The 57,671-nt window shown below is 59.0% G+C and carries 50 protein-coding genes (2 of these 50 cut by a window edge); 31 read left to right on the top strand and 19 right to left on the bottom strand.

From position 1 onward, the window contains the following. Together G547_RS0114110 and G547_RS0114100 are read left to right on the top strand one after the other, a co-directional pair. Positions 1-309: the end of a LysE family translocator gene (locus G547_RS0114110; RefSeq protein ID WP_027330414.1), read on the top strand. It extends 309 nt beyond the left edge of the window; 309 of the gene's 618 nt are visible here — the last part of the coding sequence; its start codon lies off the left edge, out of view; it ends in the stop codon at positions 307-309. A gap of 500 nt (positions 310-809) precedes the next feature. Then, on the top strand, positions 810-1,358 hold the full coding sequence (locus tag G547_RS0114100) for a YdeI/OmpD-associated family protein (RefSeq protein WP_027330412.1): 549 nt from the start codon (positions 810-812) through the stop codon (positions 1,356-1,358). A gap of 90 nt (positions 1,359-1,448) precedes the next feature. Here the strand turns inward: G547_RS0114100 and G547_RS22790 are convergent, their stop codons facing one another. Both G547_RS22790 and G547_RS21570 read right to left on the bottom strand, forming a co-directional pair. Further along, positions 1,449-3,872, bottom strand: a complete 2,424-nt coding sequence (locus G547_RS22790) for a glycoside hydrolase family 88 protein (RefSeq protein ID WP_051235497.1) — start codon at positions 3,870-3,872, stop codon at positions 1,449-1,451. 96 nt (positions 3,873-3,968) lie between these two features. Beyond that, positions 3,969-5,072: a mechanosensitive ion channel family protein gene (locus tag G547_RS21570; protein WP_036188747.1), complete on the bottom strand. Its 1,104-nt coding sequence runs from the start codon at positions 5,070-5,072 to the stop codon at positions 3,969-3,971. 135 nt (positions 5,073-5,207) lie between these two features. Between G547_RS21570 and G547_RS0114080 the strand changes: the two genes are divergently transcribed. Beyond that, on the top strand, positions 5,208-6,122 hold the full coding sequence (locus G547_RS0114080; RefSeq protein WP_027330411.1) for a substrate-binding periplasmic protein: 915 nt from the start codon (positions 5,208-5,210) through the stop codon (positions 6,120-6,122). Here the strand turns inward: G547_RS0114080 and G547_RS21565 are convergent. Further along, positions 6,088-7,266, bottom strand: coding sequence for an AraC family transcriptional regulator (locus G547_RS21565; protein WP_051235495.1), 1,179 nt, complete (start codon positions 7,264-7,266; stop codon positions 6,088-6,090). The genes G547_RS0114080 and G547_RS21565 overlap by 35 nt on opposite strands. Before the next feature lie 165 nt (positions 7,267-7,431). Here G547_RS21565 and G547_RS21560 point away from each other — a divergent pair, with 165 nt between their 5' ends. The 4 genes from G547_RS21560 to G547_RS0114055 all read left to right on the top strand — a co-directional run bounded on the left by G547_RS21560 (position 7,432) and on the right by G547_RS0114055 (position 11,707). Beyond that, the gene (locus G547_RS21560) at positions 7,432-9,201 is read left to right on the top strand and encodes a cellulase family glycosylhydrolase (protein WP_157209885.1); all 1,770 of its coding nucleotides are present in this window, start codon (positions 7,432-7,434) and stop codon (positions 9,199-9,201) included. Between the two features lie 132 nt (positions 9,202-9,333). Further along, on the top strand, positions 9,334-10,101 hold the full coding sequence (locus tag G547_RS0114065) for a 5-oxoprolinase subunit PxpA (RefSeq protein WP_027330410.1): 768 nt from the start codon (positions 9,334-9,336) through the stop codon (positions 10,099-10,101). Continuing rightward, on the top strand, positions 10,098-10,811 hold the full coding sequence (pxpB, locus tag G547_RS0114060) for a 5-oxoprolinase subunit PxpB (RefSeq protein WP_211224564.1): 714 nt from the start codon (positions 10,098-10,100) through the stop codon (positions 10,809-10,811). Before G547_RS0114065 ends, pxpB begins: the two co-directional genes overlap by 4 nt. Continuing rightward, complete coding sequence (locus G547_RS0114055) at positions 10,808-11,707, top strand: 5-oxoprolinase subunit C family protein (protein WP_027330408.1); 900 nt, start codon at positions 10,808-10,810, stop codon at positions 11,705-11,707. The genes pxpB and G547_RS0114055 overlap by 4 nt, the downstream gene beginning before the upstream one ends. 38 nt (positions 11,708-11,745) lie before the next feature. On the opposite strand, the gene G547_RS0114050 is transcribed toward G547_RS0114055, so the two are convergent. Together G547_RS0114050 and G547_RS0114045 are read right to left on the bottom strand one after the other, a co-directional pair. Further along, positions 11,746-12,060, bottom strand: a complete 315-nt coding sequence (locus tag G547_RS0114050) for a hypothetical protein (protein ID WP_027330407.1) — start codon at positions 12,058-12,060, stop codon at positions 11,746-11,748. Between the two features lie 102 nt (positions 12,061-12,162). Next, positions 12,163-13,071, bottom strand: a complete 909-nt coding sequence (locus G547_RS0114045) for a DUF1853 family protein (protein ID WP_027330406.1) — start codon at positions 13,069-13,071, stop codon at positions 12,163-12,165. Positions 13,072-13,175: 104 nt separating this feature from the next. Between G547_RS0114045 and G547_RS0114040 the strand changes: the two genes are divergently transcribed. Next, positions 13,176-13,781 (top strand): TetR/AcrR family transcriptional regulator, encoded by a 606-nt coding sequence (locus tag G547_RS0114040; RefSeq protein ID WP_027330405.1) that lies wholly within the window; start codon positions 13,176-13,178, stop codon positions 13,779-13,781. On the opposite strand, the gene G547_RS0114035 is transcribed toward G547_RS0114040, so the two are convergent. Next, positions 13,775-14,944: an imelysin family protein gene (locus G547_RS0114035; protein WP_027330404.1), complete on the bottom strand. Its 1,170-nt coding sequence runs from the start codon at positions 14,942-14,944 to the stop codon at positions 13,775-13,777. The two genes, G547_RS0114040 and G547_RS0114035, sit on opposite strands and share 7 nt — an antisense overlap. Before the next feature lie 4 nt (positions 14,945-14,948). Beyond that, on the bottom strand, positions 14,949-15,605 hold the full coding sequence (locus G547_RS0114030; protein WP_027330403.1) for a histidinol-phosphatase: 657 nt from the start codon (positions 15,603-15,605) through the stop codon (positions 14,949-14,951). Between the two features lie 168 nt (positions 15,606-15,773). Between G547_RS0114030 and G547_RS0114025 the strand changes: the two genes are divergently transcribed. From G547_RS0114025 to G547_RS21555, 11 genes are all read left to right on the top strand, one after another. Further along, positions 15,774-16,292 (top strand): RNA pyrophosphohydrolase, encoded by a 519-nt coding sequence (locus G547_RS0114025; RefSeq protein ID WP_027330402.1) that lies wholly within the window; start codon positions 15,774-15,776, stop codon positions 16,290-16,292. A gap of 2 nt (positions 16,293-16,294) precedes the next feature. Further along, a complete protein-coding gene (ptsP, locus tag G547_RS0114020; RefSeq protein WP_027330401.1) occupies positions 16,295-18,556 on the top strand; it encodes a phosphoenolpyruvate--protein phosphotransferase in 2,262 nt (753 codons plus the stop codon). Positions 18,557-18,636: 80 nt separating this feature from the next. Then, a complete protein-coding gene (gene lgt / locus G547_RS0114015) occupies positions 18,637-19,470 on the top strand; it encodes a prolipoprotein diacylglyceryl transferase (RefSeq protein ID WP_027330400.1) in 834 nt (277 codons plus the stop codon). Between the two features lie 30 nt (positions 19,471-19,500). Then, positions 19,501-20,340 carry a thymidylate synthase gene (locus G547_RS0114010; RefSeq protein WP_027330399.1) on the top strand — a complete coding sequence of 280 codons (840 nt, stop codon included), beginning with the start codon at positions 19,501-19,503 and terminating at the stop codon, positions 20,338-20,340. A 33-nt stretch (positions 20,341-20,373) separates the two neighbouring features. Further along, positions 20,374-20,874 (top strand): dihydrofolate reductase, encoded by a 501-nt coding sequence (locus G547_RS0114005; protein ID WP_027330398.1) that lies wholly within the window; start codon positions 20,374-20,376, stop codon positions 20,872-20,874. A 274-nt stretch (positions 20,875-21,148) separates the two neighbouring features. Continuing rightward, entirely contained in the window at positions 21,149-21,931 is a 783-nt protein-coding gene (locus tag G547_RS0114000) for a DUF3450 domain-containing protein (RefSeq protein ID WP_027330397.1), read from the top strand. After that, a complete protein-coding gene (locus tag G547_RS0113995; protein WP_027330396.1) occupies positions 21,928-23,310 on the top strand; it encodes a MotA/TolQ/ExbB proton channel family protein in 1,383 nt (460 codons plus the stop codon). The genes G547_RS0114000 and G547_RS0113995 overlap by 4 nt, the downstream gene beginning before the upstream one ends. A gap of 10 nt (positions 23,311-23,320) precedes the next feature. Continuing rightward, on the top strand, positions 23,321-23,848 hold the full coding sequence (locus G547_RS0113990; RefSeq protein WP_027330395.1) for a MotA/TolQ/ExbB proton channel family protein: 528 nt from the start codon (positions 23,321-23,323) through the stop codon (positions 23,846-23,848). A gap of 40 nt (positions 23,849-23,888) precedes the next feature. After that, positions 23,889-24,293 carry an ExbD/TolR family protein gene (locus G547_RS0113985; protein WP_027330394.1) on the top strand — a complete coding sequence of 135 codons (405 nt, stop codon included), beginning with the start codon at positions 23,889-23,891 and terminating at the stop codon, positions 24,291-24,293. 6 nt (positions 24,294-24,299) lie between these two features. Next, positions 24,300-24,926, top strand: a complete 627-nt coding sequence (locus tag G547_RS0113980) for an energy transducer TonB (RefSeq protein ID WP_027330393.1) — start codon at positions 24,300-24,302, stop codon at positions 24,924-24,926. Positions 24,927-24,951: 25 nt separating this feature from the next. Then, the gene (locus G547_RS21555) at positions 24,952-26,391 is read left to right on the top strand and encodes a tetratricopeptide repeat protein (protein ID WP_169449455.1); all 1,440 of its coding nucleotides are present in this window, start codon (positions 24,952-24,954) and stop codon (positions 26,389-26,391) included. Between the two features lie 99 nt (positions 26,392-26,490). Here G547_RS21555 and ilvD read toward each other — a convergent pair whose 3' ends face one another. The 5 genes from ilvD to G547_RS0113950 form a co-directional block, all read right to left on the bottom strand. Next, the gene (gene ilvD / locus G547_RS0113970) at positions 26,491-28,335 is read right to left on the bottom strand and encodes a dihydroxy-acid dehydratase (RefSeq protein ID WP_027330392.1); all 1,845 of its coding nucleotides are present in this window, start codon (positions 28,333-28,335) and stop codon (positions 26,491-26,493) included. A 555-nt stretch (positions 28,336-28,890) separates the two neighbouring features. Next, entirely contained in the window at positions 28,891-30,204 is a 1,314-nt protein-coding gene (gene argA, locus G547_RS0113965; RefSeq protein ID WP_027330391.1) for an amino-acid N-acetyltransferase, read from the bottom strand. 4 nt (positions 30,205-30,208) lie between these two features. Beyond that, on the bottom strand, positions 30,209-31,378 hold the full coding sequence (gene argE, locus G547_RS0113960; RefSeq protein ID WP_027330390.1) for an acetylornithine deacetylase: 1,170 nt from the start codon (positions 31,376-31,378) through the stop codon (positions 30,209-30,211). 128 nt (positions 31,379-31,506) lie between these two features. Continuing rightward, on the bottom strand, positions 31,507-32,781 hold the full coding sequence (locus tag G547_RS0113955; RefSeq protein WP_027330389.1) for an inorganic phosphate transporter: 1,275 nt from the start codon (positions 32,779-32,781) through the stop codon (positions 31,507-31,509). A gap of 25 nt (positions 32,782-32,806) precedes the next feature. Next, positions 32,807-33,487 (bottom strand): TIGR00153 family protein, encoded by a 681-nt coding sequence (locus G547_RS0113950; protein ID WP_027330388.1) that lies wholly within the window; start codon positions 33,485-33,487, stop codon positions 32,807-32,809. A gap of 206 nt (positions 33,488-33,693) precedes the next feature. Here G547_RS0113950 and tfpB point away from each other — a divergent pair, with 206 nt between their 5' ends. From tfpB to msbA, 4 genes are all read left to right on the top strand, one after another. Beyond that, positions 33,694-35,472: a type IV pilus assembly ATPase TfpB gene (gene tfpB / locus G547_RS0113945; protein WP_027330387.1), complete on the top strand. Its 1,779-nt coding sequence runs from the start codon at positions 33,694-33,696 to the stop codon at positions 35,470-35,472. 261 nt (positions 35,473-35,733) lie between these two features. After that, entirely contained in the window at positions 35,734-38,676 is a 2,943-nt protein-coding gene (gene glnE / locus G547_RS0113940) for a bifunctional [glutamate--ammonia ligase]-adenylyl-L-tyrosine phosphorylase/[glutamate--ammonia-ligase] adenylyltransferase (protein WP_027330386.1), read from the top strand. Between the two features lie 57 nt (positions 38,677-38,733). Then, the gene (locus G547_RS0113935; RefSeq protein WP_027330385.1) at positions 38,734-39,663 is read left to right on the top strand and encodes a branched-chain amino acid transaminase; all 930 of its coding nucleotides are present in this window, start codon (positions 38,734-38,736) and stop codon (positions 39,661-39,663) included. Positions 39,664-39,745: 82 nt separating this feature from the next. Continuing rightward, positions 39,746-41,593 (top strand): lipid A export permease/ATP-binding protein MsbA, encoded by a 1,848-nt coding sequence (gene msbA, locus G547_RS0113930; protein WP_051235489.1) that lies wholly within the window; start codon positions 39,746-39,748, stop codon positions 41,591-41,593. A 132-nt stretch (positions 41,594-41,725) separates the two neighbouring features. Here msbA and G547_RS0113925 read toward each other — a convergent pair whose 3' ends face one another. The 6 genes from G547_RS0113925 to G547_RS0113900 form a co-directional block, all read right to left on the bottom strand. Then, the gene (locus tag G547_RS0113925) at positions 41,726-42,268 is read right to left on the bottom strand and encodes a DUF4136 domain-containing protein (RefSeq protein WP_036188808.1); all 543 of its coding nucleotides are present in this window, start codon (positions 42,266-42,268) and stop codon (positions 41,726-41,728) included. Positions 42,269-42,718: 450 nt separating this feature from the next. Next, entirely contained in the window at positions 42,719-43,090 is a 372-nt protein-coding gene (locus G547_RS0113920; RefSeq protein WP_027330382.1) for a gamma-butyrobetaine hydroxylase family protein, read from the bottom strand. Positions 43,091-43,259: 169 nt separating this feature from the next. After that, the gene (gene hslU, locus G547_RS0113915) at positions 43,260-44,579 is read right to left on the bottom strand and encodes an ATP-dependent protease ATPase subunit HslU (protein WP_027330381.1); all 1,320 of its coding nucleotides are present in this window, start codon (positions 44,577-44,579) and stop codon (positions 43,260-43,262) included. Positions 44,580-44,612: 33 nt separating this feature from the next. Then, the gene (gene hslV / locus G547_RS0113910; protein WP_027330380.1) at positions 44,613-45,152 is read right to left on the bottom strand and encodes an ATP-dependent protease subunit HslV; all 540 of its coding nucleotides are present in this window, start codon (positions 45,150-45,152) and stop codon (positions 44,613-44,615) included. A gap of 107 nt (positions 45,153-45,259) precedes the next feature. Then, positions 45,260-45,841: an SPOR domain-containing protein gene (locus G547_RS0113905; protein WP_027330379.1), complete on the bottom strand. Its 582-nt coding sequence runs from the start codon at positions 45,839-45,841 to the stop codon at positions 45,260-45,262. A gap of 490 nt (positions 45,842-46,331) precedes the next feature. Then, complete coding sequence (locus tag G547_RS0113900) at positions 46,332-48,539, bottom strand: primosomal protein N' (RefSeq protein ID WP_027330378.1); 2,208 nt, start codon at positions 48,537-48,539, stop codon at positions 46,332-46,334. Between the two features lie 254 nt (positions 48,540-48,793). On the opposite strand from G547_RS0113900, the gene rpmE reads away from it, so the two are divergent. Both rpmE and G547_RS0113890 read left to right on the top strand, forming a co-directional pair. Continuing rightward, positions 48,794-49,009, top strand: coding sequence for a 50S ribosomal protein L31 (rpmE, locus tag G547_RS0113895; RefSeq protein WP_027330377.1), 216 nt, complete (start codon positions 48,794-48,796; stop codon positions 49,007-49,009). 67 nt (positions 49,010-49,076) lie between these two features. After that, a complete protein-coding gene (locus G547_RS0113890; protein WP_027330376.1) occupies positions 49,077-49,826 on the top strand; it encodes a thermonuclease family protein in 750 nt (249 codons plus the stop codon). 36 nt (positions 49,827-49,862) lie between these two features. Here the strand turns inward: G547_RS0113890 and G547_RS0113885 are convergent, their stop codons facing one another. Beyond that, a complete protein-coding gene (locus G547_RS0113885) occupies positions 49,863-52,400 on the bottom strand; it encodes a penicillin-binding protein 1A (RefSeq protein WP_051235485.1) in 2,538 nt (845 codons plus the stop codon). A gap of 154 nt (positions 52,401-52,554) precedes the next feature. Here G547_RS0113885 and G547_RS0113880 point away from each other — a divergent pair, with 154 nt between their 5' ends. The 6 genes in view from G547_RS0113880 to aroK are tightly spaced (at most 39 nt apart) and all read left to right on the top strand, a layout consistent with a single transcriptional unit that may run on beyond the window. Beyond that, positions 52,555-53,622, top strand: a complete 1,068-nt coding sequence (locus tag G547_RS0113880) for a pilus assembly protein PilM (protein WP_027330374.1) — start codon at positions 52,555-52,557, stop codon at positions 53,620-53,622. Next, positions 53,622-54,203, top strand: a complete 582-nt coding sequence (locus G547_RS0113875; RefSeq protein WP_027330373.1) for a PilN domain-containing protein — start codon at positions 53,622-53,624, stop codon at positions 54,201-54,203. The genes G547_RS0113880 and G547_RS0113875 overlap by 1 nt, the downstream gene beginning before the upstream one ends. Before the next feature lie 2 nt (positions 54,204-54,205). Next, entirely contained in the window at positions 54,206-54,817 is a 612-nt protein-coding gene (locus G547_RS0113870) for a type IV pilus inner membrane component PilO (RefSeq protein WP_027330372.1), read from the top strand. A gap of 2 nt (positions 54,818-54,819) precedes the next feature. Further along, the gene (locus G547_RS0113865) at positions 54,820-55,353 is read left to right on the top strand and encodes a pilus assembly protein PilP (RefSeq protein ID WP_027330371.1); all 534 of its coding nucleotides are present in this window, start codon (positions 54,820-54,822) and stop codon (positions 55,351-55,353) included. A 39-nt stretch (positions 55,354-55,392) separates the two neighbouring features. Then, the gene (locus G547_RS0113860; protein ID WP_036188740.1) at positions 55,393-57,531 is read left to right on the top strand and encodes a type IV pilus secretin PilQ; all 2,139 of its coding nucleotides are present in this window, start codon (positions 55,393-55,395) and stop codon (positions 57,529-57,531) included. A 3-nt stretch (positions 57,532-57,534) separates the two neighbouring features. Next, on the top strand, positions 57,535-57,671 hold the beginning of the coding sequence (gene aroK, locus G547_RS0113855) for a shikimate kinase AroK (protein WP_027330369.1). Its footprint extends 376 nt past the window's final position; the window shows 137 of its 513 coding nt (coding positions 1-137); its start codon is at positions 57,535-57,537; the stop codon falls past the right edge of the window.

The raw sequence follows: 57,671 nt of genomic DNA, 5'->3' as shown, positions 1-57,671 counted from the left end.
CGGTCGGCGTCGACCTTATCAGCGAGTTTCCTTTCCGGATTATTTCTTACTCTTGGTGACGTGAAGGCCATACTGTTCTATGCGAGCCTGTTTCCCGCGGTTGTTGACCTGGCCGCGATCACGGCTTCGGATATCGCCATCATTGTTGTTCTGACTATCGTGGCGGTGGGCGGTGTCAAGTTGGGTTATGCGTACTCGGCCACGAAAATCGTCTCCTTCTCCAGATCGTTTAAAGGAGCGCGAGCTATAAAAGCGAGTGCGGGTGGTCTTATGGCGGTCACGGGCGCCTATCTAATTGTAAAACCGTAATTCCGAGAGCGAGGTGTAGCTTGGTCGTTGCTCGTAAATTCTTTCAGCGGCGCTCTCGAAGGCAGAAGAGATGAGGCAGGGACCACGCGTTTTGCGTCGATCTGAAGGCCTGTTAGGTTTTTAAGAGATAGAAAGTTTGCTAACCTCCTCGTCTGTCTTAATAAAAAGGTGAGTTTATGGGTGGCATAAGTCTTTTCCAACTGTTAATAATCTTGATTGTTTTGGGGTCTTTCCTTATTCCGCTTTTCCTCACGGTCTTCTCAAAGCGTGCTAGAGGGGCCGAGAAATTTGGTTGGTCAATATTGGTATTCTTCACGTCATGGATAGGCTACGCGGCATTTTTAATCGTTACACAAATAGTCAATTCGAATAGGCAGCAATAAACCTAACTGGCGACTGTGACCACTGGCCACTCCTTAACGAGGCCGGGAGCCAATCCTGGCAAGCCTTAGCATATTCAGCTTGGCATAAACCTGTTTTCTTTTGTGGCGGAATGATCAATGACACCCAAAAATACGAGCTCTGAGTTCACTGCCGAGCTGCTTTGCCCTGAGAGCCCGGGCGACGACCAGCCTTGGGCATTCGTGATTCTTCCTAAAGAGGTCAGCGAAAAACTGCCCAGGCGAGGACGTGTCACGGTGGAGGGTAGTGTTAACGGTCATGAGTTCCGTGTTCTTTTGGAGCCTGATGGGCAGAAGAGTCATTGGTTAAAACTCAATGCTGAGCTGCTCCTGCGGTCAGGCCTGGACTTCGGCGACGAGGCGCATTTCGACGTCGAGGCCGTCGACCAAGAGCCCGAGCCTGAGGTGCCCCCGGATTTCCGGGAGGCGTTAAATGAAGCCCCCGAAGCGAAAGCGACCTGGGATAGTACAACGGCCATCGCCAGGCTGGACTGGGTTCATTGGGTGACGTCGGCCAAGCAGGCGAAAACCCGCGCAAAGCGGATCAACGATGCCTGCGATATGCTGGCGTCGGGTAAAAAGCGGGTTTGTTGTTTTGATCCGTCGGGCTATTACAGCAAGGCGTTCAGCGCACCCAAGGCCGTATAGTGTGGTGTTGCTATCGCGGGATGTTCTGAGGAGAGGCGCTCGGGTCACGACCTCCCTGTTAGTGACCCGAAGCATTATGCTTTAGAGGGGTTACTCGATAATCCCCACGGTGTCCATGTAGTAGTCCGTGTAGGTGTTGTACTGGCCCCGCACCCATACCAGGGCGTCTTGCTTCTCGCCCGGAACGAACATGGGACGGATGTTGTGCCGCGCCGGGTCGTGAGTGACTTGGTTCCATTCAACGGTGGAAGTGTTGTCTTCCTCGCCGATATGAGCACGGAAAATCTGATGCTTGCCTTCCAGAGCCGTTCCGGTGGAGGGGTTTACGTCGGCTGAAATGGCCACCTCGGTCGGGTCCTCCGGGTTGAGGGTAATCAGGCCGGTATAGCTGGCCTCTCGCTCGTACAGCTGGGTGCCGGCGAAGGCGACTTCGCGGTCGATCCACTTTTCACCGTCCCAGGAGGCGATGCGGTAGCGTTGGTCGGTGTTGCTCAGGTAAAGGCTGTAGCCAATGTGCGGGTGGCCCTGGTCGTCGAACACGAGCGAGCTGGTCCAGGCGCTGTTGCGGGCGCTGAGCTCGTTACTCCGGAAGCCTTCTCCGCTACCTTCGAACACGCGTTCCGCCTCTGAGGGTTTGAGGGGGCCGTCTTCCTCCAGGTTTTTGATGAAGGTGCCGTCGGCTTTGTAGAAGTTGCCGTCTCTGAACTCAGCGTAGTAGAGGCTGGTGCCGTAGACGCGCGGGTGGGCATCGGTGAAGGACACGCCCACCGTGTCCTTGTTGTTGCTCGCGTAGCGTGGGTAGGGACGGTTGCGGCCTTCGACTTCGCTTTTGATGAAGTGAATGGCGTCGCCCCAGGTTTCACCGCCGTCGTTGGAGGTGACAAGCGTCGGGTTCCACTCGATGCCGCGGTAGAAGTTGTAAAGCGTGTCTTCGTCCTCGAGATGGAAGAGGTTCATGTAGGTGACCGGCTCGTCGGCCTTGATGGTGAACTCTTCACCCCACTGCAGGTAGTCATCCGGCTCGGAAAAGCGGTAGTAGTGTTTGTTCTCAGTGCTGTGCCGGGCGTAGACGGCCAGGATGCTGTCATCCTCACGGGGGTAGAAGGCGGGGGCGTTGTGGTCGTCGTGGTCGAAGTGCTTGTGCAGGGTGGTTCGCCCCAGGCGGACGTCGTTGCCGAGGTCATACACACCCACGGCGGCATCGCCGATGCCGTTGCCGGCCACACCGCCCACGATGAGGCGGCCGTTGTGGATGATGGCGCGCGGGTCCTGAAACCAGCACCAGCCACCGTTGTACATGAAGGTCTGGATGGGGTCTTCAAAGTACTGGGCGCCGACTTCGTCCATCTTGAGCATTTTGTACAGCTCCGAGCCGGCCGCCAGGAAGGCGCCTACGCCGTAGACTTCGGTGTAGTCAGGGAAGGAGTCGCCGGGGGCGGCGCCAACCGGTTGGACGTGGCCCAGCAACCCTTCGTCGGTGACGGCGGCGGCCAGTGCTTCCCAGGCGCGCAGTACCACGGGCTCGTAAGTCTCACGGTCCAGTATGCCCTGGTTGATGCCCCAGGCCAGGCCGAAGGTGAAGAAGGAGGTGCCGCTGGTTTCTTTGATCGGGTAGCCTTCAGTGCCGCCGAGCAGACCCATGGACCAGGTGCCATCTTCGCGTTGAATGGTTTTGAGTTTGCGCGCCATTTGCTTGTACAGCGTCAGGTAGAAGTCGCGCTCCTCCCAGGTGTGGGGCAAGTCGGGAATCATCAGCGCCAGGCCGCCAAACACCCAGCCGTTGCCGCGGGACCAGTAGATGTTCTCACCGTTCTTCTCACTTTGGTCAAAATAGCTCGAATCCCGGAAGAACAGGTGGTCTTCCTCGCTCCAGAGCAGGTCGTAGGTGGCCATGTACTCCTGGTGCATGAACTCGAGGTACTTGTCCTCGCCCGTGACTTTCGCCAGGCGAGCCCATACCGGCGGTGCCATGAACAGGGCGTCGCTCCAGCCCCAGCGGTCGTGGGCGTGGGTGTTTTCCGCATCCCAGACCAGCGTGCCGGTTTTCGGGTTCTCCAGAATCCAGTCGAACTGCTTTCTGGTCGGCGTCAGCATCTCGGGGTCATTGAAGTCCTCGTACAGCGAGAGATAGAACTGGCCCACGGTGTGGTCGTCGGCGTGGTAGGGGCGCCGGTGCAGTTGCCAGTCATTGCGCTCGCCGATCATCATCAGCCATTCGGTGTACTTGGGGTCCTCGGCGATTTGGCGCCACTGGTTCATGCCCGCGTAAAGCGCGCCGTTGTGCCACTCCAGGTCGTGGTACTGCTCCCGGTTGGCCCACTCGGGTGGGTCAGTGGGCAGAGCGCGGTATTTGCCTTGCTCCTCGAAATGCTCGATTTGCCAGTCGGCGACTTTTTTGGTCAGGGCCTTGACGGATTCGGGGGTGATGTCGGCGGTTTGTGGTGCCGACGCATGCTGGCAGCCAAATAATAGCAATAGCGTGCCCAGGGACAGTACGCGCGCGAAGAGTCTCATGCGGTTGTTCTCCACTCTCGGGGTTTATTGTTTGAGGTTAGTCGTTGATGTGGAGTGAATGGTAGCATCTCAATTAATACAATAGTACATATTCGGCTACTCGAGGTGCTCTGGCGGCTCCCGCTTTTCAAAAGCCGCTCGAACCTGTTCCTGGTCCAGATTGATGGCCCGGATGGGGTAGGGAATGATGATGCCCTCTTCAGCGTAGCGTTTGTGAAGCGCTTTTAAAAATGCGGACTTTATCCAGAAGCGGTTGAAGTATTCCTTGGCTCTGAGCATCACGGTCAGATTGATACTGGAACTGTCAAAGGTGTGGAAGAGCACGAACGTCTTATAGTCATCCACACCCCACTCGTGCGTCTTTAATACGTGCCGGGCGACTTCCAGGGTTACACGCTCGACGTGGTCCAGATCAGAGCTGTAGTGAACACCCACTTCCACCGGCACTGACAGTTCTTTCTCTGGGTAATAGTAGTTGATGATCTTGGACCCGGATATCAGGCTGTTGGGCACGATCACCATGTTGTTGGGCAGCATCCGGATCCAGGTGGAGCGCCAGCCGATGCGCTCCACAAAGCCCTGCTCTCCCGACTCGATCTCAATAAAGTCCCCCACCCGGATGGGTTTATCCATCACCAGCTGCACGCCGGAGAAGAAGTTGCCCAGGGTCGGTTGCAGGGCCAGAGCGACGGCAAGTGAGGTAATGCCCAACGAGGCGACCACGGGGGTGATGGAGATGCCCGCCGTGCCCATGAGTATCAGCAGGCCCAGGCCCCATATGATGCCACGGGTGATTCCCAGCAAAATGCTGCGGCTGCTGCGCAGCGACTCGGAACCTTGTGAGTAGGCGTCAATGGCGCCGCTACAAAACTGATCGACAAACACTATGATGGCGAGAATCAGCAGGAAATACTCGATAGGGGCGGCGTAGGTGGTGATGTACGCTGAGCTCAGTCCGAGCTGGGCACTGGCCGCCTTGAACATTGCCACGGCAACAAACAGGATGAGAAACGTGAGTGGCCAGGAGAGCGCCGAGAGAATCAGAGAGTCTATTGTGAAGCGGCTGCGCCCAACTACCGCAACGGCCCGCCCCAAGATGAGGCGCTTGATCAATAAAAGGAGCAATAATGTCGCCAGGGCGGTGCCGGTGGCAATAACCCAGGGGTTAAGCAGGTGTTCACTGAGGGGAAACTTGTCCATTCACCGATCTCGTGGTGATGTGTGGCTATGTTGAGATATGCAATTTCTATACCCCAAGACTTTTTTCGTTAACGAGGGTTGAATCGAGCCCGATGCGCTAAAATGGGGAGTCTTTCCCCGAACAAGAGCCCCATTATGCTGAGCCGGGTCAGAGTCATTAGTGGTTGCTGCGGTTGGTTACTGTCTGGCGTGACAGGCTGCCTGCAGGCGCAAGCGGTGCCTCAGCCTCCTACTGTCGTGAAAATTCCGCATATGGAAGTGGCTGGTCTGCACCGGCAATACGCCAATGCGCTGCTTGAGATGACGTTGACATTATCAGAGCGACGCTACGGCCCCTATGAGTTGGTTCGGCAGACCGGTGAAACGGTGATTAAACGTCAGCTGTTGGAGCTGGAAAACGGCGACAATCTCTCCGTGGCTATTTCCATGCCGATGCCCGAATGGTTGGAGAAAACCGAGCGGGTGCCGCTGCCAATCATGAAGGGGTTGGCGAGCTATCGCCTGTTCTTGGCCCGCCGCAAGAACGTCGCGGCCTTCAACGCCATCGACAATCTGGATGCACTGAAAAAGCTACGAATCGGGCAGGGCCCCGGTTGGTCTACAGGAAAAATCCTGGAGGATGGTGGCTTTAAGGTGGTCTATGGCGGTCCCTACCCTACGTTGTTGCCCATGTTGAATGCGGATCGCTTTGACTTGCTGATGCGCAGTGTCTACGAAGCGGCAGCGGAGCTGAAGCGATACCAGCCGGATATGCCGGAGCTTGCCGTGGTTGACGGTATTGCCTTGTACACCTACTTGCCAATGTATTTTTTTGTTTCCAAAACCCAACCTGTGCTCGCCGAGCGTATCGAATACGGTTTGGCGCTGGCGTACAAGAACGGGCAGTTGGATGAGCTTTTCAACCGCTACTTCAGTGGGTCCCTGGCAATGTTGAACCTCGAAAACCGAAGGGTTTTTTACTTGCCCAACACCAATATTGACCCGAGTTTTTACGAAAGTGATAAGCCCTACCTTCTCAAGTCGGTTCAGGCGGGCGCCGAGTTTCGATAGCGTCATTCCCGCTTACCCGCCTGCGGTACTGGGAGGGGGTAATGCCCTCCAGTCGTTTAAAGAACCGCTGGAAGGCTGACTGGCTGTTGAAGCCGGATTGCAGGGCGATGTCCAGTATGGTCTCCTGGCTGTCTTCGGATAACCGTCGTTTCACTTCCTCCACCCGATGGTAGTTAATAAACTCAAAAAAGTTTTTGTGGTGGTGGGCGTTAATCAGTGCCGAAACCTCCCGGGGCCTGAGTCCGCAGTGGGTGGAGAACCGCTCCAGGTTGATATGGGCGTCCAGGTGTAACTGATGGTGGGTTATGGCCCGGTCAATCGCCTGCAGTTTTTCCCCGCTTTCATCAATAATGGGCTTGTGCTCGGTGGCCGGCTCCGGTATTTCAGGCAAGATCAGCGTCTTGCGTCCGCTGACCATGGCGAAGATGAACAGGCCGTTAATCAGTGCCACCGTCACGTAGTTGCTGATAATCCCCATGGTTTCGTTCAAGTCACTGTTGACGTAGCCGGAGATCCAATAGGCCACAAACGCCCATAGCCAGTGAAGGGAAAACCCGCCCAGAATCAGCTCGGCCCAGCGCAGTTCCCAGTGGGACAGGTTGGCGTAGCGATGTTTGAGCTGGCGGCGCAGCCGATACTCGGCCAGGCAACAAAGCGCGGCGTATACGAGGGGCTGGCACTTGTACGCGGCCCAGATGCCCCGCACCAGACGGTTTTCATACTCTGGCAAGGCGGGCCAATTCCAGGGCAGCCAGTCCGCCAAGGTAATATCAGCGCTCAATATGACGGTGGCGGCGGCTGTGGCGGGTAAGTAGTGAGCGAGTGTTCGCCAGGATCTCACCGTCACGGGGTGGGTGAGTGACTGCATATACAGATAAAGCGTGGGGCCGAGCGACAGCAGTCCAAAGGCCAGCAGGGCGGGAGTGGTGACCGACCCCGACAATGGCGTACTTTGCAGGTGAGGGTTCCAGACAACGAGCGTACAGGCCAGAATGACGGCGATCTGAAACAGCAGAGCAGCCAGCAAGCGGTGGGAGGGAAGGCGATCGCGGGGGAGCACCAAGACGCCTACACCCAGTAGCAGCGACTCGACCACGGTGATGACCAGCACCACTTCGTGGATGTTGAAAAGAGACTCCTTCATTATTATTAGACTCATTTTTGGACAAAAGTGTGACCGAGTCGGCTACCCACATTGCCGGGTTGCACAAAGTGGGTAGCCTCAAGGCGGCGGATACCGCTCAATAGAGCTCCGGCCGTTATCCTGCCGGTAACTTCATAATAATACCTTCAAAGGAGGCTCGCGATCATGACCTTATCACTCACTCGACGAATGTTGTCGGTTCTCTCGGCTCTGGTTCTTTCGGTATTCACCTTGGGCGCCCACGCGGATGTGGCGCCAATCACGACAAGCGGCAACCAACTGCTGTTTGGCGGCACGCCCGACAGCATAGCCGGGCCCAGTCTGTTCTGGAGCAACAATGGCTGGGGCGGTGAGAAATATTACACCGCTGGGGCCGTCTCCAGTGTCGCTCAGGACTGGAATGCGCAGCTGATCCGCGCCGCCATGGGCGTGGATGAAGAAGGCGGCTACCTGGAGGACCCCGCCGGTAATTTGAGCAAAGTACGAACCGTGGTGGACGCCGCCATCGCCAATGATATGTATGTGATTATCGATTGGCACAGTCACCATGCCGAGGACTACACCCAAAGCGCGATCGATTTTTTCGAGCAGATGGCGTCCGAGTATGGCCAGTATGACAATGTGATTTATGAGATTTATAACGAGCCACTGAGCGTGTCCTGGAGTGGCACCATCAAGCCCTATGCCGAGCAGGTGATTTCGGCCATTCGCGCCATTGATCCGGACAATCTGATTATCGTCGGTACGCCCACCTGGTCTCAGGACGTGGATGCGGCCGCCAACGACCCCATCACCAACTACAGCAATATTGCCTATACCCTGCACTTTTACGCGGGCACCCATACTCAATACCTGCGGGACAAAGCGCAGTATGCGTTGGATCGGGGCATCCCTCTGTTCGCCACTGAGTGGGGGACGGTCAATGCCGATGGTGATGGCGGCGTCGCCTATAACGAAACCACTGTCTGGATGGATTTCTTTGAGCAGAACAACATCAGTCACGCCAACTGGGCGTTGAACGATAAGGACGAAGGCGCCTCTGCCCTGGTGGCAGGAGCCAGCCCCAACGGTGGTTGGTCCGACGGGCAGTACACGGCCTCGGGCACATTGGTCCGGGACATCGTTCGAAACTGGAGTGACAGCGATACCGGTGACAACGGCTCTGGTGGCTGCTCGGCCGTGGCGGTACCGGGAAAGGTCGAGGCGGAAGACTATTGCTCCATGAGCGGTGTGCAGACCGAAGCCACTACGGACAGCGGTGGCGGTGACAATGTCGGCTGGATTGAGTCCGGAGACACAATGACGTACGCCATTGATGTACCAACCGCCGGTATTTACGAGGTGAACTATCGGCTCGCGTCATTGGATAACGGCGCTTACTTTAACCTGGAGGCCGCAAACAGCGGCACGGTGCTGGATGTGGTGCAATCCTCGGCCACCGGCGGCTGGCAGAACTGGACGACTCTTCAGCGCGAGGTGGATCTTCCGGCCGGAGAGCAGGCGCTCACCTTGCGAGCAACGGGAGACGGCTGGAATATCAACTGGTTCGAAGTCGTCGAGCGCAATGGCTCCGGTTCCTCGTCCAGCCAGTCCTCCAGCTCCAGCCAATCTTCAAGCAGCGCTTCAACCAGCGTTCCCAGTGGTTCAGGGTGCAATGCCGACAACGCCGTGAGCAGCGGTGGAAGCACGGTGACGGTTTCACAGGGCCAATGCGTGTCGTATCAGCATGGCAGTGGCCAGCTGCGTCTGGGTAGCTGGAACGTGAGCGAGGGTACGCTGTACGACATCACCAACTGTAATGGTCAGACACTGAGCGACGTGGCGCAGGTGGTAAATGGCTTTACCGCCGTGTCGACCGGAGCCAACCATTGCACGCACTACATATATGTCAAACAGGCGCCCTCCAGCTATACGCTTCAGTTTGGTAGTTGGTAAAGGCATTGTTTCGAGCTAACGTCTCAATGTAAAAACGGCGGGCCTTGCCCGCCGTTTTTACGAGGGGGTGCTCGAATCGAGTCCGGCGGATGGGGTAAACTCGCGCTAACCCCGATTTCCCATGAGGCGCTTATGAGTCCCCCTTCCAAACGGCTTCTGCTGAACTGTGATATGGGCGAGAGCTTCGGTCCCTGGCGAATGGGGCGGGACGAAGAGGTGATGCCGCTGGTGGATATGGCGAACATTGCCTGTGGCTTTCACGCCTCCGATGCGGTCACTATGACGCGGACCCTGTTGCTGGCCAGGCAGGCCGGCGTCACTGTAGGGGCGCACCCCAGCTATCCCGACTTGGTGGGGTTTGGGCGACGAAGCATGCAGTGTACTCCGTTGGAAATCGTATCGATTGTGCAGTACCAGATGGGGGCGTTGGCGGGCCTGGCCCGGGCGCAAGGGTTGGCGCTCGGGTACGTGAAGCCTCACGGCGCGCTCTACAATGACATGATGAGGGATCACGACGTCTTGCGCGCGGTGCTGGAAGCCGTCGCCACGTTTGACGCGTCGTTGCCGTTAATGGTGTTGGCCCGCGCCGACAATGAGCGGGTGTCGGACATCGCGGAGGAGTTTGGAGTGAAGCTCCTATTCGAAGCGTTTGCCGACCGGGCCTACGGCGAGCAGGGGTTACTGGTGCCGCGGGAGCAGGAGGGCGCGGTCTATTCCGATCGGGCTCGCATTCTGGAGCAGTCCCTGCGTTTGGCGGAAGAGGGCACGCTGGTGACCCTCTCCGGAAGCCTGCTTGCGCTGGCCCCCGATACGCTCTGCGTCCACGGCGATAATGACGAGTCAGTGCGGGCCGTTCGTGCCATCCGCACCGCGTTAGACCGTTTATACGGAGCAGCGTGAAGGTGACGTCCTGGGTGGTGGAAACCCTGGGCCCGGATGCGGTGATGGTCCGTTTCGGTGAGGTGATCACGCCCGCGCTGGTGCCAATTATTCGTGCAGCGACAGACCTCTTACGCGAGACCTTGGGCGAAGGGGTGCGTGACCTGGTGCCTTCCTACACCACCTTGATGGTCAGCTTTGATCCGCTGGCGCACTCTGTGAATGAAATGACTGGCCGCGTTAACGCGCTGCTTCAGACCCTTGATGAACAGCAACTCGGTGACGCCGGCGAACAGATCGAGATTCCCGTTTGGTATGACCCTGTCGTGGGACCCGACCTGAAACGGGTGGCGCGCTATCATCAGCTGAGCGTTGACGAAGTCATTGCGCGACACTGCGTGGTTGACTACCACGTGTTTGCCATCGGGTTTGCCCCCGGCTTCGCCTACCTGGGAGAAACCCCCGAAGCACTTGCCACCCCGAGGTTGGATACGCCGCGCGCCAAGGTGCCGGTGGGTTCGGTGGCCTTGGCCGACCGCCAGACGGCGGTTTACCCCATCGCGACGCCGGGAGGTTGGAACCTGATCGGTCGCACGCCCATGACTATGTTTGATCGCTCGCGACCGCAGCTGTGTCCGGTAGCGACCGGCGATCGTGTCCGCTTCGTTCCCATTTCCCGTGCAGAATTTCTGGCTCGGGGCGGGCGCTTTGAGCAAGGAGATGTGGTGTGACCTCCGGCGGACTGAAGGTCATTAAACCCGGGCCGTTAACGCTGTTGCAGGACCTGGGGCGGTTTGGCTACCAGCACTTGGGACTTTCCCCCGGTGGGGCAGCGGATGAGCACGCCTTTCGGTGGGCCAATCGGCTTTTGGGGAACGACCCGAATGCGCCGGCGCTGGAGGTGACCTTGGGAGGGGTGTGTCTGTTGGTGGAGCGGCCGTTGCAAATTGCGTTGACCGGCGCGGATCAACAGGCGAACGTAAACGGCCGTCCCATCAATCCCTGGTGCACCCATACGCTGGCCGAGGGGGATCGGTTGCAGTTCGGTTTTTCAAACAGTGGTGTTCGAGCTTACCTGGCGGTACGGGGCGGGTTTGACGTGGCCCCCTGTTTTGGTTCGGTGGCCACCGTTACGCGTGAAAAAATGGGCGGGCTCGATGGCTCGGGCGCGCCGTTGAAAGAAGGTGATGTCCTGCCGTGCCCCGATACGCGGGCGGTTTTCGGGCGCACCGTGCCTTCGCGTTTTATCCCCGACTATCGTAAACCCGTGACCTTGCGCCTTATGATCAGTGAGCGGCGCGGTTGGTTCAGCGCTGCGGCGTTGGAGCGTCTGTATCGGACGGCTTATCGATTGTCATCGCGCAGTGACCGAATGGGTGCCCGGTTGGAAGGCGAAACGGTGGCCTCGCGCGTGAAAGGCATTGTCTCCGAACCGATTCCTTTCGGGGCGGTGCAGGTGCCGCCCGATGGGTTGCCCATTGTGCTGCTGAAGGATCGCCAGACCATCGGCGGTTATCCGAAAATTGGCACCGTGCATCCGTTGGACGCTTTCGCTCTGGCCCAGTGTCAGCCCGGGGGCACGGTTCGCTTTGCGCCGGCGACGCTGGAGGAATGCCAGCGAGAGTGAAGTGTCTTCCTGCGCTTTATGAACAGTGAGTGCGCCGGTTAGAAAAACAGTAAATCAATCACCACCAGGGCGATGGATGCCCACTCACCGATGTTCACGACTCTGAATGGCACCTCGTAGCGTCGCGCGAAGGTGTGATCCCTCTCCTGTGGCAAATCCTTGTAGCCTTTGTGGATCACGTATTTTTCCAGCGACTTGGGATGCAATAGCAGCGTCTTCGCCACGGCCGGTTTGCCCAGATCCTGCCAGAGGTCGGGATGATGACTGCGGCTGTTTTCGATAAAGCGCCAGTTGAGCAGCGCCTGAAAAATCAGAAATAGAAGCAATGGCCCCAAGGTCCACCAGGCAGACATAAGGCGTCCCCTTGTCTTTTTTGTGTGATGTTTTTCCTGGCAGTGTAACGGCTACAGGCCGCCATGCCCAGCAGGCGATGTAGCACGGCCGCGCCGTTGTCGTTACGAATGAGTTGGCGCAGGCCATTCGGAAGGAACGATAAAAGTTCGTTCGGTTTCGACCCAGATCGAATGCTCGGCATCAAACGCCATTGCCGCGAACAATCGAGGGCGGCCTTGTTCCGAGACGGCTTGCAGTGTCGCGAGGGTGTCAACGTGGCGCGGCGTCTCTTCCTGCACCCAGGGCCCCAACCAGTGAGGCTTGCGCAATGGCACCCAGTAACGGGTTTCGGATTCGGTCAGGGCGTGGTGGTACCGCCATTGACCACGCCAGTGGTCTGAAGGAACCCGGGTCGGTGCGGGCCAATGCCGGTGGTGGGGGTAGAACAGGTAGCCCGGCATAAACAGCCGGGTGATTTGGGGCGGCTCTATGCCGGCGCTCACCAGGGCGGCGCGGGTTTCCGGCCGCTCGGTCATGCGGCTTTGGTGCCCGAGCATATGGTCGGTTTTGATGTCCAGCCGGTCCTTGGCGTTGGGGCCGTACCAGAGTGGTTTTCCGGTCTCGGCGGAGGGGTGTCCGAGGTAGAATTTCACGGCGATTTCGTGGTGCTCGACGTGCCCCGTCTGCGGGTGACGAAGCACAAAGTCCAGCTCTCCCAGTGTTCTCCCGTCCCGCCGCACGGGGAGGTTTCGGCCCAGTAGCTCCCAGCCGAGTAAATCGGTCATCAGGCAGGCGTACAGTCGCTCGAAATATTGCCCCAGACGCGTTTCCGGCGGTTGAGTGAGCACCGCCGGGGCGGTTTCCGGTACCCGGTCCCACTGCTCCAGTCGGGTCAGAAGCTGGGGGCGGTCGGGAAACTGAATCGTCTGAGCGCTGGTGAGCAGGTTCGGAGCGCGAAGCATCCAGGCGAGGTGACGGATGGCGGGCGTTCGGAGCCGGGTCAGGTGATGAAAATCGGGTGAGGTCGTCATCGACTCAGTGTATCGCAAATGCGGCGTGCCCTTCCCTGTTGTTACCGGTCCCATCGCGTTATGATGAGTCGTGTTCAAAATACTGAACAATTGAGGTGAAAATTATGCCTAGAGCTGCAAAATACGATCGCAGAATCGCTCTGGATAAAGCGGTGGCGCTGTTTTGGGCTCGGGGCTACCACGCGACGTCGCTCAAGCAGTTGGAGCAGGCGCTGGATATGCGCCCCGGCAGCCTATACGCCGCCTTTGGCAGCAAGCAGTCGCTGTTTATGGAGGCGCTGGACGTTTACGCCGTTCAGATGGTGAACCAGCTGGAGTCCCACCTGGACAGCGCCCACTCTCCGCTGTTGGCGCTGCAGAGTTTTTTGCGAGAGTTGGTGCTCGGCGGGGCGGCGCAGGACGAAGCGCCTGCTCGCGCCTGTATGATCGTGAAAACGTTGATGGAGGTGACGGAGGAAGAAGAACCTCTGAGCATCAAGGTCAACGAGCTACTGGCGGATATGGAAGAGATTTTTGAAGACCTGTTGACCCGCTCGCGCCGGGAAGGGGAGCTGCGTGCGGATGTGGATTGCGCCCGACTCGCCCGGCTGGTGCAGGTGCAGGTTATGGGCCTGCGCTCGTACGCTCAGCGCCAGGTCACCTCGAAAGAGCTGGAACCCCTCCTGACCGATATCAACGGCTTGCTGGACACTTATCGCGTCCGTCATTGACGGGGTCTTTTCTGCTCCTGCGATGCTTCTGTCAAGGTTGGTGGGGTGACCATTTCGGGATTGAGGGTTTCGCCCAACTGCAGTAGCGCCTCGGCGAGTGCGCTGGGGGTGAGGTGTTCCCTGTTATCGAGCCACTGCTCAACCGGCCCCCAGCCCTGATTCCAACGCTGGGTTTTCTCTCCCGGCGCTAGCGAGGTTTTCAGAGGGGGCTCCCCGATGTTTGCGAGTTCACCCACGCCCTTGAGGGCGCTGGCGACGGGCTGGAGGGGCTGGCCGGCGAAGCGACTGTGGACCTGTTCCGAATCGGCCTCCGCTTCGAGGGCCGTGGGTAGCGTGTCTTGCAGTAGCGCACGCAACGCTTCTCGCAGCAAGGCGACGCGGCTGGCGGGATGGAGGTTACGGTAGGTGCGATACCAACGGTCCTCGGAGGCCAGCCACCGCTCGCGGGTGGCTGCCAGGTCGTCCTGCAGCAATTGACTGATCAGCCGCAGGAGTTCCCGTCGGCGGTTGTTGGGCAGTTGGCCTTCGGTTAGCTCGTCGGATAGCTGCTCATCGCGCGGTTCGATCTGGTGGGTATAGTCTTCCACCGGACGTTTGCCCTGTTCTCCCCAGAGCAGGAACTCCAGCGCATGGAGCCCGAGAACCACGTCCGAGTCGTCGGTCAGGCCATGCTGATCGCGGAGGGTGCGAGCGGTGATGGCGAGGGTGATGTCGTTCACGATGCCGCTGTAGGGGTAGCCGTCAATCGAGTCGAGGTAGCCAGGCTGTAGCGGATGGGCATCGATCGCGAAGCGCACGCGCCCAAGGTCACCGAACAGGCCCGGGTTGCTGTCGGCGAGCGCCAACAGCGGGTCCAGCCGGTGCCAGCCGTTATGGCATTCATGCCACCGGGCGCGAGCGCTCTCCAGTTGAGCCGGCTCCGGCGTGGCCAGGAATGTCTGTATTTGCTCATGCAGCGTCGCGCAGCGCCTCTGGGCTTCGCTCAACCAATCGCCCCCCTGTTGCCAGGCCGCGAGAGTGGATTCGGCAAGCCCGGGCGCGGGCTCACCCAGCGGAGCCGCCGGGGGGGCGGACGAGAGGCTGGCGCCGCTTTCCGGTTCACCGGAGTCACAGCCCCACAGGAATAGAACGCTGATGAGCAACAGGCGGGTACGAAGAAACACTGTGTTAGTCTCTCAAACTGATGATGGGCCACTGCCGCTCGCGCGCGGTCTGTGCCAGGCGGGGGTCCGGATCCACCGCGGTAGGGTGGCCGACGGCTTCGAGCAGGGGTAAGTCGTTGGCGGAGTCGCTGTAAAAGTGGCTGTGCTCCAGAGCGTGAGGGAACTGTTTCAGCCACTCTTTCAGGCGCGTGACCTTTCCACCCTGGAAGCAGGGGATGCCGGTGGGCCGCCCGGTGTAGCCGGTTTCGGTGCGCTCGGCTTCGCTCGCCAGCAAGTGGGGAATGCCCAGACGTTCGGCAATCGGACCGGTCACGACATTGTTGGTGGCGGTGACGATCAGCAACTGGTGGCCCAGATCGCGGTGCTTCTTTACCAGAGCCTGGGCCTTTTCAAGCATCAGGGGCTCGACCCAGTGGGCCATGAACTCCCGTTGTAGCTCGGCGATCTGTTCATCGCTCAGCCGCGCAAAGGGCGCCAGGGCGAACATCAGATATTCCTGAATGTCGAGCGTGCCGTCCTGGTAGGCGCGGTAGAAGTCGTCATTGCGGGCTTTGTAGACCTCGGGGTCCACCAGCGCCTTGTGTACCAGAAACTCGCCCCAACGATGGTCGCTGTCACCGGCGATCAGGGTATTATCCAGGTCAAAAATGGCCAGACTCACGGGGTACCTGCGGTTGGTAATTGAGTGATCGCCTAGGATAGCCGCTCGGCGGGCGGGGCTCAACTGCACTAATTGCTGATTCAGTTGGGTTTATGGAACAATAGGCTGATTAGCGACTTGCTGAAGCATCCATTGATAACGACCAAGGTTAAGGACTGGCAGAACCCCGTGATAGACGCCGAAGGTTTCCGCCCCAATGTGGGCATCGTTTTGACCAACGACCAGGGCCAGGTGCTCTGGGCTCGGCGCGTGGGGGGACAGGACGCCTGGCAGTTTCCCCAGGGCGGCATCCACGACGGCGAGTCCCCCGAGCAGGCGCTGTTTCGGGAACTGCAGGAGGAAGTCGGCCTGACCCGCGGTGATGTGGACGTCCTGGCCTGCACGCGGGGCTGGTTGCGCTACCGGTTGCCGAGCCGTCTGGTGCGCCATAACTCTCAGCCACTTTGTCTGGGCCAGAAACAGAAGTGGTTTCTGTTGCGCCTGACGTCCCCGGAAAGCCAGATATGCCTGGAAAATGGGGGGCGTGCCGAGTTTGATGACTGGAGTTGGGTCAGCTACTGGTACCCCCTTGGCAAGGTGGTGGCTTTTAAAAGAGAAGTCTATCGCCGGGCGCTGAAAGAACTGGCGCCCTTCCACAGTCACCTGGAGGCGGGCCGCGCTGGCGGCTCGCACCGCTCGGTCGGATAGTTATGCTGAATTCGCTGCGCTCCATTGTTCAGGAGGTCAATGCCGCCCGGGACCTGAAAACCGCTCTGGCGATTATTGTCTCCCGGGTGAAGACCGCCATGCACACCGAGGTGTGCTCGGTCTACCTGCGCGGGCCGGAGGGCGACTACGTCCTCATGGCCACCGAAGGCCTGAATGCTGACGCCGTGGGCCGAGTGCGGCTTAAAGCCGATGAAGGCCTGGTCGGGCGGGTCGTGACTCGCGAAGAACCGATTAATCTGGAGCAGGCCGAGACCCATCCCAATTACCAATACTTTCCCGAAACCGGGGAGGAACGCTATAGCTCATTTCTGGGTGTGCCCATTATCCATCACCGCAAAGTGCTGGGGGTGCTGGTGGTCCAGCAGGTGGAGCGGCGTCGGTTTGACGAGGGCGACGAAGCCTTCCTGGTGACCATGTCGGCCCAACTGGCCGGGGTGATCGCCCATGCCGAAGCCACAGGCGTCATGTTGGCGATCGGAGAGAAAGCAGCCCAGGCCAAGTTTGTCGGGGTTTCCGGTGCCACCGGCATTGCCATGGGGGAGGCGGTGGTCATTTCGCCCCCCGCCGATCTGCGCTCTGTGCCTTTCAAGGCCTGCACCGATGTGGAGGCCGAGCTCGCCTTTTTCCAGCGTTGCCTGGAAGCGGTTCGCGATGACATTAAAGGGTTGGGCGAGCAACTTAAAATGCGCCTCAACCGCGAGGAGCAGGCGTTGTTTGATGCCTACCTGGCGATGCTGAACGATGCTTCGTTGGGCAAGGAGGTCACCGAGCGGATTCGCCAGGGTACCGCCGCCCCTTCGGCCTGGGCGGATGTGATTCTTGAGCACGAACGCACCTTCAACAGCATGAACGATGCGTACCTGCGCGAGCGGGCGACGGACCTGCGCGACTTGGGTCGGCGAGTGCTTGCTTACCTGCAGGAGTCCAACCAGAAGTGCCGGATTTACCCGGACCAGACCATCCTGATCGGCGAGGAACTCACTGCCTCCATGCTGGGCGAGATTCCCAAGGACAAGCTTGCCGGTCTGGTCTCGGTGCAGGGGTCCAGTAACTCCCACGTCGCCATTCTGGCTCGGGCCATGGATATCCCCACGGTAATGGCTGCGGTGGATCTGCCCTATACCCAGATGGAAGGCAGGCGTGTCATCGTCGATGGGTATAAGGGGACGGTGTACAGCGACCCGGGCCCGGAGCTGCGCAAGCACTACAAAGCCATCTACCTCGAAGAGCAGGAGTTGGTAAAGGGCCTTGAGGCGCTCAAGGACCTGCCCTGCGAAACCACCGACCATTACCGCTTGCCGCTGTGGGTGAATACCGGCCTGATGACCGATGTGGTGCGCTCATTGGAGCGCGGCGCGGAAGGGGTTGGCCTGTACCGGACGGAAGTGCCTTTCTTGCTGCGGGACCGCTTCCCCAGTGAAGAAGAGCAGCGCACAATCTATCAGGAACAGTTGTCGGCGTTCGCCCCGCACACGGTGACGATGCGGACCCTGGATATCGGCGGGGACAAGGCGCTGCCTTACTTCCCGATTGAAGAGGCCAACCCGTTTCTGGGGTGGCGCGGGATCCGGGTGACCCTGGACCACCCGGAAATATTTCTGGCCCAGATTCGCGCGATGATCAAAGCCAGTGAAGGCCTGGATAACCTGCGAATCCTGCTGCCGATGATTACCAGTGTTCCTGAACTGGACGCGGCCAAGGTGCTGATTTACCGGGCCTTCAACGAGCTGCTCGAGGAGGGCCATTCGGTCAAATTGCCCCCTATCGGGGTGATGATTGAAGTGCCTTCGGCGGTGTATCAGGCGCGGGAGTTGTCAGCGCGGGTGGACTTCCTGTCCGTGGGTAGCAACGACCTCACGCAATATCTCCTTGCCGTCGACCGCAACAACGCTCGGGTGGCGGATGTGTACCAGGCCTTCCATCCCGCCGTGCTGCGGGCATTGCGCAGCGTGGTCGATGATGGTCACGCCGAAGGCGTCAGCGTGGGCATTTGTGGCGAGCTGGCCGGTGACCCGGGCGCGGCGATTTTACTGATGGCCATGGGCTACGATGTCCTGTCCATGAACGCGACCAACCTGCCCAAGGTGAAATCGGTCATTCGCAGTGTCAGCCTGGAGCAGGCCCGCTCACTACTGTCGGAAGTCATGGTGCTGCCGGATGCGGAACAAATCCGAGTGCGCGTGGACGAAACCCTGCGCGACCTTGGGGTGACCCGCTTGATCCGCCCCGCCACGACAGAGTAGCCCGCCCTCGGGCTGTGTTCCCGGGGCAACAATGGTAGTATTCCCCGGCTTCCGCCCATTGATTGCGAACCCCGAGACCTATGACCTATCCCGACATTGATCCCGTGGCCCTGAGTATCGGCCCTTTCGAATTTGGGGGCCAATCATACGGCCCGCTGGATATCCACTGGTACGGTCTGATGTACCTCCTTGGCATCGGTATCGCCTGGTTCCTGGCGCTGAGGCGGGCCGGTTTTTCTCACACCGTGGTGCAGCGCTCTCATGTGGAAAACCTGGTGACCTACGTCGCTTTCGGGGTCATCCTCGGTGGGCGTGTGGGTTATGTCTTCTTCTACCATTTTGACTACTGGCTGAGTGACCCCTTATGGCTGTTCCGGGTCTGGGAGGGCGGCATGTCTTTCCACGGCGGCCTGCTTGGCGTGATCGTGGCGCTGGCGCTGTTTTCCTGGCGGGCCCGGCTTTCGTTTCTGGCGCTCAATGATTTTGTCGCCCCGCTGGTGCCCATCGGTTTAGGCTTCGGTCGGCTGGGGAACTTTATTGGTCAGGAGCTTTGGGGGCGCCAGACCGATGTGCCTTGGGCCATGGTCTTCCCGAAGGACCCCGAAGGGCTGGCGCGCCACCCCTCCCAGCTCTACCAGGCCACCCTCGAAGGGCTGGTTCTGTTCACGGTACTGTACTGGTATTCTTCCAAACCCCGACCCCGGGGCTCCGTGGCCGGGCTGTTTCTGGTGCTCTACGCCTGCTTCCGCATATTCGCCGAGTTCTTCCGGCAACCGGACCAGCACATCCAGTTTGACCTGTTCGGCTGGGTGACTCGCGGGCAACTGCTCTCCCTGCCGATGCTGTTCCTCGGCATTGGCCTATTGGTGTGGAGCTGGCAACGCCAACGGCAACGGCCTTCAAGCGGGCAGTAACCGCCTTCGAACGCAATCGGAATACGACTTATGCAGCAGTATCTGGCGCTTATGCGCGACGTGGTGGATAACGGTCTGGACCGGGGCGATCGCACCGGCACGGGAACGCGCTCGGTATTTGGCCGTCAACTCCGCTTCGACCTGTCCCAGGGGTTCCCTCTGGTCACCACCAAAACCGTGCACCTGAAAAGCGTCATTGTGGAGTTGCTCTGGTTTCTCCAGGGGCGCACCGACGTGACCTGGCTCCAGGAGCGCGGCTGCAAGATCTGGAACGAATGGGCCACGGCCGACGGTGATCTGGGGCCGGTGTACGGCAAGCAGTGGCGCAGCTGGGCCTGCCCGGACGGGCGCACCATTGACCAGATCAGCGATGTGGTTGAGCAGATTCGACACAAGCCCAACTCCCGCCGCCTGATTGTCAGTGCCTGGAATCCAGCGGACCTGCCGGACGAGTCCGTCAGCCCCCAGGAGAATGCCGCCGAGGGGCGGATGGCGCTGGCGGCTTGCCACACCCTGTTTCAGTTTTATGTGGCCGAGGGGAAGCTGTCCTGTCAGTTGTATCAGCGCAGTGCCGATCTGTTTCTGGGGGTGCCGTTCAACATCGCCAGCTACGCCCTGCTGACCCACATGATCGCCCAGCAGTGCGACCTGGAGGTGGGCGACTTCGTACATACCTTTGGTGATTGCCATCTGTATCACAACCATCTGACCGACGATATCGTTTTTGAGCAGTTGGGCCGTGAACCGCGGGCGCTGCCGCGACTGGTGATAAAGCGCAGACCGCAGAGCCTGTTCGATTACGAATTGGACGACTTTCAGTTCGAGGGCTATGACCCCCACCCGAGAATCAAGGCGCCCATCGCGGTGTAGGGCTGCCGACGGCTGTATGGGAGATAAAACACCATGAAAGTGTCAATGATCGTGGCCGCTGCGCGTAACGGCGTGATCGGCCGCAACAATGAGCTGCCCTGGCATTTGCCGGAGGACCTGAAATATTTCAAGTCTGTCACCATGGGCAAGCCCGTGATCATGGGGCGTAAAACCCACGAGTCCATTGGTCGTCCCCTGCCGGGTCGGTTGAATGTGGTGATCAGCCGCCAGCCACGAGCCTCCGAGAACCCAGATCTACACTGGGTGGACAGTATTGAGGCGGCGCTGGCACTGGTTCGGCGGGAACAGCCCGACGTGGCGGAGGTCATAATCATGGGTGGAGAGGAAATATACCGCCAGAGCCTACCCTGGGCGGATCGTATTTATCTGACTCGCGTGGAGGCGGACGTTGAGGGCGATGCTTTCTTTCCCGCGCTGGACGACACTCATTGGAGCCTCTCCCGGGAGCGGGCTGGCGCCGAAACGGAGCCGTATTCCTATGTTTTTCAGGAATTTGAACGAGTGACAACTTGATGACAGCCAAATGGACTGCTCAATTTCTGAACAGTTGTTACCCTGGGCAGACAGTCGAGGTGACTTTTTGTTACCCAAATGGGTAGATTGGTAGCACTTCGGCAGCCGTTTCCCTAAAGCATTGAATGTGAACTCAGGGTCTTATTACAATGCGGCGTTCTTGGCTGCCTCCTAGAGGCTCTGCCTGCCTTTTGAGGCGAAGTGTGGATAACGTGTTGTGTGGCAGCTGCCTGTCGCAAACTCATCTGATGCAAGCACCCGAGTTGGGGGAAATATGAAAAAGCAGCGATTGAAAGCCGTGGCTCTGACCACCGCGCTTTCTGCCGGCGCGCTAATGGGTAGCGTTGCCGTTGCAGATGAAACCCTGGAGCAAATTATCCAGGTCGGTGAGGCCAAAACCGCAATGGCCCAGGAGTCCCAGCAGCGCATTGACCGCCTGGCGCAGGAAACTGATGACCTGTTGCAGCAGTTCAAAACTGTCAACAAGGAAATTGAGGGCTTGCGCACCTACAACCTTCAGCTTGAGCGGCAAATCGAAGCCCAGCAGCGCGTGCTGCGGGACTTGGATCAGTCTATCGAGCAAGTGACCGTTATCGAGCGTCAGATTCAGCCGCTGGTAATGGATATGCTTGACGCACTTGAGCAGTTTGTCGAACTGGACATGCCTTTCCATCTGGAAGAGCGGCGTGACCGCATCGAGATGCTGCGTGAAAACCAGGATCGTGCGGATATCTCCGTGGCGGAAAAATTCCGTCAGGTTCTGGAAGCCTATCGCATCGAGTCCGAGTACGGACGTACTCTCGATACCTACCGCGATACTTTGGAAGTGGACGGTCAGCCGCGCGAAGTGAACATTCTGCGCGTCGGTCGTATCTCTCTGATGTATCAGACCACCGACACCGAACAGCAAGGTGCCTGGGACAAAGAACAGGAAGCCTGGGTTCCACTGGATGATTCCTACCGCAACAATATCCTCAAGGGTTTGCGTATTGCCCGTGACCAGGCAAGTATGGACATCATGATGTTACCCGTTCAGGCTCCGGAGGCAGCACAATGAAGATGACGTTTTTGAAGGGCTCTCTGGTTGCCCTGGCAGCGGGTCTGCTGAGCACCAATGTCGCCCTGGCCCAAGACGCCGACAAGGCCGGTACGCTCAATGAGCTGCTGGAGATGGTTCGCGAGTCTCGTGTGAACGAAACTCAGGAACACCGCGAGCGCGAAGCGCGCTTCCGTCAGGAGCGCAATCAGCAGCAACAACTGCTGCAAGAGGCGCGCAACCTGCGCGATCAGGAAGAGAACCGTTCTGAAACCCTGGAAGCTACATACGACGAACAGGAACTGGAAGTAGATGCCAAGCGCTCCCAGTTGAATGAGCGTCTGGGTTCTCTGCGCGAACTGTTCGGTCACCTGACCTCTACTGCCGGTGACCTGCGTTCTACCATCGAGACCTCCATCATCAGCGCACAGTACCCCGATCGTGGTGAGTTTCTGGCCGGTTTGATTGATAAGATGAACAGCAACACTCGTCTGCCGAGCATCGAGGAAATCGAGCGTCTGTGGTACGAGCTGCAGCGTCAGATGGTCGAAAGTGGAAAAATCGTGACCTTTAATGATGAGGTCATTAAGCCCGACGGTGAGAAAGTAGAGCAGGAAGTGGTCCGTATCGGCTCCTACAACCTGGTCTCCGACGGTAAATACCTGGCTTTCATCCCCGATGGCGCCAAGATGGAAGAGCTGGCTCGTCAGCCCTCCGGCAACATTCAGGAGTCGGCCGCCAATCTGCAAGCCGCCGAGTCTGGCCTGGTGGCAGTCGGTATCGACCCGACCGGCCCAACCGGTGGCTCTCTGCTGACTGCGTTGATCGATAGCCCCACTTGGGGTGAGCGCTGGCACCAGGGTGGTGCGGTAGGCTACGTGATCACCGCCGTGGGTATTTTCGGCTTCCTGCTGGGTATCTGGCGCATCATCGTACTGACCTTGGTTAACGCCAAAGTAAGCTCTCAGCTGAAGTCCAGCACCCCGAGTGAGAACAACCCCTTGGGTCGCGTGTTGAAAGTGGCTGAAGACAACAAGGGCGTTGATCCGGAAACTCTGGAGCTGAAGCTTGAAGAAGCCGTTCTGAAAGAGCGTCCGAAGATTGAAAGTGGCCTGTCCCTGCTGAAGATCATCGCCGCGGTTGCGCCGTTGATGGGTCTGCTGGGTACCGTGGTTGGTATGATTCAGACCTTCCAGGCCATCACCATCTTCGGTGCGGGTGATCCCAAAAACATGGCCGGCGGTATCTCCTCGGCATTGATCACCACGGTATTGGGTCTGGTAGTAGCGATCCCGACGGTTCTGCTGCATACCCTCGTCAATGGCCGCGCCAAGCGTATCATCCACATCCTGGATGAGCAGACCACCGGTATTGTGGCCGAAAACGCTGAGCGCAAGTAGGAGATAAACCATGTTGGCAATAATGGAAGCGTTTGCAGCCATTAAAGCCTTTTTGGATCAAGGGGGCGGTGTGCTTGTGCTCATCGCCATCCTCACCTTCTTGATGTGGACCCTCATTTTCGAGCGGTTCTGGTACTTCAAGGGGGGTCTGAAAAGCGATGTCCAGGCGGCGCTGGATCAGTGGGAAAGCCGCAGTGAGCGCAAATCCTGGAATGCCCATCAAATCCGTGAAGCGATGATTTCTCGTGTATCCGAGAAGATCAACACCAACATGGATATGATCGCGACCATGGTGAGCCTGTGTCCGTTGCTGGGTCTTCTCGGCACGGTTACCGGGATGATCGAAGTGTTTAACGTGCTCGCAATGACCGGCGGCGGCGATGCCAAGCAGATGGCTGGCGGCGTGGCCAAAGCGACGATTCCAACCATGGCAGGCATGGTGGCAGCCCTTTCGGGTCTGTTCGCCAATACCTATCTGGAGCGGATCGCCGAGCGCGAAAATCACCTGTTTGCCGATCACCTGACGATGGATCACTAAGGCCGACACCCAGTTTTAACCGGTATTTAAGAGATATCCCATGAGCAGGAACAATCAGAAAGCCGAAGAAGAAGCCCAGGCCATTGACTTGACGCCCATGCTCGATGTGGTGTTCATCATGCTGATCTTCTTCATCGTGACTGCTACATTTATCAAAGAGACGGGGATTGAAGTTACTCGACCTGAAGCGACCATGGCCGAAGCCAGGGAAGAAGCCGCGATTCTGATTGGCGTTAATGAGAATAACGAGATCTGGATCGACAAGAAGCAGGTGGACAAGCGTGGTGTCCGGGCGCAGATCGAGCGTTTGCAGGCCGAAAACCCGAATGGGACAGTGGTTATCCAGGCGGATCAGGGAGCGGACATGGAATTTGTCATCTCCATTACTGAGTCTGCGCGCGAACTGGGCATTACCAACGTCGCTGTCTCCACTGAAGAGAACTAGGCTGCTATGAATTTTGCAAGAGTAGGTATTGCAGGGGCTCTGTCGATTGTTGTGACAGTTGCCCTGTTGTTTTTGATGCAATCTCTGATCAATTCCGAACTTGGTCAGGATGAGAAGCCCGAAGACCGCAAAATCGCCGATATTCGCATGCCGGATACGGAGATCGAGACGCAGTACGAAGCGGCCAAGCCCAACAAGCCGGAAGACCCAAACGAGCCTCCGCCGGATATTCCGGAGCCGGAGTTCGAGTCGCCGGATGTTGATACGGCGGCATTGAACATGGCAGCGCCGAATATGGGGCTGGACATGAACATGGGTACCGGCGGCAACTTCTCCGGCGATGGCGAGTACATGCCGATCGTTGCGGTTGCCCCTGAGTATCCGCGTCGTGCCGCGTCTCGGGGTATTGAAGGCTTTGTGACTGTGCAGTTTACCGTGACCACCAGCGGCGCCACTCGCGATGTTGTTGTCACCAACGCAGTGGATACCGATGGTAACGAAACTAGCATCTTCAATCGTGCGGCGATTCGTGCCGCGGAGCGTTTCAAGTTCCGTCCTCGCGTCGTCGATGGTGAGCCGGTGGAAGTCGCCGGTGTGAGCTATCGTTTCGTCTTCGAGCTGCAGGATGACTAGGTTGGGGGTTAAAACAGTGAATAAAGTGAAAGCAACGATCGCGGGTACTCTGAATCGCAGTCTGCTGGCTGCGGCTCTGATCACCGCGCCCGCCGTATCCACTGTTGTTGCCGACGCGTTCGCGCCGGATACGGCATGGACCTTCGGCACGGCAGCGGCTCAGGAGCTGATTCGGCCCGCGAGCAATCCGCCGGAACCCCGTCGGATTCCCGGTATCAGCCAGCGATTGAACGAAGAGCTGTCGGAAGTTCAGGCCTTTATCGATCCTGAAGAGGATTCTGGTCGGGAGCCCGATCTGGGCGAAGCGCTCAATCTTCTTCAGGAGATGGAGTCCAACATCAGCGAGTACAACGCGTACGAGCAGGCCCAGATCTACAACTTCATGGCGAATGTGCACTTCCAGCAAGACAATATGCAGAAGACCATTGAAGCCTTTGAAAAGGTTGTGGCGCGCTCCCCCCAGATCCCCACAGGCCTGGAAACAGGCACCTGGCAGATATTGGGTAAGCTGCATATGCAGGAGGAGGACTTTGCGGCGGCTCTGGATGCGTTCGAGAACTGGACCAATCTGGTGACCAGCATCAATGCGGATCAGTACTACACCTTCTCGCTGCTGTTTTATCAGATGGGACAGGAAGATCGGGCCCTGGCGCATGTGAATAAAGCCGTCAGCATGACCGAAGCCGAGGGGGAAGTTCCCGAGGAAAACTGGTTTGCCATGCAGCGTCTGCTGTACTTCGAAAAGGAAGACTACCAGTCTACCGCCGAGGTGCTGGAGAAGATGGTTCGGCATTATCCGAAGGTCTCCACTTGGCGTCAGCTGTCCGACATGTACAGCCTGCTGGAGCGCTTTGACGATCGCCTGCATACCTTGGAAGTGGTTTACCTGCTCGGTGGCTTGGATAAAGAGAACATTCTGGTCTCCATGGCTTCCATGTATCTGGACCGGGAGGTGCCTTACGAGGCCGCTCAGGTTCTGGATAAAGGCATTTACGAAGACGAGATTATTGAGCCCACCGCTCGTAACCTTGAGCTTCTGGCCAATGCCTGGAGTCTTGCTCAGGAAACCGAAAAGTCCATGGTGGAGATGGAAAAAGCGGCACAGAAGTCTGAAGAAGGCGATCTGTTCGCTCGACTGTCGGCCATCTACATGCTGAACGATCGCTACGAGCAATCCGTCGAGGCGGCACAGGAAGCACTGGACAAGGGCGTTGACCGTCCCGACCAGGTTTATCTGAGAATGGGCACCGCCTACGTGAACTTGGAGCAGTACGAGGACGCGATTGAAGTCTTGAAGGAAGCGGCCAAAGATAAGCGCAGTGAAGAGGCGGCCAAGCAGTGGATCAAATACGCTGAGGGTGAAAAAGCCCGTGAAGAGGAAGCGCGCCGTCAGGAAGAGGCGTACCAGAAGCGCAAGAAGAAATGGGAAGAGGAAGACGGATTGGTGTTACCGGGCTCTGCCTAACCACCACTTCCACGCTTTCACAAAAAAGCCGGCATACAAGCCGGCTTTTTTGTGCTTGGCTGTTTTGTTGCGGGAAGCGTCCCAGCTTCCGTCGCATTTTCAATCGAGCTGACTCAAGTCCCTAACGGCCCCTTTGTCGGCGCTGGTGGCCAATTTGGCATATGCTTTGAGTGCGGTGCTGACCCGGCGAGGCCTTGGCGCTTTTGGTTTCCAGGCGTTTTCCCCCAGCGCTTCCATGGCGCTTCGACGCTCGCTCAGTTCAGCGTCGGTCAGTTTCACATTGATGGAACGGTTGGGGATATCGATTCGGATCATATCTCCGTTCTGGACCAGGCCAATAGCGCCTCCGGCGGCCGCTTCGGGCGAGGCGTGTCCAATGGACAGGCCGGAGGTGCCACCGGAAAAGCGGCCATCGGTGAGCAGTGCACAGGCTTTTCCAAGCCCTTTGGACTTCAGGTAACTGGTGGGGTAAAGCATCTCCTGCATTCCAGGTCCGCCACGGGGGCCTTCGTAACGCACAATAACGACTTCTCCGGCTTTCACGACCCCGTTGAGAATGGCGTCGACCGCTTCGTCCTGGCTTTCCACTACGCGCGCTGGGCCCTCAAACACCCAACAGCTTTCGTCCACCCCGGAGGTTTTCACCACACAGCCATCCAGCGCGATATTGCCTTTCAGTACCGCGAGCCCGCCCTCGCGGGTGTAGGCGTGCTCCAGCGAGCGGATGCAGCCCTTGGTGCGGTCGTCATCAACGCTGGGCCAGCGAGTGGCCTGACTGAACGCCTGCTGAGTGGGGATACCGGCCGGGCCGGCTTTGAAAAATGTGCGCACGTCTTCGGAATCGGTGGTGACCAGGTCCCAGTGATCGAGTGCCTTCTGGAAGGTGTCGCTATGAACCGTGGGCAGGTCGCTGTGAAAAAGTCCCGCCCGGTTCAGTTCCGCCAGAATACTCATCACGCCACCAGCGCGGTGCACGTCTTCGATATGATACTGCTGGGTATTGGGTGCGACCTTGCACAGCTGTGGGATCTGGCGCGACAGGCGGTCGATATCAAACATGCTGAAATCGATCTCCCCTTCCTGCGCTGCGGCCAACAAGTGCAAAATGGTGTTGGTGGAGCCTCCCATGGCGATATCCAGCGCCATGGCGTTTTCAAAGGCTTTGAAGTTGGCGATGGCGCGGGGCAGCACCCGCTCGTCGTCCTGTTCGTAGTGGCGCTTGGTAATGTCCACGATTCGCCGAGCCGCTTCCAGAAACAGTTCTTTCCGGTCGGCGTGTGTTGCCAGCATGGTTCCATTGCCCGGCAAAGACAGACCCAAGGCTTCGGTCAGACAGTTCATGGAGTTGGCGGTAAACATGCCGGAGCAGGAACCGCAGGTGGGGCAGGCTGAACGTTCGTATTCGGCCACGGTCTCGTCGTCCACCGAGTCGTCGGCGGCAATGACCATGGCATCGATCAGATCCAGGTTGTGTTCGGCGAGTTTGGTTTTGCCCGCTTCCATGGGGCCGCCGGAAACAAACACGACGGGAATGTTCAGGCGCATGGCGGCCATCAGCATACCCGGAGTGATTTTATCGCAATTGGAGATGCACACTAGGGCATCGGCGCAATGGGCGTTGACCATGTATTCGACGGAGTCGGCAATAATATCGCGCGAGGGCAGGCTGTAGAGCATGCCGTCGTGGCCCATGGCGATGCCATCGTCCACGGCGATGGTGTTGAATTCTTTGGCGACGCCGCCGGCTTTCTCGATTTCCCGCGCGACCAGCTGGCCCATGTCTTTGAGGTGGACATGGCCGGGGACGAATTGGGTAAAGGAGTTGGCGACGGCGATGATGGGTTTGTGAAAGTCTTCGTCTTTCATCCCGGTGGCGCGCCACAGGGCGCGGGCCCCGGCCATGTTCCGGCCGGCGGTGGTGGTTTTGGAGCGATAAACGGGCATGGTCGTTCTCTATTTGGCGACGTTCGAAAAGCCGCCAATAATAGCAGAAAACCCTGTTGGGAGCGTTTTGTCTGGGCTGGTATGTTGCGTCACGCCCGGCCCGCTGCGGTGTATGCCCTTTCAAGACACGCCGTAAATACATCCCTGTAGGCTCGAATCGCGTGTCCCGCGCTCCACGGTCTTGAAAGGGCATACACCGCAGCGGTCCTCAGTGCCGAGGCTTAACATTGGGCGGGTCGGACGTATCGGACCGTAAAGCGCGTCCGCTGATGAGGAGTGTAGGGTTGGTAAGGCCGTAGGCCGCCACCTACCGAAATGACTTGCAAGGCGGGTCCCTTCACCTGATTTTGGCAGGTGCGCCTTCGGCTTACCGTGCCCTACGCGAGACCTGAAAAAGGGTGCTATTGGCAAGGAGGTTCGAGGTGGGGTATACCGTTTCAAGACCGTGGAGCGGGGGACCCGCGATTCGAGCCCCCAGGGATGGGTTTACGGCGTGTCTTGAAACGGTATACCCCACCTCGGACCGGACTTGACGCTACTCCAACACATAAAACACTAAAGGTTCTTTATGAAAATCTTGGAATTGCGCTGATAGTTGTACAGCCGCTGCTTCGACACCGGTAAATCACTGATCTGAGCCTGAACAAACCCCTGCTCAATAAACCAATGCGCGGTCTGAGTGGTCAGCAGGAACAGCTGTTTGACCCCTTGCTGTCGCGCGATCTTTTCCATTTGACCCATCAATGTCGCAGCCCGTCCGCCTTTGCGGTAATCCGGATGCGTGACCACGCACGCCAGCTCCGCCGTTTCCTCAAACGGATAAAGCGCCGCACAGGCGATAATGGTCCCGTCCTTTTCCAGTACATGGAAACGACCAATCTCAGTCTCCAACAGCTCGCGTGAACGACGCACCAGAATGCCCTCATTCTCCAGCGGCGCAATCAACTCGAGAATGCCACCGACATCATCGATGGTGGCCCGGCGCAGCTGCTCGTAGCTGTCCGAGTGGACCATGGTGCCCAGGCCGTCGCGGGTAAACAGCTCGCTCAGCAGGGCGCCGTCGGTGGCGTAACTGACCAGTTGGGCGCGCGGGACGCCCTGCAGGCAGGACAGGTAACAGGCGTTGAGGGACTGACTCACGTCACGGCCGATGCGCTCGCCTTCGTTTTGGAGGAAGTCGCGGCACTCTTGCAGCGCGAGCTGTCGAATCAGTTCGCCCGCATCGTCTCGGACCCCGTCAGGTTCGATAAAAGCCAACATCTTGTCGGCTTTCAGCGCCGTGGCCACGTGCGTGGCGATGTCGCTGTAGGAGAGATTGAATGCCTCTCCCGTGGTGGAGTACCCCAGCGGTGACAGCAGGGCAATGGCCCCGGAGTCCAGCACGGCGCTCAGTGAGCGAGTATTGACCCGGCGGACTTTACCGGTGTGCTGAAGGTCGACGCCATCCAGCACGCCGTGGGGCATGGCGACGACGAAATTGCCGCTGATGACCTGCATGCGCGAGCCGTGCATGGGGGAGTTGGGTACGCCGGTGGAGAGCGCCGCCTCCATTTGAATGCGGGCCTGGCCAATGGCCTGGGTCACTTTTTCCAGGTTGCCAGCGTCGGTGACCCGGAGGTTGCGGTGAAACTGACTTTCTATGCCGGCTTCATTCAGACGGGCGTCGATCTGCGGGCGTGCGCCGTGAACCACAACAAGTCGCACGCCCAGACTGCTGAGCAGAGCGATGTCGTAAATGATGTTGCCGTAGTTGGCATGCACCAGGGCCTCTCCGGGCAACATCAACACAAAGGTCTTGCCCCGGTGGGCATTGATGTAGGGCGAGGAGTGCCTGAACCATTTAACGTAGTCGTGGGTCGAGCCGCTCAAATGTTTATCCTTTCGAATCCGGGTTGATACACAGTTGCTCAATCAGCCCGCACAGTATATCCACCGAGGGGGCCAACTGCCCAATATCGATGAATTCGTCGGGCTGGTGGGCCTGGTTGATGGAGCCGGGGCCGAGTACCAGCGTCTGCATGCCGAGAGACTGCAGGAAGGGTGCCTCGGTAGCGAACGCCACCGCTTCGGCGCTCTGGCCGGTCAAGCGTTCACAGGTGCGAACCAGTTCGGAAGTTTCTGGTTCCTCGAAAGGCTCGACGCCCGCAAAGAGCTCCGAGAGCACGATATCGGTGCCACTGCGCTCGGCGATGGGGCGCAGGCGGAGGTCGATGGCGCGACGCAGCTCGTCGTTATCCATGCCCGGGAGGGCCCGCAGGTCAAAATGCAGCTCGCATTCGGCGCAAATCCGGTTGGGGTTATCGCCGCCGTGAATACAGCCCAGGTTCATTGTTGGCAGATCGACCGCAAACCCGGGGTGGCGATAGCGCGCTTGCAGCTCCCCCCGGAACGTCAGCAGCTCGCTCATCACCGAGTGCATCGCCTCCAGCGCGTTGTGCCCCAGTGCCGGGTTGGACGAGTGACCGCTCGAGCCGCGTACCCGGATCGATTCCATCATGATGCCCTTGTGCATGCGCACCGGGCGCAGTTCGGTGGGTTCGCCGATCACGGCGTAGCGCCCCCTTGGGTGACCTTGATCGGCGAGCGCCCGGGCACCGCTCATGCTGCTCTCTTCGTCGGCGGTGGCGAGGACGATAAGTGGTTCTTTCAGGGGACGATCGGAAAGCGCATCAATGGCGGCCAAGACGGCCGGAAAAAAGCCCTTCATATCGGTGGCGCCGAGACCATAGAGCTTGCCATCGCGCTCGGCCAGCTCGAAAGGGTCGCTCTGCCAGCGATTGTCATCGTAGGGCACTGTATCGCTGTGTCCGGACAGAACCAGTCCGCCGGAGCCGGAGCCCTTGGTCGCAATCAGATTGAATTTGTTGGGTTTGTCGGGAACCGGAAGGATCTCGGCGCTGAATCCGCGCTCCTCCAGCCAGGTGGCAAGCAGGTCCAGTACTGGCTTATTGCCCATGTCCCAGTTGGGGTCCGCGCAGCTGACGGATGGTTGGGCCACCAACTGGCTGAGTTGGTCCCGATAGCGTTTGAGATCAAAAGTCATACACGGCCAAATTCAGAAGAAGTGTATAGGCAGTGTAATACAGAGCGCGAAGGTGAGGTAGGGCGTATCGACCCGGCGCCCCACAGGGCGCCGAGCTATCTGCCGTGACTCAGAGGTCGTGAGGGAACCTACCCAAACACGCCTTTGAAAAAGAAGAAGAACAGAATCGCCAGGCCGGCCCCGGCGGGCAAGGTAATAATCCAGGACATGAAAATGGTGCCGATGACCCGTAGGTTCAGCGCGCCGATACCGCGTGCGAGACCCACGCCGAGAACCGCGCCGACCAGCGTCTGAGTGGTGGATACCGGCAGGCCGGTTCCGGAAGCCAGCACCACGGTGCCGGCCGCACCCAGCTCGGCGGCGAAGCCGCGGCTCGGAGTCAGCTCGGTAATCTTCTTCCCGATGGTGGCGATCACTTTCCAGCCGTAGGTGGCCAGACCGACCACGATGCCCGCAGCGCCAATCAGCAGCACCCATCCCGGCACCACCGCTTCGGCCGTGACCGACTGGGTGTTGACTACGCTCACGATCGCCGCCAGCGGGCCGACAGCGTTGGCCACGTCGTTGGAGCCGTGGGCAAAGGCCATGGCGCAGGCAGTGAAAATCATCAGAATGCCAAATACTCGCTCGACGCTTGAAAAACGGTGCACGGAGTCTGCTTCGCTATCGCGCTTTACGTTGCGCATCATGACGATACCGAGGATGGCGACGAGGATCCCAACGACTGCCGATAGCAGAGCGCTTTCAAAAAAGTTGGGTTGGAAGGCCGATTCTTTCAGGACATATTTCAGCCCCTTGAGTAGCGTGACCATGGCGATCAGAAAGCCTACCGCAAACATGTACAGAGGGATATAGCGCTTGGCATTGCTGAAGGGGTCTTCGGTGTTAAGGATCAGTTTCTGCACCGAGCGGAATAGCCAAAACGAGATGGTGCCCGCGAGAACCGGCGAGACCACCCAACTGGCGATGATGGCGCCGACTTTGTCCCAGGAAACCGCGTCGACAGAGATGCCCACTGCTGCGAAGCCGACAATGGCGCCCACGATCGAGTGGGTGGTGGACACCGGCCAACCGAGGATGCTCGCGATCAGTAGCCAGGTCCCGGCCGCCAGCAGAGCGGAGAGCATCCCGAAGACCAGCAAGTCTGGGTTCTCCGCCATGATTCCTGAGTCCACAATGCCTTTTCGGATCGTGGAGGTGACTTCGCCACCGGCCAAGTAGGCGCCCAGAAATTCGAACACCATGGCCACGAGGATGGCCTGCTTGATTGTCAGGGCCCGGGAGCCCACCGAGGTGCCCATGGCGTTGGCAACATCATTGGCGCCAACGCCCCAGGCCATAAACAGGCCAAAGATACAGGCGAGGATTAACAGAGTCTGGCCGTATTCAGCGATCACGGTCATGAGCTTACCCCAATCTTATTGTGAATTAACGCGCGAGCAGCAGTTCGAGACGGCCGCCGACGTCCTGGGCGCGGTTGGCGAGATCACCGATCCAATCGATGACCTTGTAGAGAAACATCACATCCACCGGGGGCATGTCGGCCTCCAGGCTGAACAATGTTGCTCGCATTTCCACTTCCAGCTTGTCGGTGGTGCGTTCAAGCGCATCCAGTTCCTGGATCATGTTTTCGACAATGCCCAGCTCCCGGCCGCTAAAGCCGGTTTCCAGAAGCTCGTCCAGTTCGTTGATGGCGGTCAGTGCCTGTTCGGCGGCTTTGACCGCCGCGCCGACGTACTCAAGGGTCATTTGCTGCATGCTGGCCGGAATGGTCATCTTACGGCCCAGCATAATGCCGGCAATGTCTTTGGCCCGGTTGGCAATCCGGTCCTGCATGCTCAGCAGTTCCAGCAGATCGGTACGGGGAACGGGGAGGAACAGACTCTTGGGCAGGTGGAGGCGAAGTTGCTTTTTCAGGGCGTCGGCTTCGTGCTCGAGGTCGGTAATGCGCTTCTGGACGGTTTCCACCTGTTCCCAGTCGTCGGCAATCACCGATTCGAAGAAGCGCTGCAGCTCGCCCGTGGCCCGGATCGCCACCGCCATATGCTCTTGCATGGGCTTGATGGGCGAGCGTCCAAACAGATTGGAGAAAGGGTTGTTGATAGCCATAATGGAATGTCCCCCTTGCGAAAGTGCGGGCAGTATAAAAACTTATCCAGTATAGGTCACCCTCGAATTTGACATTTTTATGACGGATTCCCTGGAAATTGACCTCAGATTCGTGTTTCAGCCCAGGGCTGGCGGGCCCCCCGGTGTTGTCCCCCGGCCAGACAGGCTACAATCGACCGATATCGCTTACAGAACGGGAACTCGTCATGTCCGCAACCGCTATTGCCCAGCACAGCCTCGATTTGCGCCGCCTGGTCGACGACCTGGTCAGTGACGAGCGCCTGGGCCAAGAGGACGCCAACTCGGTGTTGGGCACCGCGCGCACCCGCGAGCAGGCCATGATGCACCCGCTGGCCTACATCGCCAGCCTGGGGCTGGAGGATCGGGCCCGGCCCGGCAAGGTGCTCGATGGCGATGTGTTGACCGCCTGGCTGGCCGAGAAAGCCGAGCTGCCGGTCTTCCACATTGATCCGCTCAAGATTGATGTCCCCAAGGTAACGGACGTCATGTCTTACGCCTTCGCCAAGCGCCATGGCATTCTCTGCGTGGATGTGACACCGGAGCACGTGGTGGTCGCCTGTACCCAGCCCTTTATCACCGGCTGGGAGCCGCAGTTGGAGCATGTGGCGCGCCGCAGCGTGAAACGGGTGTTCGCCAATCCGGCGGATATCGACCGACATATGGTGGAGTTCTATACCCTGGCGCGCTCGGTCAACCGGGCCAGTGGCGGTCCGGGGGCGAGTGGTGTCGGGAACTTCGAGCAGTTGGTGGACCTGGGCAGCTTCAGCGAGGACCCGGAAGCCAATGATCAGCATGTGGTCAAAATTGTCGACTGGCTGCTGCAGTACGCCTACGACCAGCGCGCCAGCGACATTCACATCGAGCCCCGGCGCGAGGTGGGGCGGGTACGCTTTCGCATCGACGGGGTGCTGCATCCGGTGTACGAGTTGCCCGCCAATGTGGCCAACGCCGTGACCAGCCGCTTCAAGGTGCTGGCACGGATGAATATTGCAGAGAAGCGCAAGCCTCAGGATGGCCGCATCAAGACCCGGCGCAACGACGACAGTGAAGTGGAGCTGCGCCTGTCGACCCTGCCCACGGCCTTTGGCGAAAAGATGGTGTTGCGGATTTTCGACCCGGATGTGCTGCTGCGCAGTTTCGCGGACCTGGGGTTGGTGGGGGATGACTACCAACGCTGGCGAGCGATGCTGGGACGGCCCAACGGGATTGTGCTGGTAACCGGCCCCACGGGCTCGGGTAAGACCACCACGCTGTATTCCTCCTTGCGCCAGATCGCCACGGAGGAGGTGAACGTCAGCACCATTGAGGATCCGATCGAGATGGTGGAGGAGCACTTCAATCAGACCCAGGTGCATCACAAAATCGGCCTGGATTTCGCGGCGGGCATCCGCACGCTGATGCGTCAGGACCCGGACATCATTATGGTGGGCGAAATCCGGGATCTGGAAACGGCGCAGATGGCGGTGCAGGCGGCGCTGACCGGGCACCTGGTGCTTTCGACGGTGCATACGAACGATGCGCCGGCGACGGTGGCGCGGTTGCTGGATCTGGGCATTCCGCCTTATTTGATCAATGCGACCTTGCTCGGGGTGATGGCGCAGCGGTTGGTGCGGACCTTGTGTCCGCATTGTAAGGAGGAGGGGCAGATCAGTTCGGAGGATTGGCAGCAGTTGGTGATGCCGTGGAAGGTGTCGGTGCCGCAGAAGGTGTACCGTCCGGTGGGTTGTCTGGAGTGCCGGAATACGGGGTATTTGGGGCGTCAGGGGTTGTATGAGATTCTGTTGTTGTCGGAGTCGGTGAAGGATCGGATCGGGCCGGATACGAGTCTGGGGGAGTTGCGCAAGCAGGCGATGCGCGAGGGGATGCGTACGCTGCGTCTGTCGGGCGCCCAGAAGGTCGCCGCTGGTTTGACCACGGTGGAAGAGGTCATGCGCGTCGCGCCACCGCCCGAAAAAGAACGCTAGCGATTTGGTGGGTGTTGGTAGCTACCGGTCGGGGCGGGGCATACCGTTTTAAACCCCGCCGTGAATACATCCCTGTAGGCTTCTCATCGGCATCCATGCCTCAGAGAGTTTTAAAACGGTATGCCCCGCCCCCGACCTCAGTGCCACATTTACGTTCGGTGCCGTAGGGTAGGTAAGGCGGTAGCCGCCACCTACCAAAAGCCCAACCCAACACCCCAACAAACATCAACACCCAAAGCCCAATTTCAAAAGAGAGCCCCAATGTTCGACAAAACGCTAATGCCCACCCAACTCCAGGACGCCACCCGCAAGCGCTTCGAGGATTTCGAGCAGAGTCTGGCGCGCCGGGAGTTGGATGCTCCCGAGTCCGTGCTGCCGAGCTCGGTGTCCAAAGCGGACTTTCTGCAGCAGCTCAACCGCGTTTTCGCGGCCAGCGAGTATGTGGCGAAAACCTGCGCTACCCGTCCGGAGCTGTTGTTGGAGTTGGTGGAGTCGGGGGCATTGTTTGAGCCGCTGGCGGATGGATCGTTTCCGGAGTTGGTGGAGGCGGTGCAGGCCTGTGAGGAGGATGCCTCGCTGGATAAGGCGTTGCGCCGGCAGCGCCATCGGGCGATGGTGCGAATCATCTGGCGGGATCTGAATCGGTTGGCGACCATGCGTGAAACCACGGATGAGCTGTCGCGTTTTGCGGAGGCGGCGATTCAGGCCACCTTGGACTGGCATTTCGAGCGAATGAAACCCCGCTGGGGGGTCCCCATGGGCAAGGACAGTGGTGAGGAGCAGGCGTTGATTGTGCTCGGGATGGGCAAGCTGGGGGCGCGTGAGTTGAATGTGTCTTCGGATATTGATCTGATTTTTGCTTATCCGGAGGCGGGTAAGACCGAGGGCGGCGATCGCTCGTTGGATAATCAGGAGTTTTTTACCCGGTTGGGGCAGAAGCTGATCAAGAGTCTGGATGCGCCCAGCGCCGAAGGGTTTGTCTTTCGGGTGGACATGCGCCTGCGCCCCTACGGCCAAAGCGGGGCGCTGGTGTCGAACTTTGATGCCATGGAGGAGTACTACCAGAGTCAGGGGCGGGACTGGGAGCGCTACGCCATGATCAAGGCGCGGCCGGTGGCCGCCAGTGGGCACCGGGCCCGGGTGGTGGCCGATGAACTGATGGCCCTGCTCAAGCCGTTCACTTATCGCCAGTACATCGACTTCAGTGTGATCGAGTCATTGCGGGCGATGAAGGGGCTGATCAGCCGACAGGTTCAGCGTCGGGGGATGAGTGAGGATGTGAAGCTCGGCGAGGGCGGTATTCGGGAAATCGAGTTTGTGGTGCAGGTTTTCCAACTGATTCGCGGTGGCCGGGATCCGCGCCTGCGTGAGCGGCAGGTGTGTGAGCTGCTACCGTTGCTCGAGGCTGAACAGTACCTTCCCAAAGGCAGCGGCTCAGCGCTGCGAGAGGCCTATGAGTTCCTGCGCAATACCGAGCACGCCATTCAGGGCTACCAGGATCGGCAGACCCAGGCGTTGCCCTCGGACGACGAAGGGCGGCTGCGCCTGTCCTGGGCCATGGGGTTTGACGATTGGCCGAGTTTTGAGAAAACGCTCAATGGCTACCGGGAGCGCGTCAACCGGGAATTCCAGGAGGTGATCGCCGATCCGGATGTCGAGCAGGGCGAAGATACCGAAACCCTGCGGCCCTGGGTCTCGCTCTGGGAAGGCAGTCTTGAGGGGGACGAGGCGCGGGAGTGGTTGACCGAGCGCGGCCTCGATCAGCCCGAGCGGGTACTGTCGGTGCTCAATGACCTGCGCAATCATCGCCAGGTTGTCGCCATGCAGGCGAGCAGTCGCGACCGGTTGGACGCCTTTATGCCCCGGTTGCTCGCCATGCTGGCCGAAGGCGAGTCGGTGGGAGAAACGCTGACCCGGATTCAGCCGCTGGTGGTCTCGGTGGTGCGCCGCAGCGCCTATCTTGTCCTGTTGGTGGAAAACCCGGTCGCCCTTCAGCAACTGGTGCGTTTGTGCGCCGCCAGCCCCTGGATTGCCGACGAGCTTGCCCGCTTTCCGGCCCTGCTGGACGAGCTGCTCACGCCGGAGAGCCTGTACGCACCGCCGGATAAAGACGAACTGCGGGATGAGCTGCGCCGCGAACTCCTGCGCCTGGCCTGGGACGACCTGGAAGGCCACATGGATACCCTGCGCTATTTCCGCTCGGCCCATGCCCTGCGGGTGGCGGCGAGCGAGGTAACCGGTGCCCTGCCGCTGATGAAAGTCAGTGACTACCTGACCTATATTGCGGAGGTCATCCTGGAGCATGTGTTGCAGCTGGCCTGGGAGCAGTTGCTACTGCGCCACGGTCGGCCCAGTCGCGCGAACGGCGAGCCGGAAGCGGAACCCAATTTTGTCATTGTCGGGTACGGCAAGCTGGGGGGCATTGAGCTGTCTCACGGCTCGGATCTGGACCTGGTGTTTGTCCACAACAGCGACCCCGAGGGCAAAACCGACGGTGAAAAGCCGCTCGAGAATAACCTCTTCTATACCCGCCTGGGCCAGCGCATCATCCACATTCTGAATACCCGCATGCCCTCCGGCACCCTGTATGAAATCGACATGCGCCTGCGCCCCAATGGTGAGGCCGGCATGCTGGTGAACTCCTTGGGCGCGTTCGAGAAATACCAAAGCAACGACGCCTGGACCTGGGAGCACCAGGCTCTGGTGCGCGCCCGCGTCGTGGCCGGTGACAGCACCCTTGCTGAAGATTTCGAGCAGGTGCGCCGGGGTGTTCTCTGTCAGCATCGGGATGCGGAGGCGCTGCGCGAAGAGGTGCTCAAAATGCGTGAGAAAATGCGCGAGCACCTGGGGAGCAAGCCTTCAAGCGACGGCAATGGTTCAGTATTTCACCTCAAGCAGGACGCCGGAGGTATCGTCGATATTGAATTTATGGTTCAATATGCCGTTTTAGCATGGGCCGAAGAAGAGCCCGCGCTCACCGAGTATACAGACAACATCCGCATTCTCGGTGCGCTGGAACAATCCGGCCGGTTGGGCGCTGAAGCCGTCGCCCAGTTGATTGATGCCTACAAGGCCTATCGGTCCACCGGTCACCGCCTCGCGCTACAGCGCCAGGAGGCAGTCTTGGAGGACGGCGAGCCCTTTGCGGAGGAGCGACGCCGAGTAACTGGCCTGTGGCGGCAACTGCTGGAATCCCATCATTGATCGGGCGCCTTGAACGCCGACCACAGTCCCACGATTTTCAGCATTTAGGAGTTGGTTATGTCATTTGCCGATCGCGACGGCGTTATTTGGCTGGATGGCGAACTGGTGCCCTGGCGGGATGCCAAGGTCCACGTACTGACCCACACCCTGCACTATGGCATGGGTGTCTTTGAAGGCGTTCGCGCCTATGAAAGCAGTGACCGGGGCACCTGTATTTTTCGCTTGAAAGAACACACGGACCGTCTGTTCCGTTCCGCTCATATCATGCGGATGGACCTGCCGTACAGTAAAGACGAGTTGAACGAAGCCCAGAAACTGGTGGTGCGGGAAAATAGCCTGCACGAAAGTTATCTGCGCCCCATGGCATTTCTCGGCTCCGAGGGCATGGGGTTGCGGGCGGATAATCTGAAGGTGCATGTCATGGTGGCTGCCTGGCACTGGCCGTCCTATATGTCGCCGGAAGCGCGGGACATGGGCATCAAGGTGCGCACCTCCAGCTACACCCGTCATCATGTGAACATCACCATGTGCAAGGCCAAAGCCAACGGCAACTACATCAACTCGATGCTGGCGTTGCGCGAGGCACTGGACAGTGGCTGTGAAGAAGCGTTGCTGCTGGACAACGAAGGCTACGTGGCCGAGGGCAGTGGCGAAAACGTCTTTCTGGTACGCGATGGCATTATCTACACCCCGGAGCTGACCTCCTGCCTTGACGGCATTACGCGCAACACCATTTTCCAATTGGCGGCTGATTGCGGTTATGAAGTGCGGGAGAAACGGATCACGCGGGACGAAGTCTATATCGCGGACGAAGCCTTTTTTACCGGTACCGCCGCGGAAGTACTGCCCATTCGCGAGCTGGACGGCCGGGTGATTGGTGAAGGCCACCGTGGCCCGATCACCACTCAGTTGCAGTCCATGTACTTCGACGCGGTGAAAGGCAAGCTGCCGACTCACGGAGACTGGTTGGCACCGGTGGCCGACTGATTCGTCCCGGCATGCTTGTTCGAACTGAACCCAAAGCGCGTGCCCCCTTCGGGTGGCGCGCCCTCGGAGGACCCCGCACACCATGAGCGATAGAGGCACGCCGCCCGCCCCGGATGACAGCCTGCGGCAGACCGATACCGCTTCCCTCAAGGTTTACCTGAGGCTGCTCGCCTACATCAAACCCTACTGGGTGTTGTTCGCCATCAGTGTGGTCGGCTTTGTGATCTACTCGGCCTCCCAGCCGGCCATGGCCCAGTTCATGGAATACCTGCTGGACTTTATCGGCGCTGCGGGGGAAGGGGCTCCCTCCTTCTTACCAGAACCTCTCAGCGGTGGGGACACGTCCGCCGCTGCGGGCGAGAGGGGTCCCGCTTACTTACCCTCCGTTATCATTGTGGGCATTGTGTTTGCGCGCAGCGTCGGCGCGTTTCTGGGGAATTTCTTTATCTCCCAGTTGGCGTTTCGTATCGTTCACACCTTGCGGGTCAGCCTGTTTGATCATATGGCCCACCTCCCCGGTCAGTACTTTGACCGTCACAGCTCTGGGCACCTGATGTCGGTGATCACCTACAACGTCAACGGGGTGACCACGGCGGCCACCGACGCGCTGAAAATTCTGATTCGCGAGGGCGCCACGGTCATCGCCCTGATGAGCTATCTGCTTTACAAAGACTGGATGCTGACGCTACTGCTGTTGTTGGTGGCACCGGTGATCGCCGCGCTTGTCGGTTATGTGGGCAAACGCCTGCGTCGGCTGAGCGCTAAGGTGCAGCACAGCATGGGCGATATTACCCAGGTGTCCTCCGAGATGATCCACGGCTACCGGGTCATGCGCAGTTTCGGCGGGGAAGCGTACGAAAAACGTCGCTTCAATCAGGCCAGTTGGCGGAACTACCTGCAGAACATGAAAATCGTGTTCACCTCTTCGCTTAATACGCCCATCATGCAGATGTTGGTAGCCCTGTCTATGGGGCTGATGTTGTATGTGGCGCTGACGATTATGGAGCTGGACGATCCCGGTGCCTTTATTGCCTACTTTACGGCGGCAGGTTTGGTGCTCAAGCCGCTGCGGCAGTTGAGCGAGGTGGTACCCACCATCCAGAAAGGCGTGGCGGCGGCCGACAGTATTTTTCATCTGCTGGACGAACCGGCCGAGCGGGATACCGGGACGTTGCGCGTTGAGCGCGCTCAGGGCGGCGTGCGCTTTGAAGATGTGTGCTTCAGTTACGACGGCAACGATGATTGGGTGCTCAACCGGATCAACCTGGATGTGAAACCCGGTGAAGTCATCGCACTTGTCGGTCGTTCCGGCAGCGGTAAGTCCACACTGGTGAGCTTACTGACCCGCTTCTATGATCCCGGCGCCGGGCGTATTCTGCTCGATGGTGAACCGCTCGAACATTATCGCCTGGACAACTTGCGCGAACAGGTGGCGCTGGTGAATCAGAACGTAGTGCTGTTCAACGACTCCGTGGCCGGCAATATCGCCTACGGCTCCCTGTCGGAGACCGACCCGGAGACCGTACGCGAAGCGGCCAAGGCGGCCCATGCCCATGAGTTTATCGAACAGTTGCCCCAAGGGTATGACACGCTGATCGGTGAAAGCGGTACCCGCCTCTCCGGGGGCCAGCGCCAGCGCCTGGCGATTGCCCGCGCTATTTTGAAAAACGCGCCCATTCTGATTCTGGACGAGGCCACATCGGCTTTGGATACTGAATCTGAGCGCCATATTCAGGCGGCTCTGGAAGAGGTAATGAAAAACCGCACCACCTTCGTGGTGGCGCACCGTCTCTCCACCATTGAAAGAGCGGATCGGATTGTGGTGATGGGCGAGGGCAAGATCCTGGAAGTGGGCAGCCACAAAGAACTGCTCGCCGCCGACGGCCAATACGCCCGTCTGCATTCCATGCAGTTCCGAGACGAATTGTAATCGCGGCATGCGCTTGACCCAGCGTAGGGCACGGTAAGGCCGAAGGCCGCCACCTGCCGTATAAACGGTGGCTGTGTGCCCTATGCGATTGGTCATTCCGTTCCAGCTTTTCGAACGGGCTTTCGCCTTATGTCATTCCTCCGGTGGAAACTGAGCCAATAACTCCCGCATCACCTTCCGCAACTGCGCCTCGCGCGCCAGCTGAAAATCTTCCAGAGGAATCCCGCTCGCGCTGCCGCGCCAGATCAGCTCATTGGTCTGTGCGTTGGTGATGTCGACGATAATCACGCCTTCCTGCCGGCCTTCGCCATCCAGGCTTTTACTGCCTCCGAGTCCCACACTGCCGTGGCTGCCGACGGGTAAGCCGATGGAGATTCCTACGGATTTTCCGCCGCCGGTGGCAAGGCGGGTGGAGCCGGTGATGTCAATGTAGAATTGGGGGTCGTGCGGTGCGACCTGGTAGCCTTCGGAGGCGAGTATTTCCTGGGCGATGGTTTCGAGCCGCAGGTAGTCGACCCCTTGGATTTGTGAGCTGCCGCCCCGGAATTCGTAGTAGGTCCAACCGGGATCAAATTCGGTCCCGGGCTTGTAGTCCTGCTCAATCTTGGGGCCAGCGCAAGCGGTGAGGAAAAATAGAACGCTTAGTATGGTGATACTGTGATATAGACTTTTCATAATATCGTTCCTGAACTTGGCAAGAATGTGTGCCATCGGATGTTCCGGTGGGAGTGGGGGTATACCCGTTAGAGACCCGCCGTGAACCCATCCCTGGGGGCTTCTCATCGGCATCCATGCCTCAGAGAGTCTCTAACGGGTATACCCCCACTCCCACCTCCGTGCCATCGGAAAACGCTGTTCCTATCTTGTCGTGGGGCCCATACGCGATACTTCCCATGTTTGCAAAACTTGCCTCGCGCTGAATCTTCCACGTGGGGGAAAGACGCTTTCAGAAAGCCTGATCAAATCACGGAGGCGATTTATGGCACTGAGGTGTTTGTGGGTATGTACCATTCATAGACTCTCTGAGGCATGGATGCCGATGAGAAGCCCCCATGGACGGGTTCACGGCGGGTCTATGAATGGTACATACCCACAGACACCGGACCCTGACGGAACCAAAAATACCTACATCAACCGAACGACCTGTGTATCCGGATCCCGAGATTTCCCTTGTTCATGCAGAGCGTCCAGATACTCTTGCCAATGGCTCTCTTCATTGACACACAAATCGTGCAAATAATCCCAAGTGTAGATGCCGGAATCGTGGCCGTCATCAAACAGGATTTTAAGGGCGTAGTTGCCGGCGGCTTCGATGTGGTCGATGGCGACATCGCGTTTGCCGGAGGGGAGGGTGCCGGAACCTGAGCCATGGCCGCGGACTTCGGCGCTGGGGGAGACCGCGCGCAGGTATTCGGCGTCCAGGCGATAGCTCTGGTCACCGTAGGTTAGCTCAAGCTGGCGGGACTTTTTGTGGAGCAGGATTTTGTCGGGAACCATGGCGAACTCCTGGGTGTGTGCCACTAGAGCCGGCTCGCTTCACGGGGCATCATCGCAAGACACGCCGTGACCCCGTCCCTGGGGGCTCGAATCGCGGGTCCCCCGCTCCACGGTCTTGCAATCATGCCCCGTAAACCGAGCCTGTTTGGGTGCAAGGCTGTAACTCGTGTTACAGAATATACCGGCTCAGATCTTCATCCTTCGCCAGCTCACCCAAGTGCTCTTCAACATAAGCCGCATCGACTTCCACTTGCGTCTGTTGGCTGCCGGCATCGAAAGAAACGTCTTCGAGCAGGCGTTCGAGCAGGGTGTGCAGGCGACGGGCGCCGATGTTTTCGGTGTTTTCGTTGACGTCGAACGCGGTTTCAGCGATGCGGCGGATGCCGTCGGGCTTGAAGATCACCTCGACGCCTTCGGTTTTGAGCAGGGCCTGGTGTTGTTCGGTCAACGAGGCGCTGGGCTCGGTCAGGATGCGCTCGAAGTCGTCCGGGGTCAGGGCGCTGAGTTCCACTCGGATGGGCAGGCGGCCCTGCAGTTCCGGGATCAGGTCCGAGGGTTTGCTCAGGTGGAAGGCGCCGGAGGAGATGAACAGGATGTGGTCGGTTTTGATCATCCCGTGTTTGGTGCTCACGGTGCAGCCTTCGATCAACGGCAACAGGTCGCGCTGCACGCCTTCGCGGGAGACGTCGGCGCCGCTGGTTTCGCCTTTTTTGGCGACTTTGTCGATTTCGTCGAGAAAGACGATGCCGTTCTGTTCGACGGCTGTGATGGCCTCGGCTTTGACTTCTTCCTCATTGATCATCCGGGCCGCTTCTTCTTCCTGAAGCTGTTTGAAGGCCTGTTTGACGATCATTTTGCTGGTTTTCTTTTTGTCCTTGGACATGGAGGAAAACATGTTCTGCAGTTGGCTGGTCATGTCTTCCATACCGGGCGGTGCCATGATTTCCACGCCCATGGGGTGACTGGAGACTTCGATTTCGATCTCTTTGTCGTCTAGCTCGCCTTCGCGCAGTTTTTTGCGGAAGATCTGGCGGGTGCTGGATTCAGTGGTGTTTTCGGTATCGCCGCCTCTCGCGGGCGGAAGAAGGACGTCCAGGATGCGCTCTTCGGCCGCTTCGGCGGCGCGGTGCTGGACGGTTTTCATGGCCTGTTCGCGGTGCATTTTGATGGAAATGTCCACCAGGTCCCGGATGATGGATTCAACATCGCGGCCGACATAGCCTACTTCGGTGAACTTGGTGGCTTCCACTTTGATGAACGGGGCGTGCGCCAGCTTGGCCAGGCGGCGGGCAATCTCGGTTTTACCCACCCCGGTGGGGCCGATCATCAGGATGTTCTTGGGGGTGATTTCCGCACGCAGATTCTCGTCCAGCTGCATGCGCCGCCAGCGGTTGCGCAGGGCAATGGCCACGGCGCGCTTGGCGTTGTGCTGGCCGATGATGTGTTTGTCCAGCTCGTGGACGATTTCCCTTGGGGTCATGTCAGACATAACTAACTCGTTGGTCGTTCAGTCCGTCGAGCCTCAGTAATCGAGGGTTTCGATGGTCTGGTTGTGGTTGGTGTAGATGCAGATGTCGCCGGCGATGGTCAGCCCTTTTTCGACGATGTGTTTGGCATCCAGTTCAGTGTTGTCCAGCAAGGCGCGCGCGGCGGACTGGGCGAAGGCGCCGCCGGAGCCGATGGCGATCAGGTCGTCTTCGGGCTGAATGACATCGCCGTTGCCGGTAATGATCAATGAGGCTTCGGCGTTGGCCACCGCCAGCAGGGCTTCCAGGCGGCGCAGCGCCCGGTCGGTACGCCAGTCTTTGGCCAGTTCCACAGCGGCGCGGGTCAGCTGGCCGTTGTGGGCCTCAAGCTTCGCCTCGAAGCGCTCAAACAGGGTAAAAGCGTCGGCGGTGCCGCCGGCGAAGCCCGCGATTACCTGATCCTTGTACAGACGCCGTACCTTGCGGGCGTTGCCTTTCATGATGGTGTTGCCCAGGGATACCTGACCGTCGCCGCCGATGGCGACCTGGCCGTTGCGGCGCACGGAGAGAATGGTGGTACCTCGGTATTGTTCCACAAGCCGTCCTTTATCAAACCAATGTGTGATGTAGTGAATGGCTGAGGTGGGGGCAAACCGGGGGGATTTCAAGCAGCGCCGAGCGCTGCTGGATCGGTGTTCGCGCTTCAGTCGTCGCGTTTACGTTTCAAAACCAACGCATGGTAGTCGTTGGAAACCAGCGTTGCGCGGGCGCTGGCGAGGCGGGACTGGTTGTTGAAGGGACCGACCAGAACGCGATGCCAGACTTCGTTGTTGTTCAGAGTAACCTGTTCGGTGTAGGCGTCGAGGTTGAGCAGCAATAATTGCGCTCGCAGGCTGTCGGCTTCCGAAGACTTACGGAAGGAGCCGACCTGTAGGATAAATTCGTCTTTGCTGGCTTCCTGTGTCTCGTCGTTGTTGGCCTGGCGTTCGGACGGTTCGGTAGCGGGCACGATGACTTCGCTTTCGCGCAGCAGTTTGTAGAAGTCGAAGCGCGGCTTGGGGGTGTCCTGTTTTTCGGGTTTGGGTTCTTCGGCGACTTTGGGGGCGGATTTCGGTGCCGTCTGTTGGGGCTGTTCGGGGACGTCGACGTCGGTCAGGCGTGCGAGGAATACGATAAAGCCGCCCAGCACGAGGCCGGTGAATAGCCATACCCAGCCGGGCACTTGGCTTTTGGGGCGGTTGCGCCGGGGTGCGGGGCGGTTTTTCTTGGCGTAATCTCGGGTCATGATGGTGTGGGGCCTGACGTGTTAGAGCGCGAGCAATTGTACTCACCAGCGCTCCGTGGTGCCAGTCTCACTGGCTCCTATTACAAGATGTTTTTGGGAGTTCGTCGTGTCCGGCCGTGCGGGGGATAGACCACTCGGAGACCCGCCGTGAATACATCCCTGTAGGCTTCTCATCGGCATCCATGCCTCAGAGAGTCTCCGAGTGGTCTATCCCCCGCACGGCCTCAGTGCCATACCAAACCTTCTGTAGGTGTAGGGCGCGGTAAGCGCTAATTGCCACCCTCTTTCTTTCCGCCGCTAATTGGGATTCGAGGGATCATCCGAACGTTCTATTGGCACTGAGGACCGACGTGGGGCATACCGGTTGTAGACTCTCTGAGGCATGGATGCCGATGAGAAGCCCCCATGGATGGGTTCACGGCGGGTCTACAACCGGTATGCCCCATGGCGGGCCGGACGTGATGCGCTCGCCCTAGGTACATTGAAGATGTCAGCTCATATCTTGAGGATCCACATCCACCGACCAGCGGGCTCGCTTGGCCAGTGGGTGCTGCTCCAATTCCAGCGTCAGACGACCCAACAGCGAATGCAGTGCCTTTCGGTTGGCCGCGTTCAACTGGAGTTGGTAACGGTACCGGTCTCCCCGCTTCTCCAGCATGGCCGGTAGTGGCCCCAGATAACCCAACTCATGATTCGGGGGATGCAGCTTCTCCGCAATCGCCCGTGCCTGTTTAAGGAAAGCCACCGCGTTCTCCGGGCGCTTGGATTCCGCCCGCAGCAGCGCCATCTGGCGGAAAGGGGGGAGGCCTGTCAGCCGTCGCTCGCTCAGAATCAATTCCGCGAAATCGTGATAGCCCCGCTCCACCAGCGTGCGGATCAGCGGGTGCTCGACGTGGTGGCTCTGGATAATGACCTGCCCGGGCTTCTCCGCGCGGCCCGCCCGGCCGGCGACCTGGAGCAGCAGTTGGCCCATCTTCTCCGGGCCCCGGAAATCCGTGCTGAACAATCCCGCATCGGCGTCCAGGATCACCACCAGGGTGACATCGGCGAAGTGATGGCCTTTGGCGAGCATCTGAGTGCCCACCAGAATGCAGGGATCGCCTTTGTGGACTTCGTCGATCAGGTCGCGAAAGGCATGCTTCTGACGGGTGGAATCTCGATCTACCCGCAGTATCCGGGTCTCGGGGAAGTAGCGCTGCAGGGCCTCTTCGCTGCGCTCGGTTCCCTGGCCCACCGGTTGCAGGCGTGTACTTTGGCAGGAAGGGCATTGCCTCGGTACCGCCCGTTGGTGGTCGCAGTGGTGGCAGTGCAGGTGCCGGGGGGTCTGGTGCATGGTCAGACGGGTGTCGCAGTGGCCGCACTCGGCGAGCCAGCCGCATTCGGTGCACTCAAGGGTCGGGGCATAGCCCCGGCGGTTCAGGAACACCAGCACCTGGTTGCCGTCCTCCAGAGTGGTCCGGATCTGGTTCAGGGTCTGCTCGCTCAGGCCCTCTTCCAGGGGGCGGCGGCGGATGTCCTGCAACAGAATTTCTGGTGGACGGGCATTGCCGGCGCGATGGGTCAGGCGCAGGTACTGATAGCGCCCCGTGCGGGCGTTGTGCAGGCTCTCCAGGGCGGGGGTGGCGCTGCCCAGCACTAACGGGATCCCCATTCGTTGGGCGCGCAGGGCGGCCAGGTCCCGGGCGGAATAGCGAAAGCCGTCCTGTTGTTTGAAGGAACTGTCGTGCTCCTCGTCGACAATCAGAATGCCGGGCTGCGCCAGTGGTGTGAAAATGGCGGAGCGGGTGCCAATCACAATCCGGGCGCGGCCGTCCCGCGCTTGCAGCCAGGCGTCAAGCCGCTCCCGGTCGTTCATGCCCGAGTGCATGGCTACTACTGGCTGGGCGAAGCGGCGTTGAAATCGCGCAAGCGTCTGCGGCGTCAGGCCGATTTCCGGCACCAGCACCAACGCTTGACGCCCGAGTTCGAGAGTGCGGGCAATGGCTTGCAGGTAGATTTCGGTCTTTCCGCTGCCGGTACTGCCGTCCAGCAGACTGATGGAGAAACCGCTGTCGGGAATCTGCGCCAACGCGATGCGCTGTTCCTCGGAGAGGCTTAGAGGGGGCTCCCTCAGTATGTGGGAAGCTTCGGGCGGAGTGAGTACTCGCTCTGTGACTTCGGCCAGTCCTTTTTCTTCCAGTGGTTTGAGCTGAGTCCGGTTGAAGCCGAGTATGGACAGGTCGGCCCGGTTGAGGGCGCCGCGCTGCTGGAGTGCGGCCAACAGTTCGGCCTGGCGGGGGGCACGCTTCAGGGCGCCTTCGGGAAGCCCCCTGCCCTCCGTGGTCAGTTGCCAATAGGGTTCACTTCGCTCTCGAGCGGCTTCCCCCTGGCGCAACAGCACGGGCAGGGCGGTGCTCAGGGCATCGCCGATCGGATGCTGGTAGTACTCTGCGGCCCAGAGGCATAGCTGCCAGAGTTCGTCTGGCAGCAGGGGGGCGTCATCGAGTAGAACCTCGGCGGGACGCAGTTGCTTTAGCGACAGTGAAGACTCACTTTTTACTCGAAGCAGCAGGCCCACCAATCGCTGGGAGCCGAAAGGGACTTTCAGCCGCTGCCCTGGGTGTAGAGTGGCCGGATCGACCCCCGGCGGAGGCAGATAGTCAAACCGGCGCCGCAGTGGTGTGGGCAGGGCGATTTCGAGAACGGTAGGGCTGGACATGGGCTCCCGATGTACGGCTGGTGCAAAAAGGCGGTCAGGATACCGTACTTCGTCAGGCTCAAGGAATGATTGTGATGTCGAAGAGCCGCTGGGGTCGGCTGTGGTGCTTGCTTTGTCGGGTGTTTCTGGTACTATGCCCCGCTTCCAAAAAGCCGTACCCATTAACCGTTGTGCGGTGCTCGGCAAAATCCCTGAATCCGTCGTTGGCGGGCGGGGTCGACCGGGTGGCGGCACAAAGACGAAAGGCATTTACCATGAAAGCGAATCTGCACCCCAAATATGATGAAGTGACTGCTACCTGCAGTTGCGGCAACGTTATCAAGACCCGCTCCACACTGGGTACCGATTTCCAGGTCGACGTGTGCTCTGAGTGTCACCCCTTCTACACCGGCAAGCAGAAGATTGTTGATACCGGCGGCCGTATCGATCGCTTCAAGAAGCGTTTCGGTAGCCGTATCGCTGCCAAATAAGATGGTGGCCCCAAGGCCCGAACGATCGAAAACGCCGAGAGCGAAAGCTCTCGGCGTTTTTGTTTGTGTGTGGCTTCTGGCCGGCCAGGCCCTTGGGTGTGAGTTGCCGGGGTCGCTGCCGCGTGAACGGGCGGTGGTGGCTCAGGTGCAGGATGGCGACAGCGTTCGGTTGGTGAGCGGGGAGCGGGTGCGGCTGATCGGCGTGAATGCCCCGGAGCTGGCGAGGGAGGGGCGCCCGGCTCAGCCTCTGGCGCAAGCGGCGAAAGAGAGTCTGAAGCAGCACCTGTCGACGCTGGACGAGGTTTTGCTGGTCTACGATCGGGAGCGGGAAGATCACTATGGCCGGACGTTGGCCTACGTTTTTACACCCTCGGGAGAGAGTGTGGAGGCGGCCCTGTTGCGCGAAGGCCTGGCTTTTCATATCGCGATTCCCCCCAATACCCATCTTGCGGATTGTCTGGCTCTTGCGCAGACGCAAGCACTGAGTGCCGGGCGCGGCGTTTGGGGGCATGACGGTTGGCAGCCGATATCCACGGCGGAGCTCACGCTTGAAGAGACCGGGTTTCAGCGGTTGAGGGGGCAAGTGACCGATATCAGCGAAGCCGGTGGCTCGGTATGGGTTGAATTGAATGGCCCGTTGGTCTTGCAGGTGCCCGCCGAGCTTTGGTCAACGTTGAAAGCCTCCGGCGTTTCGGCGGGCCGGATGATTGAAGTGCGGGGCTGGGTGGTTGACCGCTCGGGCTCCCGGGCGGCCAGGCGCGGCTTTAAGCCGTTGCTGATGCAGATCCGCAGCCGCTATGATATCTCCTTCCCGTAGCCGACCAACACCCCACCAGTGGTGGGGTGTTCAGGACTAGAACAACTCTTCTGGCAGCTGCTCCGTTTCCACTGTGCTGCCACCATTGCCATTGCTGTCATACGGCGGCACCTCCTCTGCCCGGAATATCTCGAAAATCGCATCCGGATCCCCCGGCTGGGCGCGTCGACCATTTTCGGGGTCAATGCGAACCGTAACAATGCCTTCGGGCTGAGGCCGGAGTTGATCCGGCTTGCCTTCAAGTGCGGTGCGCATGTAGTTGATCCAGATCGGCAATGCGGCGCTGCCGCCATACTCTCCGCGGCCGAGCATCTGGTACTGGTCAAAACCCAGCCAGGCAACGGTGACGATATGGGGGCTGTAGCCGGCGAACCACGCATCCCGCGGACCATTGGTGGTACCGGTTTTGCCGCCGATGTCGGAGCGGTCAAGCACCCGGGCACGTCGGCCCGTGCCGCGTGCGATCACATCCCGAAGCATGGAATCGATGATATAAGCGGTCTGCTCGTCCAGAACTCTGGGGGCAATGGGCGGCGGGATGACCGCATCGGCCTCGTCGAGCAGTGCCAGTTGAGCCGGTTGATCCAGCGGGGTTTCGGGCTCAAGGGCTTCGCGATTGCGCTCGGTTTGAGGCCATTGCGAGGATGACGTCTCGGGTGAAGGTGGCTCAGTAAAGATATCGGCGACCAGGCTCTCCGGTTCCTCCTCATTGGCGAGGGGCTTGCAGGTCCGGCATACCGTGAGGGGGCGGGCCTGATGAATGACCTCGCCGTCCACATTCTCAATGCTTTCCACCAAATAGGGTTCGACGCGGTAGCCGCCATTGGCAAAAATGGCGTAACCCCGAGCCATTTCCAGCGGTGTCAGGGCGTGACTGCCAAGCGCCAGAGACAGGTTGCGCGGCAGGCTTTCGGGGTCGAAACCAAATTCTCCCAGGGTTTCAAGCAGGGCATCAATGCCGATGCTGCGCAGTACCCGAATGGACACCAGGTTGCGGGAGCGATAGAGCGCCTCGCGCAGGCGGGTCGGTCCCAGGAAGGTGCCGCCGTCGTTTTCCGGGCGCCAGGCGCCCTCGAGGCTGGCGTCTTCAATGACGATGGGTGAGTCGTTGACGAGGGTCGCAGGGGTAAAACCGTTTTTCAGTGCGGCGGTATAAACGAAGGGCTTGAAGCTCGATCCCGGCTGGCGCTCTGCTTGCAGGGCGCGGTTGAAATTGCTCTGGCGGAAATCAAAGCCGCCGACCAGCGAGCGTATGGCGCCGTTTTCCGGGTCCAGGCCCACCAGGGCGGCCTGGGCGTCGGGAATTTGCCGCAGGTGCCAGGCGCCCTCGATTTGGTAGAGGCGGATCAGGTCGCCGACGCTGACTACATCGCTGGCGGTCTCCGGAAGGGCGCCGCGGGCGTTCTCGTTGATGTAGCGGCGCGCGGTTGACAGCCCCTGCTCCCAGCCCAGCTCCAGCGTTTCCCCGGTGTCCAGTAATACCTCGGCGGACTGCTCACCGACGGCCGTCACCACGGCGGGCTCCAGATTCCCGAAGGCAGTCAGGTCATCCAGTGCTTCGGTCCAGGTGCTGAGGTCTTCCGGCCGCTCTCCCCATTGGGCCTCCGGTCCACGATAGCCGTGGCGCCAGTCATAGGTCAGCAGACCCTTTACCACGGCGTCCTGAGCCGCTGCCTGATACCGGCTGTTGATGGTGGTATACACTTTATAGCCGTCGGTGTACGCCTCCTCTCCGAAGCGATCAATCGCCTCGCGGCGGGCCAGCTCCGCAATATAGGGAGCGTAGAGCTCGAGAGTGGCGCCATGGTAGCGCGCGTTGTCCGGAGTGTTGACGGCCACTTCATAGGTAGCCTGGTCGATGTGCCCCAGCTCCAGCATGCGTCCGAGAATCCAGTTGCGGCGGATCATGGCCCGTTCCAGGTTGGCGAGCGGGTTGTAGGCGGACGGGGCCTTCAATACGCCAACGATCATCGCCCACTGATGAAGTTCAAGCTCCTCGGCGTCCTTCCCGTAATAGATTTGGGCGGCGGCCTGAATGCCGTAGGCACGGTTGCCAAAAAACATTTTGTTGCTGAACAGTTCGAGTATTTCCTGTTTTGAGAGCTCGTTCTCGATCTGGAGCGCCAGCAGGATTTCATTGAATTTCCGGGAAAAAACCTGATCCCGGGACAGGAAAAAATCCCTTGCCAGCTGCATGGTGAGTGTGCTGCCACCAGACTGAATCTCACCTGTTTTCAATAATTGTGACGCGGCTCTCAAAAGTCCCCTAATGGAAACGCCGGAATGGTCGTAAAATTCCGCATCTTCGGCGGATAATAATGCTTTTATATACAGATCGGGGATTTCCTCGAATGAGAGCGGGGTGCGACGCTGTTCACCAAACTCACCTATTAGCTTCCCGTCGCTTGAATAAACCCTGAGGGGCGTCTGTAATTGAACTTGCCGCAGGCTTTCGACCGGGGGCAATTTGGGGCTGAGATAGAGGTATAACCCCGCCAAACCGACGAGTGCGGCGCCGGAACCGGCGACAAACAGCCAGAAAAGCAGGCTCAGATAGGACTTTTTGATAGGCATTTTTTCTATGAGAATTAATGAGTTAGCGAAATTAGCCGCGAGCGGCTGCATTATACGGGCTTTTTACCTGTTTACATATGCGCAGTCTTGTTGCAGGCTTAACTTAAAGTCCTATAACATAAACTTCCTCTAAGTTACGGATATAGATAGAAAAATGGGCATTTTAAGCTTCCTGGAAAAAAGGGCGAAGCCGGTCTTGGGGTTGGACATCAGTTCAACGTCGGTCAAGCTTCTGGAGCTCAGCCGACACGGTGATCGCTACCGGGTGGAGACCTATGCCGTACGCCCCCTGCCACCTGGCTCGGTGGTGGAGAAAAACATCAACGACCCGGAAGCGGTCGCGGATGTTGTGCGCACGGTGGTCAAACAGTCCAAAACCAAGCTCAAAAGCGCCGCTGTTGCCGTCGCCGGCTCCGCCGTGATTACCAAGATGATCGATATGCCCTCCGGCCTCAGCGATGATGCGATGGAAACCCAGATCTCTATAGAGGCCGATCAGTACATTCCGTTCCCTCTCGAAGAGGTGGCCATCGACTTTGAAGTTCAGGGGGAGTCGCCCCGCAATCCCGAGCAGGTGGAAGTATTGCTGGCGGCCTGCCGGCGCGAGAACATCGACCTGCGCGTTAACGTGCTTCAGTTGGCCGACCTGCAGGAGGAGGTGGTGGACGTGGAGGCCTACTCCATGGAGCGCGCCTTCGGTCTGGTGGGAGAGCAGCTTGAGGATCAGGATGGTCAGGTGGTCGCGGTCATTGATATCGGCGCTACCATGACAACGCTGAGCGTTTTGGTCGATGGTCGTACCGTCTACACGAGGGAACAGCTGTTCGGTGGTAAACAGCTGACCGAAGAGATTCAGCGCCGTTACGGCCTCTCCATGGAAGAGGCTGGTCTCGCCAAGAAACAGGGCGGCCTGCCCGATGATTATGAGTCGGAAGTACTGGCGCCGTTTAAAGAAGCGGTGGTTCAGCAGGTGACCCGCTCGCTCCAGTTCTTCTTCTCGGCCAGTCAATATAACGATGTGGACTATATCGTGTTGGCCGGGGGTGTGGCCTCAATGGAAGGCCTGGTGGGTCTGATTGAGGAAAAATTGGGGACCCAGACGCTGGTGGCCAACCCCTTTGCCAATATGTCCGTCTCCTCCAAGGTGAATGCCGTGGCTCTGGCCAATGACGCACCTTCGATGATGATCGCGGCAGGCCTGGCGATGAGGAGTTTCGACTGATGGCAAGAATTAACCTACTCCCGTGGCGCGAAGCGTACCGTGAGGAAAAGAAAAAAGAATTCATCGGGATTCTGATCTTTGTGATAGTGGTGGCGGCCTTTATTGCTTACCTGTGGGTATCCACCGCCCAGTCCGCTATCGCCGATCAGAACGAACGCAACCGGATGTTGAAAACGGAAATTGCCGCCCTTGAAGAAGCCGTGAAAGAGATTCGCGAGCTGCGCGAGAAGCGCGAAGAGCTGCTCGCCAGGATGCGCGTCATCCAGGACCTTGAGGGCACCCGCCCGGTGATTGTCCGATATTTCGACGATATGGTCCGCGCCATCCCCGATGGGGTCTACCTGACCCGCATGGTGCGCACTGGCGATGTCTTCGAGTTGGAAGGGATTGCTGAGTCGAACAACCGGGTATCCAGTTTTATGCGCAACCTGGATGAGTCCGACTGGTTCGCCGCGCCCAACTTGAGCTCGGTCACCGCCGCTCCTGAACAGGGCGAGCAGGCCAACGCCTTCAAAATGTCGGTTCGCACCTCGGCTCCCGCCGAGCAAGGCGACGCCGAGGGCGACGAGGGAGATAACTGATCATGGCGTTTTCCGATACCCTGGAACAGCTCAAAAACTTCGATGTAAATGACATCGATGTGGATCGGATGGGCGTTTGGCCTCTTCCCGGTAAAATCTTTGTGTGTGCACTGCTTGTGATCCTTGTGCTTGTTGGAACCTACTACGTCAAGGTCAAGGAGCTGAATCAGCAGTTGGAGCGCGCCGTCGCCGAGGAGTCCAGCCTGCGCCAGACCTTCGAGACGAAGAGCTTCCAGGCCGCGAACCTGGAGGAGTATCGCGCTCAGATGGTTGAGATGGAGAAGTCCTTCGGTGCGCTGCTCTCCCGTCTGCCCAGTGACACTGAGGTGCCGGGTCTGCTCGAAGACATCGATGCGCGGGGTTCCGAGAGCGGCCTTGAGATCAACAGCATTGTGCTTGAGCCGGAGCAGGAAGCCGAGTTTTACGTTGAGTTGCCCATCAGTATTGATGTGGAGGGTGGCTATCACGATATGGGAACGTTCGTCAGTGGGGTTGCCGGCATGCCGCGCATCGTCACACTGCATGATTTCACGATCACCCGGAGCGATGACAGCGGGCCGCTGAATATGCAGATCGACGCGAAAACCTATCGCTATAAGTCACAGGATGAGTAGTGATGAACAGAACTATAAACCGCATTAGTTTAAGCTTGAGCGTCGTGCTGTTAACGGCCTGTGGTGGTGGGGCCAATAATGGTGACCTGCAGGAATATATACAGCGCACCAAAAACAAGCCCTCCGGTCAGATTGAGCCGCTCCCGGCGTTTCAGCCTTATCGTTCCTTTTCCTACAGCGCGATGACGATGCGCAGCCCTTTCGAGCCACCCGTGCAGGAAGAGCAGCGCCGGGCGCAGTTGACGGGGAAACAGGTCGAGCCGGACTTCAATCGTCAGAAGGAATATCTGGAGGGCTTTAACATTTCATCGCTGATGATGGTGGGGACCCTGACCAAAAATGGTCAGCTCTGGGCCTTGATTGACGATGGTCAGGGAGGTGTTCACGCGGTGACGGAAGGGAACTATTTAGGTAAAAATCATGGACGTATCGTGTCGGCCTCACCGACACAGCTTCAGGTTTTAGAAATTGTTGCCGATGGGGCCAACGGCTGGGTTGAGCGTCCCAGAATTATTGAATTACAAGAAAAGGAATAGGCCATCATCATGCGAGCACTGTGCTTATTGGGGTTAACCATGCGAAATCTAGCCTTGTTTTTGGTCTGTCTGGCACCCGCTCTGGGGTGGGCCAAGTCACTCAATGACATTCAATTCTCCGAACTGCCGGGCGAGCGCTTTGAAGTGCGAATGGCCTTCGATGACGCTCCTCCACAGCCCGAGGGGTACACGATCGAGCAGCCTGCGCGTATTGTCCTGGACTTTCCCGACGTGGAAAGTGCCCTGGAGCAGCGTCGCTATCCGCTCTCCTTCGAGAACAGCTCAAGTGCCCTGGTGCTGAGTTCTCAGGGCCGAACGAGGTTGATCCTCAATCTTTCTGAACTGACCACTTACAACGCCCGGGTAGAGGGCAACCAGTACATTCTGGAAGTGGGTGCAGCGCAAGGGGGGTACGTCTCCCAGGGTGCCCAGGGTAGCGAAGTGGTGGACGTTGAAACCCAGCGCGAGCCCCGTAAAGCAACCGCGGCGCCCCGCGTCACCAATATTGATTTCCGTCGCGGCGAGGAAGGCGAGGGCCGCGTGGTGCTCCAACTTTCCGACGACAACATCAGTTCCGATATTATCGAAACCGCCCAGGGTGTAGACCTGGAGATTCAGAATGTTTTCCTGCCGGAAGAACTGCGCCGGCGCCTGGATGTGACTGATTTCGCTACGCCGGTGACGATGGTGACCGCCGAGACTGAAGGTTCCAATACTGTCATTAAAGTGGCGGCGAACGGTGAGTACGACTACATGGCCTATCAGGCCGACAATGAGTACGTAATCAGTGTGAAGCCTCTGACGCAGCAGGAAGTGGAAGCACGGGATCAGGAGTTCAGCTACACCGGAGAAAAACTGTCACTGAACTTCCAGGACATTGAAGTGCGCAGTGTACTTCAGATCATCGCCGACTTTACCGACCTGAACCTGGTGGCCAGTGATACCGTCCAGGGCCGCATCACGCTTCGCCTAGACAGCGTGCCCTGGGATCAGGCGCTCGATCTGGTGCTCAAAACCAAGGGTCTGGACAAGCGTTTGAACGGCAATGTGCTGATGGTTGCGCCCGCAGCGGAAATTGCCGAGCGCGAACGTCAGGAACTGGCCGCCCGCAAGCAGTTGGAAGAGTTGGCACCGCTGCGCACGGAATACATCCGGGTTCGCTACGCCAACGCGCGGGAAATGTTTGAACTCTTCCGCGGTGAAGAAGGCGAGGGCGGCCGTAGCGGAGGAGGCTCCGGTGGCGGCGACGGCGGCAATCGCGCGACTGGCAGTGTCTTGTCGGAGCGTGGTGACGCCATTGTCGACGAGCGTACCAACTCCATCATCATTACCGATACTGCGGATCGTATCGAAGCCTTTAAGCGTCTGGTGGAACAGATTGATATCCCCATTCGTCAGGTCATGATTGAGGCGCGCCTGGTAATCGCCAACACCGATTTCCGTCGCGAGATGGGGGTTCGCTGGGGTGGCGTAGGCTTTAATCGCTCCTCGGACGCGTTGGTGGAATTCGCGGGTTCGACTGAAGGTCTCGACTCCGCGCCGGGCTCCCCTGCTGAGTGGTTGACTGGTTCGGGCGGCTTGGATCTGACTGAGAACCAGATGGTGGATCTGGGAGTGGACGATCCTGCTGGCAGCTTCGCGTTCAGTATCCTGTCAGACAGTGCCTTTATCGATATGGAGCTATCCGCCCTTGAGAGCAACGGTGACGCGGAAATCGTTTCTCAGCCGAAAGTGATTACCGGGGACAAGCAGCAGGCTACCATCATGTCGGGTACCGAGATTCCCTACCAGGAAGCCTCGGCCAGTGGCGCGACCACCACCTCCTTTAAGGAAGCAGTGCTGAAGCTGGATGTGACGCCGCAGATTACCCCGGATAATCGCATTATCATGGATTTGGTGATCAATCAGGACTCCGTCGGGGCGCTTAACCAGGCTTCCGGTATCCCCAGTATTGACGTCACTGAAGTCATGACCAAGGTGTTGGTACAGAACGGTCAGACTGTGGTGCTGGGTGGGATCTTCCAGGTTGAGCAGGTCGAGGGTGTGGACAAGGTACCCCTCCTCGGGGATATCCCCGTTTTGGGTAAACTGTTCCGCCGGGATGTGAGAACCCAGGAAAAGCGCGAGCTGCTGGTGTTTATTACCCCCAAAATTATGGCGGATACTCTGACCGAATAAGCCATGTCTAACAACGTATTTCTGGTCGGCCCCATGGGGGCCGGCAAGTCGACCATCGGCCGCCTTCTGGCGGCCGAGTTGAAGGTACCCTTCTACGATAGCGATCGGGTGATTGAAGAACGCACCGGAGCGGATATTCC

The organism is Marinimicrobium agarilyticum DSM 16975 (assembly GCF_000423345.1).
GTDB classification, from domain to species: Bacteria; Pseudomonadota; Gammaproteobacteria; order Pseudomonadales; family Cellvibrionaceae; genus Marinimicrobium; species Marinimicrobium agarilyticum.
The sequence above is the reverse complement of the archived record's forward strand: the minus strand, read 5'-3'. Positions and strand labels throughout refer to the sequence as shown.

What these genes read in the sequence shown, in the direction of transcription:
- G547_RS0114100 (WP_027330412.1), top strand. Translation starts at nt 810, where the DNA reads ATGACACCCAAAAATACGAGCTCTGAGTTCACTGCCGAGCTGCTTTGC.
- G547_RS22790 (WP_051235497.1), bottom strand. Translation starts at nt 3,872, where the DNA reads ATGAGACTCTTCGCGCGCGTACTGTCCCTGGGCACGCTATTGCTATTA.
- G547_RS21570 (WP_036188747.1), bottom strand. Translation starts at nt 5,072, where the DNA reads ATGGACAAGTTTCCCCTCAGTGAACACCTGCTTAACCCCTGGGTTATT.
- G547_RS0114080 (WP_027330411.1), top strand. Translation starts at nt 5,208, where the DNA reads ATGCTGAGCCGGGTCAGAGTCATTAGTGGTTGCTGCGGTTGGTTACTG.
- G547_RS21565 (WP_051235495.1), bottom strand. Translation starts at nt 7,266, where the DNA reads ATGAAGGAGTCTCTTTTCAACATCCACGAAGTGGTGCTGGTCATCACC.
- G547_RS21560 (WP_157209885.1), top strand. Translation starts at nt 7,432, where the DNA reads ATGACCTTATCACTCACTCGACGAATGTTGTCGGTTCTCTCGGCTCTG.
- G547_RS0114065 (WP_027330410.1), top strand. Translation starts at nt 9,334, where the DNA reads ATGAGTCCCCCTTCCAAACGGCTTCTGCTGAACTGTGATATGGGCGAG.
- G547_RS0114050 (WP_027330407.1), bottom strand. Translation starts at nt 12,060, where the DNA reads ATGTCTGCCTGGTGGACCTTGGGGCCATTGCTTCTATTTCTGATTTTT.
- G547_RS0114045 (WP_027330406.1), bottom strand. Translation starts at nt 13,071, where the DNA reads ATGACGACCTCACCCGATTTTCATCACCTGACCCGGCTCCGAACGCCC.
- G547_RS0114040 (WP_027330405.1), top strand. Translation starts at nt 13,176, where the DNA reads ATGCCTAGAGCTGCAAAATACGATCGCAGAATCGCTCTGGATAAAGCG.
- ptsP (WP_027330401.1), top strand. Translation starts at nt 16,295, where the DNA reads ATGCTGAATTCGCTGCGCTCCATTGTTCAGGAGGTCAATGCCGCCCGG.
- lgt (WP_027330400.1), top strand. Translation starts at nt 18,637, where the DNA reads ATGACCTATCCCGACATTGATCCCGTGGCCCTGAGTATCGGCCCTTTC.
- G547_RS0114010 (WP_027330399.1), top strand. Translation starts at nt 19,501, where the DNA reads ATGCAGCAGTATCTGGCGCTTATGCGCGACGTGGTGGATAACGGTCTG.
- G547_RS0114005 (WP_027330398.1), top strand. Translation starts at nt 20,374, where the DNA reads ATGAAAGTGTCAATGATCGTGGCCGCTGCGCGTAACGGCGTGATCGGC.
- G547_RS0114000 (WP_027330397.1), top strand. Translation starts at nt 21,149, where the DNA reads ATGAAAAAGCAGCGATTGAAAGCCGTGGCTCTGACCACCGCGCTTTCT.
- G547_RS0113995 (WP_027330396.1), top strand. Translation starts at nt 21,928, where the DNA reads ATGAAGATGACGTTTTTGAAGGGCTCTCTGGTTGCCCTGGCAGCGGGT.
- G547_RS0113990 (WP_027330395.1), top strand. Translation starts at nt 23,321, where the DNA reads ATGTTGGCAATAATGGAAGCGTTTGCAGCCATTAAAGCCTTTTTGGAT.
- G547_RS0113985 (WP_027330394.1), top strand. Translation starts at nt 23,889, where the DNA reads ATGAGCAGGAACAATCAGAAAGCCGAAGAAGAAGCCCAGGCCATTGAC.
- G547_RS0113980 (WP_027330393.1), top strand. Translation starts at nt 24,300, where the DNA reads ATGAATTTTGCAAGAGTAGGTATTGCAGGGGCTCTGTCGATTGTTGTG.
- ilvD (WP_027330392.1), bottom strand. Translation starts at nt 28,335, where the DNA reads ATGCCCGTTTATCGCTCCAAAACCACCACCGCCGGCCGGAACATGGCC.
- argE (WP_027330390.1), bottom strand. Translation starts at nt 31,378, where the DNA reads ATGACTTTTGATCTCAAACGCTATCGGGACCAACTCAGCCAGTTGGTG.
- G547_RS0113955 (WP_027330389.1), bottom strand. Translation starts at nt 32,781, where the DNA reads ATGACCGTGATCGCTGAATACGGCCAGACTCTGTTAATCCTCGCCTGT.
- G547_RS0113950 (WP_027330388.1), bottom strand. Translation starts at nt 33,487, where the DNA reads ATGGCTATCAACAACCCTTTCTCCAATCTGTTTGGACGCTCGCCCATC.
- tfpB (WP_027330387.1), top strand. Translation starts at nt 33,694, where the DNA reads ATGTCCGCAACCGCTATTGCCCAGCACAGCCTCGATTTGCGCCGCCTG.
- glnE (WP_027330386.1), top strand. Translation starts at nt 35,734, where the DNA reads ATGTTCGACAAAACGCTAATGCCCACCCAACTCCAGGACGCCACCCGC.
- G547_RS0113935 (WP_027330385.1), top strand. Translation starts at nt 38,734, where the DNA reads ATGTCATTTGCCGATCGCGACGGCGTTATTTGGCTGGATGGCGAACTG.
- msbA (WP_051235489.1), top strand. Translation starts at nt 39,746, where the DNA reads ATGAGCGATAGAGGCACGCCGCCCGCCCCGGATGACAGCCTGCGGCAG.
- G547_RS0113925 (WP_036188808.1), bottom strand. Translation starts at nt 42,268, where the DNA reads ATGAAAAGTCTATATCACAGTATCACCATACTAAGCGTTCTATTTTTC.
- G547_RS0113920 (WP_027330382.1), bottom strand. Translation starts at nt 43,090, where the DNA reads ATGGTTCCCGACAAAATCCTGCTCCACAAAAAGTCCCGCCAGCTTGAG.
- hslU (WP_027330381.1), bottom strand. Translation starts at nt 44,579, where the DNA reads ATGTCTGACATGACCCCAAGGGAAATCGTCCACGAGCTGGACAAACAC.
- G547_RS0113905 (WP_027330379.1), bottom strand. Translation starts at nt 45,841, where the DNA reads ATGACCCGAGATTACGCCAAGAAAAACCGCCCCGCACCCCGGCGCAAC.
- G547_RS0113900 (WP_027330378.1), bottom strand. Translation starts at nt 48,539, where the DNA reads ATGTCCAGCCCTACCGTTCTCGAAATCGCCCTGCCCACACCACTGCGG.
- rpmE (WP_027330377.1), top strand. Translation starts at nt 48,794, where the DNA reads ATGAAAGCGAATCTGCACCCCAAATATGATGAAGTGACTGCTACCTGC.
- G547_RS0113885 (WP_051235485.1), bottom strand. Translation starts at nt 52,400, where the DNA reads ATGCCTATCAAAAAGTCCTATCTGAGCCTGCTTTTCTGGCTGTTTGTC.
- G547_RS0113880 (WP_027330374.1), top strand. Translation starts at nt 52,555, where the DNA reads ATGGGCATTTTAAGCTTCCTGGAAAAAAGGGCGAAGCCGGTCTTGGGG.
- G547_RS0113875 (WP_027330373.1), top strand. Translation starts at nt 53,622, where the DNA reads ATGGCAAGAATTAACCTACTCCCGTGGCGCGAAGCGTACCGTGAGGAA.
- G547_RS0113870 (WP_027330372.1), top strand. Translation starts at nt 54,206, where the DNA reads ATGGCGTTTTCCGATACCCTGGAACAGCTCAAAAACTTCGATGTAAAT.
- G547_RS0113865 (WP_027330371.1), top strand. Translation starts at nt 54,820, where the DNA reads ATGAACAGAACTATAAACCGCATTAGTTTAAGCTTGAGCGTCGTGCTG.
- G547_RS0113860 (WP_036188740.1), top strand. Translation starts at nt 55,393, where the DNA reads ATGCGAAATCTAGCCTTGTTTTTGGTCTGTCTGGCACCCGCTCTGGGG.